The organism is Enterobacter sp. DC4 (assembly GCF_000568095.1).
GTDB classification, from domain to species: Bacteria; Pseudomonadota; Gammaproteobacteria; order Enterobacterales; family Enterobacteriaceae; genus Enterobacter; species Enterobacter pseudoroggenkampii.
Map to the genome: position 1 here is coordinate 1 of NZ_AZUB01000007.1, position 57,171 is coordinate 57,171.

At 57.6% G+C, this 57,171-nt stretch carries 52 protein-coding genes and 1 tRNA gene (1 of these 53 only partly in view); 23 read left to right on the top strand and 30 right to left on the bottom strand.

The window, feature by feature from the left end; all coding sequences use genetic code 11:
• Positions 1-167: 167 nt before the first annotated feature.
• The 3 genes from P349_RS05960 to P349_RS0124560 are packed head-to-tail and all read right to left on the bottom strand — an operon-like array spanning position 168 to position 3,221.
• On the bottom strand, positions 168-1,034 hold the full coding sequence (locus tag P349_RS05960) for an efflux RND transporter periplasmic adaptor subunit (protein WP_032664179.1): 867 nt from the start codon (positions 1,032-1,034) through the stop codon (positions 168-170).
• The gene (locus P349_RS05955; protein ID WP_024906912.1) at positions 1,031-1,246 is read right to left on the bottom strand and encodes a DUF1656 domain-containing protein; all 216 of its coding nucleotides are present in this window, start codon (positions 1,244-1,246) and stop codon (positions 1,031-1,033) included. The genes P349_RS05960 and P349_RS05955 overlap by 4 nt, the downstream gene beginning before the upstream one ends.
• Complete coding sequence (locus P349_RS0124560; RefSeq protein ID WP_032646235.1) at positions 1,239-3,221, bottom strand: FUSC family protein; 1,983 nt, start codon at positions 3,219-3,221, stop codon at positions 1,239-1,241. The genes P349_RS05955 and P349_RS0124560 overlap by 8 nt, the downstream gene beginning before the upstream one ends.
• A gap of 76 nt (positions 3,222-3,297) precedes the next feature.
• Between P349_RS0124560 and P349_RS05950 the strand changes: the two genes are divergently transcribed.
• The gene (locus P349_RS05950; RefSeq protein WP_032646234.1) at positions 3,298-4,092 is read left to right on the top strand and encodes an AraC family transcriptional regulator; all 795 of its coding nucleotides are present in this window, start codon (positions 3,298-3,300) and stop codon (positions 4,090-4,092) included.
• Here the strand turns inward: P349_RS05950 and P349_RS05945 are convergent.
• The gene (locus P349_RS05945) at positions 4,089-4,979 is read right to left on the bottom strand and encodes an oxidoreductase (protein ID WP_032646233.1); all 891 of its coding nucleotides are present in this window, start codon (positions 4,977-4,979) and stop codon (positions 4,089-4,091) included. The two genes, P349_RS05950 and P349_RS05945, sit on opposite strands and share 4 nt — an antisense overlap.
• A gap of 105 nt (positions 4,980-5,084) precedes the next feature.
• On the opposite strand from P349_RS05945, the gene P349_RS05940 reads away from it, so the two are divergent.
• Positions 5,085-6,206: a YbdK family carboxylate-amine ligase gene (locus P349_RS05940; protein ID WP_032646232.1), complete on the top strand. Its 1,122-nt coding sequence runs from the start codon at positions 5,085-5,087 to the stop codon at positions 6,204-6,206.
• On the opposite strand, the gene P349_RS05935 is transcribed toward P349_RS05940, so the two are convergent.
• From P349_RS05935 to P349_RS05925, 3 genes are all read right to left on the bottom strand, one after another.
• Positions 6,136-9,291, bottom strand: coding sequence for an efflux RND transporter permease subunit (locus P349_RS05935; protein ID WP_032646231.1), 3,156 nt, complete (start codon positions 9,289-9,291; stop codon positions 6,136-6,138). The genes P349_RS05940 and P349_RS05935 overlap by 71 nt on opposite strands.
• Positions 9,292-9,300: 9 nt before the next feature.
• Positions 9,301-10,365: an efflux RND transporter periplasmic adaptor subunit gene (locus tag P349_RS05930; RefSeq protein ID WP_032646230.1), complete on the bottom strand. Its 1,065-nt coding sequence runs from the start codon at positions 10,363-10,365 to the stop codon at positions 9,301-9,303.
• Positions 10,366-10,506: 141 nt separating this feature from the next.
• Positions 10,507-13,215, bottom strand: a complete 2,709-nt coding sequence (locus P349_RS05925) for a cation-transporting P-type ATPase (RefSeq protein WP_032646229.1) — start codon at positions 13,213-13,215, stop codon at positions 10,507-10,509.
• 479 nt (positions 13,216-13,694) lie between these two features.
• On the opposite strand from P349_RS05925, the gene P349_RS05920 reads away from it, so the two are divergent.
• On the top strand, positions 13,695-13,943 hold the full coding sequence (locus P349_RS05920; protein ID WP_013097677.1) for a DUF1158 domain-containing protein: 249 nt from the start codon (positions 13,695-13,697) through the stop codon (positions 13,941-13,943).
• A gap of 54 nt (positions 13,944-13,997) precedes the next feature.
• Here P349_RS05920 and P349_RS05915 read toward each other — a convergent pair whose 3' ends face one another.
• Positions 13,998-14,339, bottom strand: coding sequence for a RamA family antibiotic efflux transcriptional regulator (locus tag P349_RS05915; RefSeq protein ID WP_010428317.1), 342 nt, complete (start codon positions 14,337-14,339; stop codon positions 13,998-14,000).
• 32 nt (positions 14,340-14,371) lie between these two features.
• Complete coding sequence (locus P349_RS05910) at positions 14,372-15,475, bottom strand: MBL fold metallo-hydrolase (protein ID WP_032646228.1); 1,104 nt, start codon at positions 15,473-15,475, stop codon at positions 14,372-14,374.
• Positions 15,476-15,665: 190 nt separating this feature from the next.
• Here P349_RS05910 and P349_RS05905 point away from each other — a divergent pair, with 190 nt between their 5' ends.
• The 3 genes from P349_RS05905 (at position 15,666) to nfsB (ending at position 17,388) form a co-directional block, all read left to right on the top strand.
• Positions 15,666-16,256 carry a TetR/AcrR family transcriptional regulator gene (locus P349_RS05905; protein WP_024906903.1) on the top strand — a complete coding sequence of 197 codons (591 nt, stop codon included), beginning with the start codon at positions 15,666-15,668 and terminating at the stop codon, positions 16,254-16,256.
• Positions 16,246-16,614, top strand: a complete 369-nt coding sequence (locus P349_RS05900) for an MmcQ/YjbR family DNA-binding protein (RefSeq protein ID WP_024906902.1) — start codon at positions 16,246-16,248, stop codon at positions 16,612-16,614. Before P349_RS05905 ends, P349_RS05900 begins: the two co-directional genes overlap by 11 nt.
• Positions 16,615-16,734: 120 nt before the next feature.
• Complete coding sequence (nfsB, locus tag P349_RS05895) at positions 16,735-17,388, top strand: oxygen-insensitive NAD(P)H nitroreductase (protein ID WP_032646227.1); 654 nt, start codon at positions 16,735-16,737, stop codon at positions 17,386-17,388.
• A 36-nt stretch (positions 17,389-17,424) separates the two neighbouring features.
• Here nfsB and P349_RS05890 read toward each other — a convergent pair whose 3' ends face one another.
• From P349_RS05890 to P349_RS05880, 3 genes are all read right to left on the bottom strand, one after another.
• The gene (locus P349_RS05890; protein WP_032646226.1) at positions 17,425-17,712 is read right to left on the bottom strand and encodes a helix-turn-helix domain-containing protein; all 288 of its coding nucleotides are present in this window, start codon (positions 17,710-17,712) and stop codon (positions 17,425-17,427) included.
• Entirely contained in the window at positions 17,693-18,022 is a 330-nt protein-coding gene (locus P349_RS05885; RefSeq protein ID WP_032646225.1) for a type II toxin-antitoxin system RelE/ParE family toxin, read from the bottom strand. Before P349_RS05885 ends, P349_RS05890 begins: the two co-directional genes overlap by 20 nt.
• A gap of 138 nt (positions 18,023-18,160) precedes the next feature.
• Positions 18,161-19,030 carry a helix-turn-helix transcriptional regulator gene (locus P349_RS05880; protein ID WP_032646224.1) on the bottom strand — a complete coding sequence of 290 codons (870 nt, stop codon included), beginning with the start codon at positions 19,028-19,030 and terminating at the stop codon, positions 18,161-18,163.
• Between the two features lie 107 nt (positions 19,031-19,137).
• Here P349_RS05880 and P349_RS05875 point away from each other — a divergent pair, with 107 nt between their 5' ends.
• Together P349_RS05875 and P349_RS05870 are read left to right on the top strand one after the other, a co-directional pair.
• Positions 19,138-20,574 carry an MFS transporter gene (locus P349_RS05875; RefSeq protein ID WP_032646223.1) on the top strand — a complete coding sequence of 479 codons (1,437 nt, stop codon included), beginning with the start codon at positions 19,138-19,140 and terminating at the stop codon, positions 20,572-20,574.
• Positions 20,575-20,639: 65 nt separating this feature from the next.
• The gene (locus P349_RS05870) at positions 20,640-21,884 is read left to right on the top strand and encodes a mechanosensitive ion channel family protein (protein ID WP_032646222.1); all 1,245 of its coding nucleotides are present in this window, start codon (positions 20,640-20,642) and stop codon (positions 21,882-21,884) included.
• 86 nt (positions 21,885-21,970) lie between these two features.
• Here the strand turns inward: P349_RS05870 and pheP are convergent, their stop codons facing one another.
• The 7 genes from pheP to P349_RS05835 form a co-directional block, all read right to left on the bottom strand.
• The gene (gene pheP / locus P349_RS05865) at positions 21,971-23,359 is read right to left on the bottom strand and encodes a phenylalanine transporter (RefSeq protein WP_032646221.1); all 1,389 of its coding nucleotides are present in this window, start codon (positions 23,357-23,359) and stop codon (positions 21,971-21,973) included.
• 103 nt (positions 23,360-23,462) lie between these two features.
• Positions 23,463-25,646 (bottom strand): TonB-dependent receptor, encoded by a 2,184-nt coding sequence (locus P349_RS05860; RefSeq protein WP_032646220.1) that lies wholly within the window; start codon positions 25,644-25,646, stop codon positions 23,463-23,465.
• A 183-nt stretch (positions 25,647-25,829) separates the two neighbouring features.
• On the bottom strand, positions 25,830-26,105 hold the full coding sequence (gene yahO, locus P349_RS05855; RefSeq protein ID WP_024906894.1) for a DUF1471 family periplasmic protein YahO: 276 nt from the start codon (positions 26,103-26,105) through the stop codon (positions 25,830-25,832).
• A 150-nt stretch (positions 26,106-26,255) separates the two neighbouring features.
• Positions 26,256-27,287: an ABC transporter ATP-binding protein gene (locus P349_RS05850; protein WP_032646219.1), complete on the bottom strand. Its 1,032-nt coding sequence runs from the start codon at positions 27,285-27,287 to the stop codon at positions 26,256-26,258.
• A 1-nt stretch (position 27,288) separates the two neighbouring features.
• Positions 27,289-28,863 (bottom strand): ABC transporter permease, encoded by a 1,575-nt coding sequence (locus tag P349_RS05845; RefSeq protein ID WP_024906892.1) that lies wholly within the window; start codon positions 28,861-28,863, stop codon positions 27,289-27,291.
• Positions 28,864-28,887: 24 nt separating this feature from the next.
• Positions 28,888-29,904: an iron ABC transporter substrate-binding protein gene (locus tag P349_RS05840; protein ID WP_032646218.1), complete on the bottom strand. Its 1,017-nt coding sequence runs from the start codon at positions 29,902-29,904 to the stop codon at positions 28,888-28,890.
• 304 nt (positions 29,905-30,208) lie between these two features.
• Positions 30,209-31,207 (bottom strand): aldo/keto reductase, encoded by a 999-nt coding sequence (locus P349_RS05835; protein ID WP_032646217.1) that lies wholly within the window; start codon positions 31,205-31,207, stop codon positions 30,209-30,211.
• A gap of 100 nt (positions 31,208-31,307) precedes the next feature.
• Here P349_RS05835 and P349_RS05830 point away from each other — a divergent pair, with 100 nt between their 5' ends.
• Complete coding sequence (locus P349_RS05830; RefSeq protein WP_032646216.1) at positions 31,308-32,216, top strand: LysR family transcriptional regulator; 909 nt, start codon at positions 31,308-31,310, stop codon at positions 32,214-32,216.
• Positions 32,217-32,223: 7 nt separating this feature from the next.
• Here P349_RS05830 and P349_RS05825 read toward each other — a convergent pair.
• Positions 32,224-32,300: transfer RNA gene (locus P349_RS05825), tRNA-Arg, on the bottom strand.
• A gap of 278 nt (positions 32,301-32,578) precedes the next feature.
• Here P349_RS05825 and P349_RS05820 point away from each other — a divergent pair.
• From P349_RS05820 to fimZ, 3 genes are all read left to right on the top strand, one after another.
• Positions 32,579-33,277: an EAL domain-containing protein gene (locus P349_RS05820; RefSeq protein ID WP_032646215.1), complete on the top strand. Its 699-nt coding sequence runs from the start codon at positions 32,579-32,581 to the stop codon at positions 33,275-33,277.
• Between the two features lie 24 nt (positions 33,278-33,301).
• The gene (locus P349_RS05815; protein ID WP_032646214.1) at positions 33,302-34,030 is read left to right on the top strand and encodes a helix-turn-helix transcriptional regulator; all 729 of its coding nucleotides are present in this window, start codon (positions 33,302-33,304) and stop codon (positions 34,028-34,030) included.
• 800 nt (positions 34,031-34,830) lie between these two features.
• Positions 34,831-35,463, top strand: a complete 633-nt coding sequence (gene fimZ, locus P349_RS05810) for a fimbria biosynthesis transcriptional regulator FimZ (protein ID WP_024906886.1) — start codon at positions 34,831-34,833, stop codon at positions 35,461-35,463.
• A gap of 51 nt (positions 35,464-35,514) precedes the next feature.
• Here the strand turns inward: fimZ and sfmF are convergent, their stop codons facing one another.
• From sfmF to fimA, 6 genes are all read right to left on the bottom strand, one after another.
• Positions 35,515-36,036 (bottom strand): fimbria assembly protein, encoded by a 522-nt coding sequence (gene sfmF, locus P349_RS26880; protein ID WP_032646212.1) that lies wholly within the window; start codon positions 36,034-36,036, stop codon positions 35,515-35,517.
• A 9-nt stretch (positions 36,037-36,045) separates the two neighbouring features.
• Entirely contained in the window at positions 36,046-37,053 is a 1,008-nt protein-coding gene (fimH, locus tag P349_RS05800) for a type 1 fimbria D-mannose specific adhesin FimH (RefSeq protein ID WP_024906884.1), read from the bottom strand.
• A complete protein-coding gene (locus P349_RS05795; RefSeq protein WP_032646210.1) occupies positions 37,046-39,607 on the bottom strand; it encodes a fimbrial biogenesis usher protein in 2,562 nt (853 codons plus the stop codon). The genes fimH and P349_RS05795 overlap by 8 nt, the downstream gene beginning before the upstream one ends.
• Before the next feature lie 14 nt (positions 39,608-39,621).
• Positions 39,622-40,314 (bottom strand): type 1 fimbria chaperone FimC, encoded by a 693-nt coding sequence (gene fimC / locus P349_RS05790; RefSeq protein WP_032646209.1) that lies wholly within the window; start codon positions 40,312-40,314, stop codon positions 39,622-39,624.
• Positions 40,315-40,348: 34 nt separating this feature from the next.
• Positions 40,349-40,894, bottom strand: coding sequence for a type 1 fimbrial protein subunit FimI (gene fimI, locus P349_RS05785; RefSeq protein WP_024906881.1), 546 nt, complete (start codon positions 40,892-40,894; stop codon positions 40,349-40,351).
• Between the two features lie 68 nt (positions 40,895-40,962).
• Positions 40,963-41,526 (bottom strand): type 1 fimbrial major subunit FimA, encoded by a 564-nt coding sequence (gene fimA, locus P349_RS05780; protein WP_023310641.1) that lies wholly within the window; start codon positions 41,524-41,526, stop codon positions 40,963-40,965.
• 309 nt (positions 41,527-41,835) lie between these two features.
• On the opposite strand from fimA, the gene folD reads away from it, so the two are divergent.
• The 5 genes from folD (at position 41,836) to P349_RS05755 (ending at position 46,394) form a co-directional block, all read left to right on the top strand.
• On the top strand, positions 41,836-42,702 hold the full coding sequence (folD, locus tag P349_RS05775) for a bifunctional methylenetetrahydrofolate dehydrogenase/methenyltetrahydrofolate cyclohydrolase FolD (protein ID WP_008499332.1): 867 nt from the start codon (positions 41,836-41,838) through the stop codon (positions 42,700-42,702).
• 1 nt (position 42,703) lies between these two features.
• Positions 42,704-42,916, top strand: a complete 213-nt coding sequence (ybcJ, locus tag P349_RS05770) for a ribosome-associated protein YbcJ (RefSeq protein WP_023310640.1) — start codon at positions 42,704-42,706, stop codon at positions 42,914-42,916.
• A gap of 283 nt (positions 42,917-43,199) precedes the next feature.
• The gene (locus P349_RS05765) at positions 43,200-44,699 is read left to right on the top strand and encodes a PTS transporter subunit EIIC (RefSeq protein WP_024906880.1); all 1,500 of its coding nucleotides are present in this window, start codon (positions 43,200-43,202) and stop codon (positions 44,697-44,699) included.
• An 83-nt stretch (positions 44,700-44,782) separates the two neighbouring features.
• Positions 44,783-45,799, top strand: a complete 1,017-nt coding sequence (gene malI / locus P349_RS05760; protein WP_032646208.1) for a Mal regulon transcriptional regulator MalI — start codon at positions 44,783-44,785, stop codon at positions 45,797-45,799.
• Between the two features lie 73 nt (positions 45,800-45,872).
• Positions 45,873-46,394, top strand: coding sequence for a metal-dependent hydrolase (locus P349_RS05755; protein WP_032646207.1), 522 nt, complete (start codon positions 45,873-45,875; stop codon positions 46,392-46,394).
• A gap of 86 nt (positions 46,395-46,480) precedes the next feature.
• Here P349_RS05755 and cysS read toward each other — a convergent pair whose 3' ends face one another.
• On the bottom strand, positions 46,481-47,866 hold the full coding sequence (cysS, locus tag P349_RS05750) for a cysteine--tRNA ligase (RefSeq protein ID WP_032646206.1): 1,386 nt from the start codon (positions 47,864-47,866) through the stop codon (positions 46,481-46,483).
• A 174-nt stretch (positions 47,867-48,040) separates the two neighbouring features.
• Between cysS and ppiB the strand changes: the two genes are divergently transcribed.
• The 5 genes from ppiB to mnmH all read left to right on the top strand — a co-directional run bounded on the left by ppiB (position 48,041) and on the right by mnmH (position 52,109).
• Positions 48,041-48,535 (top strand): peptidylprolyl isomerase B, encoded by a 495-nt coding sequence (gene ppiB / locus P349_RS05745; RefSeq protein WP_008499327.1) that lies wholly within the window; start codon positions 48,041-48,043, stop codon positions 48,533-48,535.
• 3 nt (positions 48,536-48,538) lie between these two features.
• On the top strand, positions 48,539-49,261 hold the full coding sequence (lpxH, locus tag P349_RS05740) for a UDP-2,3-diacylglucosamine diphosphatase (RefSeq protein ID WP_032646242.1): 723 nt from the start codon (positions 48,539-48,541) through the stop codon (positions 49,259-49,261).
• A 119-nt stretch (positions 49,262-49,380) separates the two neighbouring features.
• Positions 49,381-49,890: a 5-(carboxyamino)imidazole ribonucleotide mutase gene (purE, locus tag P349_RS05735; protein ID WP_014882834.1), complete on the top strand. Its 510-nt coding sequence runs from the start codon at positions 49,381-49,383 to the stop codon at positions 49,888-49,890.
• Complete coding sequence (gene purK, locus P349_RS05730) at positions 49,887-50,954, top strand: 5-(carboxyamino)imidazole ribonucleotide synthase (RefSeq protein WP_024906874.1); 1,068 nt, start codon at positions 49,887-49,889, stop codon at positions 50,952-50,954. Before purE ends, purK begins: the two co-directional genes overlap by 4 nt.
• Positions 50,955-51,038: 84 nt before the next feature.
• Positions 51,039-52,109, top strand: coding sequence for a tRNA 2-selenouridine(34) synthase MnmH (gene mnmH / locus P349_RS05725; RefSeq protein WP_032646205.1), 1,071 nt, complete (start codon positions 51,039-51,041; stop codon positions 52,107-52,109).
• An 87-nt stretch (positions 52,110-52,196) separates the two neighbouring features.
• Here mnmH and P349_RS05720 read toward each other — a convergent pair whose 3' ends face one another.
• From P349_RS05720 to ybbA, 3 genes are all read right to left on the bottom strand, one after another.
• Entirely contained in the window at positions 52,197-53,342 is a 1,146-nt protein-coding gene (locus P349_RS05720; protein ID WP_032646204.1) for a porin, read from the bottom strand.
• Between the two features lie 183 nt (positions 53,343-53,525).
• Positions 53,526-55,940 carry a putative ABC transporter permease subunit YbbP gene (ybbP, locus tag P349_RS05715; RefSeq protein WP_032646203.1) on the bottom strand — a complete coding sequence of 805 codons (2,415 nt, stop codon included), beginning with the start codon at positions 55,938-55,940 and terminating at the stop codon, positions 53,526-53,528.
• Entirely contained in the window at positions 55,937-56,623 is a 687-nt protein-coding gene (ybbA, locus tag P349_RS05710; protein ID WP_032646201.1) for a putative ABC transporter ATP-binding protein YbbA, read from the bottom strand. The genes ybbP and ybbA overlap by 4 nt, the downstream gene beginning before the upstream one ends.
• Here ybbA and tesA point away from each other — a divergent pair.
• Positions 56,594-57,171: the 5' portion of a multifunctional acyl-CoA thioesterase I/protease I/lysophospholipase L1 gene (tesA, locus tag P349_RS05705; RefSeq protein WP_032646200.1), read on the top strand. The gene runs 46 nt beyond the window's last position; only the first 578 of its 624 coding nucleotides appear in the window; it begins with the start codon at positions 56,594-56,596; the stop codon falls past the right edge of the window. The two genes, ybbA and tesA, sit on opposite strands and share 30 nt — an antisense overlap.

A 57,171-nucleotide genomic window follows, 5' to 3' on the forward strand; every position in this document is an offset into this window, starting at 1 on the left:
GTTAGCGCGAGAAGAAAAGTGATAAACGTTTCGATGGAAGGCATCTTGGTTGAGTCCGGATAAATATTTCTGCTACGTTACCTCAGTCCGATTCGAGCCGAAAGTGGAATATACTGCAGCGTCTGCTCCTGGCACAAAGCAGACATTCTTACTCACATCTATCCCCCTCACTTTTCCCCCACCGCCGCGCTCGCCGACAGCCCCGCCACCAGTTCAACCCCCTCCGGTAACCTGTCGATATGAATGCGCACCGGTACGCGCTGCGCCAGCCGCACCCAGCTAAAGGTAGGCTCGACGTCGGGCAGACCCAGCCCGCCCGTCTCGTCGTTGCTGTCCCCAATCCCGTGTCCGATGCTCTCCACGTGCCCCGTGATGACCGGCTCGTATCCCATCAACACAATCTGCGCGGCATCCCCAACGCGAATATGGCGCAGCTTGGTCTCTTCAAAGTACCCCACCACCCAGAAGCTGTGGGCATCGACGATGGCGACCTTTGTCTCCCCCGCCGTCGCGTAGTCTCCGGGCCGCAGCCGCAGGTGCGTAACGTACCCCGAAACCGGCGCACGGACGGTGGCGTGCGCCAGATTAAGCTCAGCCAGATCCAGCGCGGCCAGCGCGCCGTGATAATTGGCCGCCGCGACGTTCGCCGCGCTGCCGGTTTGCTGCAAGTCCTCGCTGGAGATGGCGTTTTTAATCAGCGTGCGGCGGTGGGCCGAATCCTGGCGCATCAGCATCTCATGGCGTTTCGACTCCACATCAGCCTGCGCGCTTGCCACCGCCAGCTTGAGCCAGCGCGGATCGATGGTGTAAAGCACATCGCCCCGATTCACCCACTGGTTATCCCGAACGGCCACGCTGATGACGGGCCCGGAGACGTCCGGCGCAATCTGCACCACATCCGCACGCACGCGCCCGTCGCGGGTCCACGGCGTTTCTGCGTAGTGTTTCCACATCATAAACGCCAGAAGCGTAGCCGCCGCGACGACGCTCAACGTCAGCGCATACCGAGCCAGTAAAGAGAGCAGTGATTTCATGACAATAACCCCAACGCGGTCAGACCCTGCATCAGCAGAAAAAAGGTGACAATCCAGGTTGAAACATCCATCAGCGGGCGAAACGGCAAGCGCCGGTAGCCCCTGCTAAGAGAGAAAAGCGCGACGAGGCTTAGCGTGCAGACCAGCGCCGCGAGGGCGACCGTCAGCAACCCCGGGATAAAAACCCCGCCGATATTGAGATCGTTAACCATGGTCTGGCTCCCGTAATGCACAGTGCAGATCCACCAGCCTGAAGACAAACTGGCGCGTATGTTCATCTGCCGCAGGCAGATGGCGCTCGACAAGGGTGACGATGCGTTCCCGTAAGGCGTCACGGTCTGCGTCGTTTATCCTATGAACAAGTGCGTCAACCTCCCTGCCGGGCGGTGCGTCACTGCGGCGTAAATGCATGACCGACAGCCCCAGACGCAGCGCGTGTAACAGCCGATCGAGCGCCTGGTCTGGCGCGCGCTCGCTGCGCTGCAGTCGCGGCAGCAACAGGGCGGTTCGGTCCATCATCAGGTTGATCCAGTGCGTTTCGTCAACCCGCAGCGTGCCCTTCACGCTGCGGCGAATGTCGCGCTGGCAGAGGTTCAGCAGACGCGTGATGGCACCATCCGCCTGTACGGTTTGCAGCAGGCTCATGCTGATGACGGCAAAGCCGGTGGAGGCAAATAACGCAATGGCGGTGTTGGCCGCGACGGCGAAGTCTCCGCTGTATTGCGCCCCCAGCTCGCACAGAATGGGCAGCGTCAGGGTGATGCCCATCGCCATAAACGTGGTAGGCGGGCGCGCCTGAAGCGACCCGGCCAGCAGATACGCCGGGGCCAGCACCGCCACCAGCACCGGGAAATCACTCACCAGCGGCAGCAGCGCAAAGCTGTAGAACAGGCTAATTACCACGCCCCAGAACGAGCCAATGATGTATTTCACAATGTGGGGGGCCGGGGTGTCGAAGCTGCCAAACAGCGTGCAGCAGACCCCCAGGATAGACACCGCCGTACCGCCATCCGGCCATGCTGAGAAGATCCAGACCAGACAGCCGCTCAGGATAATAGCGAAAGCCCCCAGCGCCGTGCGGGCCGCGGTAAGAGGATCGCGGTGGAAAACGTAGCCTTTAGCCGCGCGGGTTTGCCTCTCCCCAAAGACGGGTTTGGCATGGTGGATGGCGCTGGAAAGGCGCTCGCACTGCTGCAGAAGCGCGATCGCCTCCGTGAGGTAGCGGATAAAACTGACCAGCCGCGCGTCGTCAAACGTCTGCGCCTGCGCGGCATACCGATCGATGAGAAGCGCACAGCGGAGCCGCAGCGCCTCTGCCGTACTGCTGAGGCTAGCGCCTTCACCGGCCACCCAGGCCTGAACATCCTCCAGCAAGGCCTGCACGTCGGCGGGCAGGGTTCCGATCGCTGGCATGCGGTCGTGCAGTTCACAGTTGACGATAACGAGCCGCGCCAGCCGGTCGTGAATCGCTTTTCTGGCCTGCCGCACCGGGGCGGAGAGGGCAAAATCGTACGGAATATGGTGGCTTATGCCCTGCAGGAACTGCAGCGCCAGGGCCAGATGCAACGGGCCGGAAGCCGCATCGGGCTTGCCCGCTAAGGTATCCGCCACCCGCTCGCGCGTGGCCTGTAGCGTCTGGGATAATTTAGCGTTGAACAGCCCTGATACCCGCGCGGGCAGCACGTAGCGGTGAATCAGCGCCGCGCAGAAAATCCCGATCGCGATCTCCTGCACGCGGACAATGGCGACGTTAAAGATGCCGCCGGGATCGGATACCGCGGGAAAACCAATCAGGCTCGCGGTGTAGCCCGCCAGCACAAAGGCATAGGCCCGGGGCGTGCGCTCCAGCAGGGAAAGCCACAGGCAGAATACGATCCAGCCCGTCAGCACAATGCTGCACAGGATCGGCGTATTCGCGAAGGTGGGCACAATCAGAACGGTCGCGCTGGCCCCGACAACCGTACCGGCCAGCCGGTAGAGGCTTCTGCTGAGCGATGCCCCGACCGACGTTTGCGACACGATGTAAACCGTAATAATCGCCCATGAGGGGCGTTCGAGGCCGATAGACAGCGCGAGGTAATAAGCGAGCATCGCCGCGGCGAAACTCTTTGCGGCGTAGATCAGCGCCCCCGCGTCGTTTTGCAGCGCGGCGGGCAGGCGCACGGGATAAGAGAAGACGTTTTTCATGCCGGAATTATTACCGGCTTGCAGACCCGCTTAAATACTCTATTCTGTCAAAAAATACCTGAATGTTGCCAGAATCGTGAAGCCTCAATCTGCTACTACGCTGTATGACCCCGACTCTACCGCCAGCCCGGCGGTGGCGCGTCATCTGGACTTCGTGGACTACGCCGCGGAAGTGCCGGTACATACCCACCGCAAGGGCCAGCTGATTATTGCCCGGTACGGTGCGGTCAGCTGTTACGCGGAGAATGACATCTGGATCGTGCCGCCAGACTGCGCCGTCTGGATCCCAGGGGGGATCCCGCACAGCGCCAAAGCGACCTGGAACGCGCATCTGAACTATCTGTTTATTGAGCCCGGCGCGGCGGCGCTGCCGGAGAGATGCTGCACGCTGGCGATCTCGCCGCTGATCAAGGAGTTGGTCGATCGCCTAACCCGCGAGGGCGTTGATTATCCCCCCGACGGCCATGTCGCCAGGCTAATCAGGGTCACGCTTGATGAGCTTGCCAGCATGCCGCAGCAGAAGCTGAGCCTGCCGGTCTCAACCGACCCGAAAATTCGCGCCATGGCCGACGCGCTGGTCAGCCGCCCTGAGGACCGAAGCACCCTTAAGGAGTGGGCGAAACGGCTTGCCCTCAGCGAGCGTTCGTTTGCACGCCTGATGCAGCGCGAGACCGGACTGAGCTTCGGGCGATGGCGCCAGCAGCTGCACTTGATTATTGCCCTACGGGAGCTGGCAAGCGGCGTGCCGGTCCAGAACGTGGCGACAACGCTCGGGTACGAATCCGTGAACGCGTTTATCACCATGTTCCGAAAAGCGATGGGCAGCACGCCCGCCCATTACTTTGCCGAACGGAAAAACAGCGGCCGTTAACCCGGCCCCTCGCTCCCCGCCGCCAGCAGCGGCACCACCACGTCGCTGATGGGCACCGCAATGCCGTGCTTGCGGCCGTAGCGCTGGATCACGCCGTTACGGATATCCCACTCCATCGGACGGTTGGCCTGACGGTCCGCCAGGATCGACGTGCCGAGGTCCTCAGGGGCACGCTGGAAGTTCGCCAGAATCTCCTGCGCTACGTCATCGTTCAACTTCGCCCCTTCCGCGCGGGCGACAGTAAGCCCCTCGTGCAGGTAGGCCAGTGAAAGTTCGCTGATATCCTCGCGCCTGAACATCCCGGCGCGGCGGTTGGCCAGCACCATCAGCCCGGCGACCGCGTTTTGCAGCAGCTTGCGCCAGGCGACGGTGGCGAAATCTGCCGAGAGTGCAACTTCACAGCGCGTACCGCGAAGCGCCTCCACCACCCGCTGCGCCTGCGGCATGTCCGGCAGCGTCAGGCGCGGCTTCGCCCGCAGCCAGACGGAGGCATCCGGCTCGCGCTGCGCCGGGAACCAGACCACCGACGGCAGCACCGTCGCGCCACTGACCAAAGGCTCAAGCTGAGCCTTCTGCTCAACGCCGTTTTGCAGGGCGCAGACCACCGTATTTTCATCGCACAGCGCGCGCAGCCACCCGGCGCTGTCGGCATTTTGCGTCGTTTTCACCGCGATAAACACGAGGTCCACGGGGCGCGCGATGGCTGTCGGATCGGTTAATACCGGACCGGGCACCACCGTTTCACCCTCATCGTGGCGCAGGCGTAACGCCGCGTGTGCGGTCCGTCCGCAGAGCAGCGGCGTGCGGCCAGCGTCATGCAGTACTGCGGCAATGGTGGTGCCAATCGCACCGGGTCCTATCAGCGCAATCGTTGGATAGTCAGACATGAGTCACTCCCCTTTTGCTAAGCCTGCTATCAGTTATACCACCCTGAGACGAGCACGCCACACCCGTTGTCTATACTCAACACTCTACAGACAACGGAGTGCGCCATGCCTTTACCCGATTTCAAATCCTCTGAACCGTTCACCCTTGGCATCGAGCTCGAACTGCAGGTGGTTAACCCGCCGGGGTACGATCTGAGCCAGGACTCCTCCGCGCTCATCGCCGCCGTCAAAGACGACATCAAAGGCGGTGAAGTCAAACACGACATCACCGAAAGCATGCTCGAAATCGCCACCGGCGTGTGTCAGACCATCGATCAGGCGGCGGCACAATTCTCAGTGATGCAGCAGAGCATCCTGCGCGCGGCGGCGGAGCAGCATATCCAGATCTGCGGCGGCGGGACGCACCCGTTCCAGAAATGGCAGCGTCAGGAGGTGTGCGACGATGAGCGCTATAACGTCACGCTGGAGCGCTTTGGCTATCTGATTTTGCAGGCAACGGTATTCGGCCAGCATGTGCATGTCGGGTGCCGGACCGGGGATGACGCGATTTACCTGCTGCACGGCCTGTCGCGCTTCGTACCGCATTTTATCGCCCTGGCGGCCGCCTCGCCGTATATGCAGGGCACGGACACGAAGTTCTCCTCGTCGCGGCTCAACATCTTTTCAGGGTTCCCGGATAACGGCCAGATGCCGTGGGTCAACAGCTGGCAGGAGTTCGAGGGGCTGTTCCGCCGCCTGAGTTCCACCAGCATGATCGACAGCATCAAAGATCTGCACTGGGATATTCGCCCCAGCCCGCATTTTGGCACCGTGGAGGTGCGGGTGATGGATACGCCGCTGACGCTCGGCCACGCGATTAACATCGCTGGGCTGATCCAGGCGACGTCCCACTGGCTGCTGACCACGCGGCCTTATAAGCATCAGGAAAAAGATTTTCTGCTGTACCGCTTTAACCGTTTTCAGGCGTGTCGCTACGGGCTGGAGGGGATCCTGACGGACGTGCACACCGGCGAGCACAAAACCGTGGCGGAAGACATTGCCTGGCTGCTGGAGCAGGTGACGCCGTCGGCCGAGAAGCTTGGCGCGACGAGCGCAATTAATGAAATTGCCCTGCTGTTAAAGCAGGGCAAGAGCGAGGCACAGCGCATGCGGGAGTTTATCGCCGACGGCGGCTCGCTGATTTCTCTGGTGCAGAAGCACTGCGAGCTGTGGGCGACGAGTCCGTAAGGCCGTGGCCCCACTCGCGCAGGCGCTGGAACAGCACGAACAGCGCGGGGATGAACAGAATCCCCACCACGGTCGCCACCAGCATGCCGCTGAACACTGTGGTGCCGATGATGCGGCGGCTCTGGGCACCCGCCCCGGTCGCCAGCATCATGGGCAGAACGCCGATAATGAACGACACGGCGGTCATCATCACCGCCCGGAAACGGCGCGAGGCCCCTTCCCGCGCGGCATCAGCAATCTCCATCCCGTCCATGCGCCTCGCGCGGGCGAACTCCACGATCAGAATCGCGTTCTTGGCGGCTAGGGCTATCAATAGCACCAGACCAATCTGCACGTACACGTCGTTGGCATAGCCCGCCCTCCACAGCCAGACCAGCGCCCCGCCGATGGCGAACAGCACCGAGAGCATCACGCTCGCCGGGAGCGTCCAGCTCTCGTACTGGGCGACGAGGAACAGCCACGCCATCACCACCGCCGCCAGCACGATCCAGATCGCCTGATTGCCGGTCTGCTGCTCCTGGTACGACATTCCGCTCCAGGCGTAGTCGTATCCGGCCGGCAGGCTTTCCGCCAGAATCTCACCCATCGCCGCCATCGCGGTGCTGCTGCTCACCCCAGCCGCCGCCGAGCCGCTCACCGACACCGACGGGAACTGGTTGTACTGCTGCAGGAACGGCGCGCCGACGGTCGGCGTGATGGTGACGAGGTTGCTCAGGCGCACCCGCTCGCCGCTGTTGCTACGCACGAACAGCTCGCCGATCTGCTCTGCGCGCTCGCGCCACTGCATCTCGTTCTGCATCACCACGTGGTAGACGCGGTTGTTGATGCTGAAATCCCCGGCGCGCGTGCCGCCAAAGGCGGTTTGCAGGCTGCTGAAGATGCGCGATACCGGCACGTCGAGACGCGCGGCGCGCTCGCGGTCGACGGTCAGCGTCAGCTGCGGCACGTTGCTGCTCCAGGTGGTGAACACGCGGCTCAGCTGGGGATGCTGGTTGGCTTTCGCCAGCACCTCGCGGGTGACGCGCTCCAGCTCCGCCGGGCTCTGCCCCGCCTGGGCCTGGATGCGCAGGTCGAAGCCGGAGGCGTTGCCCAGCCCCGGCAGCGTCGGCGGCGCGAAGGTCATGATGGTCGCCTCCGGCAGAGCCAGCAGCTGGCGCTGCAGGGTACCCATCACCTCCTCCAGCGGCGGGCGCTCGCTCCAGTCCTTCAGCATGATGGAGATAAACCCGCCGTTGGAGGCGCTGGTGCCGTTGAGGATGTTAAACCCGGAGACCTGAATCACATCCTCCACCGCCGGATTTTTGGCGATCAGCTCCCGCGCGGTGGTCATCACCGCCTCGGTGCGCTCCAGCGAGGCCGCTTCCGGCAGTTGGACGCTGGCGAAGAAGTAGCCCTGATCTTCCTGCGGCAGGAAACCTTTTGGCATCGACGTAAAGCTGAACAGCACGACTGCCGCCGCGCCTGCGGTGGCCAGCAGCGCCAGCCACGGACGTAGGTTTAAGACATTCACGATGCGGGTGTAGAAACCGCGCGTGGCGTCCAGCCCGCGGTTAAAGGCGCGATAAACGGCCGCTGGTTTCTCCGGGCGCGGACGCAGGAGCATCGCGCACAGGGCGGGCGTCAGGGTCAGCGCCACCAGGCTTGAGAGCGTAACGGCAGTCGAGAGCGTCACCGCGAACTGGCGGTAAAGCTCGCCGACAATCCCCGGCAGGAACGCCACCGGCACAAACACCGCCAGCAGCACCAGCGTCGTCGCGATCACCGGCCCGGCGATCTGGCGCAGCGCCAGCGCGGTCGCCGCCGTGCGGCTCTGCCCTTCCGCCATCAGCGTTTCGACGCTCTCCACCACCACGATGGCGTCATCCACCACCATGGTCAGCGCCAGAATAATGGCGAACAGGCTCAGCGTGTTGGCGGAGTAGCCGAGCGTATAGAGCACGGCAAACGTCCCCACCAGCGACACCGGAATGGCGAGCGCGACGATAAGCGTGGCGCGCCAGCTTTGCAGGAACAGGGAAACGACCACCACAACCGCCAGCATGGTGAGCGCCAGCGAGACGCCGATCTCTTTAATGGTGGCGGCGACAAAGGAGGTGGTGTCGAATTTCACCTCGTAGACCAGGTCGTCCGGGAAGCGCGTCGAGAGGCGCTCCAGCTCCGCGCGCACCGCGTCGGCCACGCGCAGGGCGTTGGCGGACGGCGTCGGGTAGATACCGAGGTAGGCGGAATCGTGCCCGTTCAGCTGCGCGCCGGAGCTGTAGCTGCGCGAGCCGAGCTCGATGGTGGCGACGTCCTTCAGGCGCACCAGCTGGCCCATCTCCCCCGCGCGGATGATGATGTCGGCAAACTCGTCGGCCTGGCTTAAGCGCCCCAGCCCGTTGATGGTCAGGGTCTGCTGCTGGCCGTTAAACACCGGCGGCGTGCCCACCTGACCCGCCGCGCCCTGCACGTTCTGCTCGCGCAGCGCCTGCGCCACGTCGTCGGTGGTGACGTTCAGGGCGTTCATACGGTCCGGGCGCAGCCAGATGCGCATGCTATAGTCGCGCGCGCCAAACATCTGCACCTGCCCCACGCCGGGCAGACGCGACAGCGCCTCGCGCACCTGGGTGCTGGCGTAGTTGCTGACGAACAGCGGCGTGTGGGTGTTATTCGGTGAGTAAAGACTTACCCCCATCATCAGGTTGGTGGCCCGCTTGCGCACCTGCACGCCGTTTTGCTGCGCCTCGGTGGGCAGCTGCGCCACGGCCTGCGCCACGCGGTTTTGCACGTCGATGGCCGCGAGATCCGGATCGGTACCCGCCGCAAAAGTGATGTTCAGGCTGTACGTGCCTTCGTCCGAACTGGTGGACTCCATGTAGAGCATATGATCCACGCCGTTCAGCTGCGTCTCTAGCGGCGTGGCGATGGCCTCCGCCACGTCAGCGGAGCTGGCACCCGGCCAACTGGCAGAGACGTTCACCACCGGCGGCGTGATCTGCGGATACTGCTCCACCGGGATAATCTTCAGCGCAATGGCCCCCAGCAGGGTGATGACCAGCGCAATCACCATCGCGAAGCGCGGGCGTTTGATGAAAAACGTCAGCATGATGGCTCCTTAATTCAGTATCTGGACGGCAGCGCCGGGCTGCACGCGCTGCGCGCCGTCAGTAATCGCTCGCTCACCGGGCTTCACGCCGGATGAAATCTGGAACTGCTGGCCAATCTGTCCGGCGACCTTCAGCGGGCGCATTTCGGCGTTGCCGTCGGCGTTAACCACCCAGGCAAAGAACCCGTCGCCGTTCTGCTGGACCGCGGCGGCAGGCAGGGTCAGCACCGGCTGCTCGCTTGCCGGTCGCAGGGTCACGTTTACGTTGCCGCCGGGCAGGAGCTGATGGCGCGGATTGGCAAATTCGGCGCGCAGCATCACGCTGGCGGTGCGCGGGTCGATGCGATTGTCCACCGACGTCAGCTCGCCGCTGACGCGCTGGCCGTTGCTATCAATTAATGCCTGCCAGGCCTGCTTCATGGCGCTGATATCCGCATGCTGTCCGGCTTTGGTCGCAAACGCCCCCTCTTCCAGCGCGAAGGCGATGCGGATCGGGTCGAGCTGAACCACCTCCACCAAAACGCCGCTCGCCGGGTTGACCAGGCTACCCACGTGGAAGCTGCTGTGCCCCACGCGGCCGTCAATCGGCGAGGTGATGCGGGTGTAGTTCAGGGTGACGCTGCGGGTGTCGAGGCGGGCTTTGGCCTGCTCCAGCGCGGCGCTCGCCACGTCCCGCTGCATGCGGGCATTGTCCACGTCGTGACGGCTGATGGCGTTGCTGCTGCCCAGGCTTTCAAAGCGGGAAAGCTGCTGCTGCGCCTGACGCAGCGTGGCTTCGGCGCTTTTCACTTCGGCCTGCGCCAGGCGCAGGGCGGCGCGCGGCTCGGCGTCGTCCAGCTCAAACAGCACGTCGCCTTTTTTCACGTACTGCCCGTCGCGGAAGTGGATTTGGGTAATCACGCCTTCCGTGCGGGCGCGCAGCTCAACGGTGTGGATGGCTTCGATGCGGCCCGGGATCTGGCGCTCGGCGGCATGGGCGGTCTGCTCCACGGTGGCGATGCGCACGGGGATGGCGGCGGCGAATACGGGTTGCAGGGTACTGACAAGAAGTGCAAACAGGACCGGGAATTTCATGGGAGTACCTCAGCGTTGTTTCTCCCCTCACCCCGGCCCTCTCCCCAAAGGGGCGAGGGAGAAAACCGTGCCCAAGGGAGAGTACCAGACTGTCCCCTCTCCCCTATGGGGAGAGGGTTAGGGTGAGGGGTAAGGTTTTCGTTATGCAGCCTTACGGAACCTGCGGGTCAGTCGCTTCTCGATTTCGACGACGAAGAACATCACGCCTGCAACGGCCAGGGTCACAAACCAGTAGCGCAGCGGCAGGGCTTCGGTGCCGAACAGCATCTGCATAAACGGCAGGTAGATAATCGCTGCCTGGAGCAGGAACAGCACGCCCGTCACCAGCCAGATCCCTTTGTTCGCCAGCAGGCCGCGGTTCAGGGAGAACCCTTCAGTGTTGCGGCAGTTAATCATGTACACCCACTGGGCGCAGACCAGCATCTGCAGCAGCACGGTGCGGATGAACTCCGCGCTGTGGCCGCGCGGCGCCAGCCAGGCTTCCAGCGCAAAGGCGGCAATGGCAATCATGGTGCCGACGAAGGCCACGCGCCAGACGGCGTAGGCGTCCATCACGTGCTGCCCGGTCTGACGCGGCGGACGGCGCATGATGTTGCGCTCGGCGGCCTCAAAGGCCAGGCCGAAGGAGAGCGTGGCGGAGGTGGCCATGTTCATCCACAGAATCAGCACCGGCGTCAGCGGAATGATGTTCCCCGCCAGCAGCGCAATCACAATCAGCAGCCCCTGCGCCAGGTTGGTCGGCATGATGAACAGGATGGTCTTCTTCAGGTTGTCGTAAACGCGACGCCCCTCTTTCACCGCGCTGGCGATGGTGGCAAAGTTATCGTCCGTCAGGACCATATCCGCCGCCTCTTTGGTCACTTCCGTACCCTTGATGCCCATCGCGATACCCACGTCCGCCTGACGCAGTGCCGGGGCATCGTTCACGCCGTCACCGGTCATGCCGACGATTTCACCTTTGTCCTGCAGCGCTTTCACCAGGCGCAGCTTATGCTCCGGGCTGGTACGGGCGAAGATGTCATACTTCACCGCGGCGTCCGCCAGCGCGGCGTCGTCCATCTTCTCCAGCTCGTAGCCAGTGACCGCCTGCTCGCTGTTGGTGATTCCCAGCATCTGACCAATGCTCATCGCCGTCTGCGGGTGATCCCCGGTGATCATCTTCACGCGGATCCCCGCCTGCTGGCAGGCGTTAATCGCGTCAATCGCTTCCGGACGCGGCGGATCCATCATCCCTGCGATGCCAAGGAAGATCAGGCCGTGGCTCAGGTCATCGTGCGTCAGCTCCTGCTCGCCGTTCGCCGGCCTGAACGCCGCGGCGACCATGCGCAGCCCCTGACGCGCATAGCGCTCCATCTCGCTTTCCCAGTACGTGCGGTTGAAGGCTTCCGCACCGTTGCGGGTCTGCTGCTCGGCGCACAGAGCGAAAATGACGTCCGGCGCGCCGGTGATCAGGATCTGCTCCTCACCGCCAATCTGGTAGTGGGTGCTCATGTACTTGTACTGCGAGTCAAACGGGATCTTGTTAACCAGCGTGGTCACGACAGGCTCGAGGTTAGCCTTCGCCGCCAGCACCTTCAGCGCGCCCTCGGTCGGCCCACCGGTGATGCCCCACAGCCCGCGATCGTCCTGAATCAGCTGGCTGTCGTTACACAGGTCGATGGTGCGCAGGTACTGCTCCAGCACGGTGCCCGGCTGGATCTGTACCGGCTCGTCGCTGCCTTCCAGGTATATGTTGCCCACCGGCTCGTAGCTGTTGCCGTCCACACGGTAGCAGGCGTCGGCGGTGATGATGGCTTTAACCGTCATCTCGTTCATGGTCAGGGTACCGGTTTTATCCGAGCAGACCACGGTCATCGCGCCCAGGGTTTCAACCGTCGGCAGCTTGCGGATAATCGCCCGCTTGCGCGCCATCGCCTGCACGCCCAGGGAGAGGATGATGGAGATAATGGCCGGCAGACCTTCCGGTACGGAGGCGACCGCCAGGCTAATCAGGGAGAGCAGCAGCTCGCCCATTGGGATTTCGCGGAATACCAGGCTGAAGACAAACAGCGCGGCCATCATCGCCAGAATAATGGCGAAGATCGCTTTACCCAGCTTGTCCATCTGCACCAGCAGCGGCGTGCGGTGCTTTTCGATACCCGCCATCATCTGGTTGATGTGGCCGAGTTCCGTATCCTGACCGGTCGCGGTGACCACACCGACGCCGCCGCCCGCGCTGACTGTCGTCCCGGAGAAGACCATGTTGGTGCGATCGCCCAGCGGTAATTCACCGCTCAGCGGATTAACGTGTTTATCCACCACGGTGGATTCACCGGTCAGAATCGCTTCTTCCACGCGTAAATTATGCGCTTCAATTAAACGCATATCCGCCGGAATACGATCCCCCGCGCGTAATACAATAATATCGCCCGGGACTATTTCAGTTGTGGGGATTGTTTCATGATTACCGTTACGAATAACGCGCGCCTCGCTGGCGAGCATATTACGAATACTCTTCAGGGATTTTTCCGCGTTGCTTTCCTGAATATGGCCAATTAAGGCATTGATTACCGCCACGCCCAAAATAACCAGCGTATCCACCCAGTGGCCCATTACTGCCGTTAATACGGCGGCGGCCAGCAGGACATAAATCAGCACATCATTAAAATGGGCCAGGAAACGCAGCCAGGCGGGTTTGCCTTTTTTCTCCGGCAGTGCGTTCGGCCCTGATTTTTGCAGACGCGCCTGCGCCTCCGCACGATCCAGACCGCTGGCCTGGCTCTGCGCGTGTGCAAGCACCTGCTCTGCGGTCTGCTGGTATGCCAGCCCGCCGGAAGGCGGCATGTTTGGGGACAATTTTTTTTCGGTCATCGTATTTTTCCTTCAATATCCGGTGAACTGAAGCCTGAATTCCTTTCGGGCTTAAATAAATTCATTTTAAAGTCTTGCGGGTAAAATTGATCTACCGCAATATAATGACTTCTCGGTTATTCAAAACTGATTAAAACTATTTCGATGAGCTGATTTTTACAAAATATTTCTAAACCAATACTAAACGAGGGGGAACCATGTGGGGTATTTATCGCGGGCGCAGACTGGTGTTATACGTTATCGCGGCCATTGTTATTGCCACGTTAATTGGTTATAGCACCTATACATTTGTAAAATTATTTTCCTGATGCGGACGTTTATTTACATAACGCGATATTAATATAAACGCCGGATCGTATGTTGTTATTAATTCGCAGTAATAATGTCTTTGTTTTATTCAAAAAGGCCAGCGGGGCTGATATTGCTTTACGTTACAGAATGCCGGACAATGACATTTTTAACTGACGATTAACATTACGATGAAACACCCGTTAGAATCGCTGCTTACGGCGGGGGGCATTTTATTGCTGGCCCTGCTTTCGTGCCTGCTGCTCCCTGCGCCTTCGCTTGGGCTGGTGTTGGCGCAAAAGCTGGTTCAGACCTTTCACATGGTCGATCTTAACCAGCTCTACACCATTCTGTTCTGCGTGTGGTTTTTACTGCTCGGGGCGATTGAATTCTTCGTGCTGCGTTTCGTCTGGCGACGCTGGTTTTCACTGGCGTCCTGAGCCCATAAAAAAGCCGGGTGGCGGCTACGCCTTACCCGGCCTACACGCGACAGATTAATGTGTCTGGCTATGGTTCTCTTTACGGTACGCACCCGGCGGCTGGTTGAACGTACGGGTGAAGATGCGGGTAAACGTCTGCTGCGAGTCAAACCCGTAGCGCAGGCAGATGTCGTACACCCGGGCGTCGGATTCTCGCAGATCGCGCGCCGCCAGCAGCAGCTTACGTTCACGGATATAACGCCCCAGGCTCTCCCCTTTGTACTGCATAAACAGCCGCTGCAGGTGCCACTTCGAGTAACCCGCGTGGCGGGCAATCTCTTCTATACGTAATGGCTGATGCAGATTGTCGTCGATCCATTCGACGATAGTGTCGATGACTTGAGCGGAAATGGTCATACTGCTGTCCCCCTCTGCTTCTCGCTTAAACATTATTCCCACCACGCACGAAAGGTTTGTGCGCTGTCGCTTACCCTGACGGGCTCGCCCAGTTCCGGCGTCAGCAGCCGATAATTTTTATCCTTGCTGGCTTTTGCCAGCTGGATCAGCGGATCGTTCCAGGCGTGTTTCGCCAGCACGAAGCGTCCGTTATGCCCGGGCACCACGGCTTTCGCGTTGAGATCCGCCGAGGCCTGCGCCGTTTCCTCCGGCAGCATGTGGATGTACTTCCAGTCCTGGTCGTACTGGCCGTTTTCCATAATGGCTAAATCCACCTCGCCAAACTGCTCTCCGATAGCCTTAAAGTGCGGGCCGTAACCGGAATCCCCGCTGTAATAAATCTTCTGATCTGGCGTGACGAACATAAAGCTGCCCCACAGGGTGCGATCGCGTTTAATGCCGCGCCCGGAGAAGTGACGTGCTGGCAGAACATGCACCGTCACTTCATCGCTGATGCGTACCGACTGGTTCCAGTCGCGCTCGTCAATAATCTCGGGCTTCATTCCCCAGTAGCGCAGGTGGGATCCCACGCCCAGCGGCGTCACCACGCGCTTCACCTTCGGCAGTAGCGCCCTGATGGTGGCGTAATCCAGATGATCGTAGTGATCGTGCGAGATAATCAGCAGGTCGATCGCCGGCATGCGTTCAGCGCGCCACGGATACTCGCCGGCAAAGGCCTTATTGAGGAACGAGAACGGCGCGGCATAGTTGCCAAGAACCGGGTCAATCAGGATGCGTTTGCCCGCGAGTTGCAGGTACCACGAGGAGTGACCGAGCCACACCAGGGTGTCCTGCTCCAGCGGCAGGCTCGCAAGATCGGTTTTCACCAGCGGAAGCGGCCGGGCCGGGCGGGCGTTTTCGGTTTTTTTGGTCAGAAATTCCCACATCGCGACCAGCATGTTTTTGTCACCGTTATAACCCGGCGTCGGCAGCGTATTGTGGAATTTCCCCTCGCGATACTGAGGGGAGGCCTCCACTTCAGTGAGCTGCTCACCCTGCGGCGGCTGGCCGAATCCGGCATTCAGAACAAACGGTAAACTCGCAGCTGAAGCAATAATCATGATTAACACCACGCAGATGAAGAGAGGTTTTTTCATATCCTGACCCGAAAACGCGCCCCATCCGATAGCGTGCGCAGGGTAAACTTGATTATGAGTGAGTAAGCACTCATTATAGATATGATGATAAAGTCGTCAAGACGTTTTCGATCTTTGACATTCCGCGTTGCAGCGTGTCAAAGCACGTGTTTCAATCAGGGTTTTAACCATTGACAGGGGGAACAATTTAGTGGCACGTCCGAAGAGTGAAGATAAAAAACAGGCCTTACTGGAAGCCGCAACGGCGGCGTTTGCACAGTCAGGTATCGCCGCCTCAACGGCGCTCATTGCCCGTAAGGCGGGCGTCGCCGAAGGTACCCTGTTCCGCTACTTTGCTACGAAAGACGATCTGCTGAATGCCCTCTATGTGCATCTGAAGCAGGATCTCTGCCAGACCATGCTGGCGAACCTCGATCGCACCATCACGCTGCCTAAAGAACATACCCGCAATATCTGGAACAGCTATGTGGACTGGGGTATACGTAACCCCGTTTCTCATGCGGCGATCCGCCAGATTGGCGTCAGTGAAAAGCTGAGCGTCGAAACGGAACAGGCGGTGAAAGATATGTTCCCGGAACTCCATGAGCTGTGCCGCCGCTCGGTGCGCCCGGTGTTTATGTCGGATGAATTTAAAACGTTTGGCGATGCACTTTTCTTATCGCTGGCTGAAAGCACGATGGAATTTGCCACCCGCGATCCGTCCCGCGCCGTTGATTTTAAAGCGCTCGGCTTTGAGGTGATGTGGCGCGGGCTTGCGTATGAGGACGCCAATGGAGAGTAAAGCCTTACAGGAGCACGCTATGCGTGTGGCCCTGGAACTGCCGTTCACCGAACACTGCTGGCCGTTCGGGCCGGAGTTTGACGTCTTCAAAGTGGGCGGAAAAATTTTCATGATTGTGGCCGTCGCGCACGGGCGGCCGCACGTCAGCCTGAAGTCAGACCCGGAGAAATCACTGTTAAACCAGCAGATCTACCGCGGGGTAGAACCCGGCTACCATCTGAGTAAAAAGCACTGGATTTCCCTTTACGGCACTGACGACGTGACGCCGGAACTGGTTACCGACCTCATAAATGACTCCTGGCATCTGGTGGTGGATAAGCTGCCGAAAAAAGACCAGAAGTGGATTAGGCCAGTCTGATTGTTCGTCTGAGACGAACAGATTAAGCGCTCGAATTGCACTTATCTTTTGCCGCTTCGCGCGGTAATCTGCTTTCCTTTCGCGCCCGCGAGCGGGCGAATTTCATCACCAGGAGTTGTTATGGATATCATTTCTGTCGCCCTGAAACGCCACTCCACCAAGGCGTTCGACGCAAGCAAAAAACTGACCGCGGAAGAAGCGGAAAAAATCAAAACCCTGCTGCAGTACAGCCCGTCCAGCACCAACTCCCAACCGTGGCACTTCATTGTGGCCAGCACCGAGGAAGGAAAAGCGCGGGTGGCGAAATCCGCGGCAGGCACCTATGTGTTCAACGAACGCAAAATGCTGGATGCATCTCACGTGGTGGTGTTCTGCGCGAAAACCGCGATGGACGATGCCTGGCTGGAGCGCATTGTCGATCAGGAAGAAGCCGACGGTCGCTTCAACACCCCGGAAGCCAAAGCCGCGAACCATAAGGGCCGTACCTACTTTGCCGACATGCACCGCGTGGATCTGAAAGATGACGACCAGTGGATGGCGAAGCAGGTTTACCTGAACGTCGGCAACTTCCTGCTGGGCGTGGGCGCAATGGGCCTGGACGCGGTACCGATTGAAGGTTTCGATGCCGCTATTCTCGATGAAGAGTTTGGCCTGAAAGAGAAGGGCTTCACCAGCCTGGTGGTGGTGCCGGTTGGGCATCACAGCGTGGAAGATTTCAACGCCACGCTGCCGAAATCTCGCCTGCCGCTGAGCACGATTGTGACTGAGTGCTAAACCTTACTGGCACGCTGGATCCCGGCGTGCCAGCCATCAATAAAGCGTGATCTGCGGATGCTTAACCCCACATACCAGCGCATATCGCGTTAACGTATCAAGACTCGCCCGGGTGATATTGGCTTCCATTCGCGATACCGTTGGCGCGCTGACGCCCATTCGCTCTGCAACCTGAGCACGCGTCAGGCCAGCATGATTACGCCATTGTGCCAGCATCTCCTGCAAACGTTCTTTACGGGCTTCCGCATCAAAAGACGCCTTTACTTCCGCATAACTTAACAGCTCGGTTCTTAATTCGTCCCAATCAATAATCTTCTTGCTCATCCAACATCTCCTGTTGTCTTTTCAGCGCCAGACGAATCTCAGCAGAGGGTGTTTTTTGCGTCTTTTTGATAAACACACGCAACAGGAAAATCGTCTTTTCCCGCTGGTACACATAGATCCCACGGCTATGGATCGCCCCAACGGTTCTGATTTCAAACAAACCATAGGGTAAGGGCTTGCTGTCGGGTTCTCGTAGTGCTGTCGGGTGAGTGCGTAATTTATCAAGTTGGCGAATCAGCTTCGCCTGTACCTCTGCTGGCAATGCGAGAATTTCTTCTCTGACGGCCTCATGAACGATAAGTTTGAACACGATTTTTCATCCCTGATGATATTAGCATATAAGACAATTTGCATTAAAGGCTAATATTGCCTTTCATGACGCACTTTATACGCTTCAACCAGGCTAAACCGAAACCGTGCTTATTCCCTGAAAGCCCCTCGCAAAAAACTATTTCCCCTGCGCCGCCAGCCACCCCATCGCCCGCTCTCCCGCCTCATCTACCGGCAGATACACCAGCAGACGCGACCCGTTTCGCGGCGCGGAATACCAGTACATCTGCTGCAGCGTAAACTCCCCCAGCTCGGGATGGGTAAACAGCTTGAGCTGGTTCTCCACGCCGCGCACGTCGTTACGCTGGTGCCACAGTGTTTTAAACTCTTCGGACACCGCAAAGAAGCGCGCCAGTTTGGCCTCCCACAATGGGTCACCCCGGTGCTCGGCCATCGCCGCGCGGAAATAGGAGACAAAGATGGGCAGCACGTCGTCGCGTCTGCCGAGGCGCGCGCGCCACGCCGGATGGGTGAGGAACAGGTAAATACAGTTGCGATCTTCCGGCGGGATTTCATTGAAATCCACCCCCATCAGGTGGCCGAAGCTGTCGTTCCACGCCACGATGTCGAAATTGGGCTTCTGGATGCTGGCAGGTTTTGGCAGCAGGGTGTCGAGCAGGCGGCGTGTGCCTTCGCTGATGCCCTCGCAGCAGACCGCCTGGGGTGCTTCACCCGGCGGCAAACCCGCTAATACAAACAGATGCCGGGCCTCGGTCGGGGTACATTGCAGCGCTTTTGCCACGGCCGCCATCACCGCGCTGGACGGATTGACGTCCCTGCCCTGCTCAAGCCAGGTGTACCAGGTTACGCCCACGTCAGCGAGCATCGCTACCTCTTCCCGACGCAGACCGGGCGTGCGGCGGCGACCGCTGCGCGGCAGGCCTAAGCGCTGCGGATCGAGGCTTTCACGCCGTGCGCGTAAAAATGCCCCCAGCTGTTTTCGGGTGTCATCCTGAAGTGAGACGACGGGTTCAGACATCAGCGCCATAAATCCCCCTGCATGGTAGTGCCAGTACCAGTATAAGCAAGAACTGGTACCCGTTTATCTGATGGTAGATGCTACGACCATCTGTTGAATGACGCAATGGAGTTACCATGAATACGTCAGTTGTTTCACCGGGTCGCGCTGGCCTGATATTGCTGTTAACCGGCCAGATGCTGCCGATGATTGATACCTCAATCACCAACGTGGCGCTGGACGCCATTACCCATTCACTGCACGCTACCGCCACCGAGCTGGAGCTGATCGTCGCGCTCTACGGCGTGGCCTTTGCCGTCTGCCTCGCGCTCGGCAGCAAGCTGGGGGATAATTTTGGCCGTCGCCGTCTGTTTATGTGGGGTGTGGCGAGCTTTGGTCTGGCCTCGCTGCTGTGCGGAATGGCGGGGAACATTGAACAGCTGCTCGCCGCGCGCATCGTTCAGGGCGCGGGTGCCGCACTGATCATGCCGCAAATTCTTGCCACGCTGCACGTGACGCTGAAAGGTACGGCGCATGCAAAAGCCATCAGCCTGTTCGGCGGCATCGGCGGGATTGCGTTTATCGTCGGGCAGATGGGCGGGGGCTGGCTGGTGTCGGCGGATATCGCCGGGCTGGGCTGGCGTAACGCCTTCTTTATCAACGTGCCGATCTGTCTGGTGGTGCTGGCGCTGAGCCGCCGCTTCGTACCGGAAACCCGTCGCGAGACGCCGTCACGCATCGACTGGCCGGGTACCGTGTTGCTGGCCATCATGCTTTGCTGCCTGCTGTTCCCGATGGCGCTCGGCCCGCAGTGGCACTGGTCCTGGCCGCTGAAGGCGATGCTGCTCACCCTTGTTCCGCTGGCCTGGCTGATGGCGCTGAATGCGCGCAAAAAAGAGCGTGAGAATGCCCACCCGCTGATCCCGCCGCGCCTGCTTGCGCTTCGCAGCGTTCGCTTTGGCATTCTGATTGCGATGCTCTTTTTCAGCGTCTGGTCCGGATTTATGTTCTGTATGGCACTGACCATGCAAACGGGTCTGGGGATGGCGCCGTGGCAGTCCGGGAACAGTTTTATCGCCCTTGGCGTGACCTACTTTGTTTCGGCGTGGTTCGCGCCGCGGCTGATTGCCCGCTACAGCACCAGCACCATCCTGCTGACGGGTCTGGCGATCCAGATTACCGGCCTGCTGGCGCTGATCGCCACGTTCCGCGTTTGGGGCATGGAGAATACCGCCCTGACGCTGGCACCCGCCACCGGACTGGTGGGCTACGGGCAGGCGCTGATCGTGAACAGCTTCTACCGCATCGGGATGCGCGACATTCAGCCTGACGACGCGGGGGCCGCGAGCGCTATTTTAAGCACGCTGCAGCAGGCCGCGCTGGGGCTTGGCCCGGCCATTTTTGGCGCAATTTTGCTGCACGCGCTGCAAAACCATCACGGGGATTACACCCAGGCGGTTAACGTCTTCCTGATGGTGGAAACGGCCATGATGGTGGTGCTGGCTCTGGCGACGCTGCGCATCCGCCATAGCCTGTGCCTGCCGGTGGTAAAGGTCTGCCAGGCCGTCAAATAAGTTCGTGAATTTGCATAATAGATCCGCAGCCGCCATTATGGGGCTGCAAAAATACAGGAGACGTTATGCAGGAATTGATTGCTCAGGTTGAAGAGTTAGGCATTGAAATTAATCACACCACCTCTTTAGTGATTATCTTTGGTATTATTTTTCTTACCGCCATCATCGTTCATTTTATTCTGCACAAAGGTGTGCTTCGCGCATTCGAAAAACGCGCGCAGGCCAGCAGTCATTTATGGCTGCAGATCATCACCCAGAATAAATTATTTCACCGTCTGGCCTTTACCCTGCAGGGGATAATTGTCAATGTCCAGGCGGTACTGTGGCTGCAAAAAGGCAGCGAAGCAGCGGAAATTCTCACTACCTGCGCCAGGCTGTGGGTAATGGTATATGCCCTGCTCTCCTTCTTCTCGCTGCTGGACGTTATTTTCAATCTGTCGCAGAAAATGTCCACCGCGTCACAGCTGCCGCTGAAAGGGATCTTCCAGGGCATCAAGCTGGTGAGCGCCATCCTGGTGGGGATATTGATTATCTCCCTGCTCATCGGCCAGTCCCCGGCGATTCTGATAAGCGGTCTGGGCGCCATGGCCGCCGTGCTGATGCTGGTGTTTAAAGATCCGATACTCGGACTTGTGGCGGGTATTCAGCTTTCCGCCAACGACATGCTCAAGCTCGGCGACTGGCTGGAGATGCCGAAATACGGCGCCAACGGCACGGTGACGGATATCGGCCTGACCACCGTGAAAGTACGCAATTTCGATAATACGATTACGACCATTCCGACGTGGGCCCTGGTCTCCGACGCCTTTATCAACTGGAGCGGCATGTCGGCCTCCGGCGGGCGACGTATTAAGCGCAGTCTGAATATTGATACCACCAGTATTCATTTCCTCGACGAGCAGGAGCAGCAGAAACTCATTCAGGCGAAACTGCTGAAGCCTTATCTGGCCGCACGTCATGAGGAAATTAACCTGTGGAATCAGCAGAACGGTGAAGGGGCATCGGTATTAAACCTGCGCAAGATGACCAATATCGGCACCTTCCGCGCCTACCTGAACGAATATCTGCGCAACCACCCGCGCATTCGCAAAGATATGACGCTGATGGTGCGTCAGTTGGCACCTGACGCGAATGGTTTGCCGATTGAAATATATGCCTTCACCAATACGGTGGTCTGGGCAGAATATGAGGAGATTCAGGCTGACATCTTCGACCATATTTTCGCGGTGGTGGATGAATTTGGGTTGCGTATTCACCAGTCCCCGACCGGGAACGATATTCGCGCCCTGTCGGGTGTCATCGCCAGGTAATCTGTGTGGGCAACCGGGCGTCAAAGTAAGTGCGGTCTGGTGCCCTCACCCCGGCCCTCTCCCACAGGGAGAGGGAGAAAACCGAGCTACTTTTTGCGCGAGAGCTTAAAAGCAATAAACAGGAACACCACCCACACCGGCAGCAGCATCGCCGAAAGGCGCATCTCATCCATGGTGCACATCAACACCAGAATTAGCCCCAGGAAAGCGATACAGATGTAGTTCCCCGCCGGGTAAAGCAGCGCTTTGAACTGCGTTTCGCGTCCCTTGCGGCGCATCGCGGCGCGGAATCGCAGGTGCGCCAGGCAGATCATGATCCAGTTCAGCAGCAGCGTGGCGACAACCAGCGCCATCAGCAGGCCAAAGGCCTCTTTCGGCAGCAGGTAGTTGATTAGCACTACCAGCGACGTAATGGCACCGGAAAGGAATAAGGAATTCACCGGCACGCCGCGACGGCTGACGCGGGTAAGGAACTTCGGCGCGTTGCCCTGCACGGAGAGGCCAAACAGCATACGGCTGTTGGAGTAAACGCCGCTGTTATAGACCGACAGAGACGCCACCAGAATGACAAAGTTCAGCGCCGAGGCGACCACGTTGCTGTTCAGATCGTGGAAAATCATCACGAACGGGCTGCTGTCGGATTTCACCTCCACCCACGGATAGAGCGCCAGCAGCACCACCAGCGAGCCGATGTAGAACAGCAGAATACGGTATACCACCTGGTTAACCGCTTTTGGAATGCTTTTATGCGGGTCGTGCGCTTCCGCGGCGGTGATGCCAATCAACTCTAATCCGCCGAAGGAGAACATGATCACTGCCAGCGAGAGGATCAGCCCTTTCCAGCCGGTCGCCAGGAAGCCGCCGTGCTGCCAGAGGTTATCGATCGTGGCGCGCTCGCCGCCGTGGCCTGAGAACAGCAGCCACAGGCCAAAGCCGATCATGCCGATAATCGCCAGCACCTTGATCAGCGCAAACCAGAACTCGGTTTCGCCATACAGGCGGACGTTAACAAGGTTAACGGCGTTGATAATGATGAAGAAGGCCGCCGCCCAGATCCACGTCGGGACATCCGGCAGCCAGTACTGCATGTAAATGCCTGCGGCGGTCAGCTCCGCCATCCCCACCAGCACGAACATGACCCAGTAGTTCCAGCCGGACAGGAAGCCTGCAAACGGGCCCCAGTATTTATAAGCAAAGTGCGCGAAGGAGCCTGAAACCGGCTCTTCAACGACCATCTCGCCAAGCTGGCGCATGATCAGGAAGGCGATAATCCCGGCGATACCGTAACCCAGCAGCACCGCCGGGCCCGCCATCTGAATAGCGGGGCCGATGCCGAGAAACAGCCCGGTACCGATCGCGCCGCCAAGGGCAATTAACTGAATATGTCGATTTTGCAAACCACGTTGCAGCGTCGGATTCTGATCCGACGAGGCTTCGGCGCTACCATGGCCTGAAGCGGATGACGCGTCTTTCACGTCCTACCCCTGTCTCTTTTTTAGAAGGGGCACGTTTTAACACTTCATGCTGGAGGTAGCAAGGGATTGGGGCATCCCTGCCCCGGATAACGAGATGGAACGCTTAGAATTCGTAGCCAACCGAGATCTTAAAGGTACGCGGTTCACCCTGCGTGATGTAAGTACCGGAATCGTCCACGCTGGCCCAGTAGTTTTCATTGGTTACGTTGTCGATGCCTGCGCGCACCGTCATCGGGTTTGCATTGTGGTTCACCGCGAAGCGATAGCGCATACCCAGATCCAGCGTGGTGTAGCTGTCAAGCTTTTTGGTGTTTGCCAGGTCAGCGTACTGCGCGCCGGAGTGGTTCACGCGGGCGGTGGCGGTCAGGCCGTCAATCGGCTTGATGTCGTACTCTGCGCCCAGCACGGCGTAAAAGTTCGGAATACCGATCGCATCGTTCCCCTGATTGACGCCATTTTTGGTTTTGGTCAGCTCGGCCTGCAGCCAGGTGGCGCTGGCGTTGAGGCGCATCCCCAGCAGGGGCTCGCCAAAGACGTTCAGCTCCACGCCACGGTTACGCTGCTCGGCGTCAAGGCCGTAGTGGCCGCTGTCGTCGAGGATCGCCGACGGCATTTTAATTTCGAACAGCGCAAGCGATCCGCCCACGCGGCCAAAGTCCGCCTTCACGCCCACTTCGTTCTGCTTAGAGTGCACGATACCGGTGCTCTGGCCGTAGTTGGTGGCGGTATTAGGCGCGGTTTTGCCCGGCTGCAGCGCTTCGGTGTGGTTGGCGTAGAGGGAAATTTCCTTCCACGGCTTGTAGACCACGCCGTAGGTTGGCATCCAGCGGCTGCCGTCGAAGCCGTCTGCCGCGTTTTCCGCACCGGTAATTTTGTTATACCCGCGAATGACCACCTTCTGGTGGCGCGCGCCGGCGGTGAACAGCAGTTTGTCGTCCAGCACACCTAGGGTATCGCTCAACAGCCAGCCTTGGGTACGGGTGCGTCCGCTGGTCAGCGGATCGCTGTATTTCCCGCCTGAGCCGTTGAGGTTGCTGCTGTCCGGCATATCCACGCCGGTATTGTGGTAGATGTTGGTCGTCGGGTTATCCTTCGTCGCCGACATTTTCCACGCGATTTTTTCGCTTTTGGTCATCGCCGAATAGCCGACGTTGACCTTGTGCGAGACGAAACCGGTATTGAAATTACCGCGAATGCCCGCCATACCGCTGACGGAGTCGCTGATGCGGTTGGTATCAAGGCGGCTGACCGTTGCCTTGCCGCTTTTGTCCACCAGCTTCGGCGCGCTGTAGATCCCTTCCTCATGCGCATGCTGCGCGCCCAGGCCGGTATAGGCGGTCCAGCCGTCGGTGATGTCGTACTCGCTGCGCCACACCCCGAACTCGTTTTCGATGTTGCTGTAGGCCCACTTCTGCGAGAAGTTGCGATCGTTTTTCGGCGGCTCGGGCACGAAATCCACCGCCGAAATGTTGACGCTGGTTGGGCTACCGTGGAAGGTTTTCTTTTGATAGCCCAGATCAAGCGAGGTGCGGAAGCGGTCACCGCTGTAATCCAGGCCGGTAGAGAGCAGCGTGGTGCGGCGGCGATCGTTCGGTATGCCGGTTTCCCCTTCGCGATGGACCAGGTTCACCCGCGCGCCAAACTGGTCGTTGTCGCCGTAGCGACGACCCGCATCCAGCGTGGTGCCAATCTGAGAATCTGAGGTGTAGTCCACGCCCACTTTCGCCTGCGGGAGTTCGCCCGCGTGTTTTGGCTCAAGGTTGATCATCCCGCCCACGCCGGAGCTCGCCGCGCCGTTCATCAGGGCGTTTGCCCCTTTGAAGATCTCAATGCGCTCAACCATCTGGGTATCCACCACCTGGCGCGGCAGCACGCCGGACAGCCCGCCAAAGGTCATGTCGTCACCGTCGAACTTCAGGCCACGAATACGGTAGGTTTCCGCGCTGTTGCCGAATCCCTGGACGAACTGCACGCCCGCGTCGTTCGCGACGACATCGGCAATGGTTTTCGCCTGCTGATCTTCCACCAGCTTCGAGGTGTAGCTGATGATGTTGAACGGCACGTCCATGGCGTTCTGCTGGCCCAGCATCCCCATGCGCCCGCCATTCGCCATCTGCCCGTCAAGGAAGGCCGGTACCAACTGGTCGCCACCGGGTTTGAAATCGCTGGCTGGCGCAGCCTGGACAACGAGGGTTTCCTCTTTTTGATCGTCCGCCGCGAAGGCGGAATGCGTCACCGCGCCAACGGCGAGCGCCAACAGCGTGTTGTTTATTTTGGTGTTGTTCATCGTTAACTCATTTAAACGTGCGCGCAAAAATGACCCGTTGTCGGGCTTTAGAATGTGTTTATTGAAATGCAAATGAGAACTATACGCATTATACATGCATTAGCAAGTGTAACCGCGTTCATGAGGAGGTTTGGCGAGAAATGAGGGGAACAACCACCCCGTGCGGGGGTGGCTGCAATGACGTTATTTTTTCTTGTAGATATTGGCCGTACCGTGAATTTTATTGTTGGTGTTCCCTGACGTGAGCACCAGGACATCTGCGCCTTTCTTATCGGCTTTCTCAATCAGTTCTTTTTTTGCATCATCAACCGATACCTCATTCGAGGTACTTACCGTACCGATTTTTTGATACTGAGACGCAACTTTCTTGAACTCATTTTTTGTCAGCAACTGAGCAGCAAAAGCATTGGTCGTAAACAGTAACGCCGTTCCCAACAAAATAGCAGTCGTCTTTTTCATAACCTTTTTTCCTTGAGATTAATCAGCAACTACGAAAAACCTCACGCATTGTGGTGAGGTTTTATGAGCATGGTAGAGAATCTCAGGAAATGCCATACGGTCGGGAAAATTCTTTTATAACAACCCGTTGCATGAAATTACTAACGAATATTAAGAATATTCGAATACCCGCGCGGTGCCAGCAATATCAATGCGTACCGCCGTGCCCGGGTTCCATCCTGGCTGGCTGACGGTCTTCAGAATCACGGGCTGTTGCTGCCCGGCTAATCCGAGGGTGAGCGTCGATAGCTGTCCGGTGAAATCCACATCAAGAATCGAGATCGGGCTTTCATGTGAGGCACATGCCGTCACGCGTAATTGTTCAGGGCGCATCATCACCCTGCCCTGTCCTGTCGCATGCGCGTTGTCCGTCGGCACTTCACCCAGCGCGCACACGGCATACCCGGCAGCCAGCTGAGCTGGCAGGATCACGGCGTCGCCAAGAAACAGCGCCGTCTCTTCGTCAACGGGACGGGTGTAAACCTCATAAGGCGTACCGACCTGTGTGAAGCGTCCGGAGCGCATCACGGCAACCTGCGTGGCAAAGGACAACGCTTCGTTCTGATCGTGGGTGACCAGAATCGAGGCCACGCCCGCTTCGGCCAGCAGATCGGCCGTTGCCTTACGCGTCATGGCGCGCAGGCCGGTATCCAGCGCCGAGAACGGTTCATCCAGCAGCATCAGTGAAGGACGCTGGGCCAGCGCACGGGCAAGCGCCACGCGCTGCTGCTGTCCGCCGGAAATCTCGTGAGGCCAGTGCGTTGCCAGTTGCCTGTCCAGAGACACCATCTCCATCAGCGCCTCAACGCGCTGGCGTTTCTCGTGGCGGGTGCCATCCAGCCCCCAGGCAATGTTGTCTGCCACATTGAGGTGCGGGAACAGCGCCCCCTCCTGAGGTACAAAACCGATCCCGCGCTGGTGGGCAGGGACAAAACGGTTTTCATCAAACAGCGTTCTCCCCTGCATGACAATACGCCCGGTGTCAGGCGTTTCGAAACCGGCAAGAATACGCAGCAGCGTGGTTTTCCCCGACCCGGACGGACCGACAATCGCCGTCCTGCTCCCCGGCGCAACGCTCAGGTTTAAGCTGTCGAGCACCTGCACATCAGAAAACGATTTAGAAATGGCGGTTAATTCAAGCATGTCATAGCCCTGCAATTTTTTTCGACTGCATATAGAGAATGGCGGTCAGCGGGAGTGAAATCAGGATCATCAGCATCGCGTAAGGCGCGGCGGCAACATAGTCAATTTCACTGGTCAGCGCCCAGAATCCGGTGGAGAGCGTGCGCGTGCCCAGCGGAGAGAGCAACAGCGTGGCGGTCAACTCGTTGCTGACGCCGAGGAAAACCAGCGCGGCACCCGCCGCAGCACCGGGCGCGGCCAGCCGCATCGTGACACTCCAGAGCGCCTTCGCGGGCGTGCTGCCCAGGCTGCGCGCCACGTTTTCCAGCTCGACCGGCGCCTGCGCAATCCCCGCCCGAAGGTTGATGAGCGCTCGGGGCATAAACATCAGCAGGTAGGCCAGGAACAGGGTAATTTCCGTCTGATAAATGGGGCGGGCGTAATGAATGGTGACGGTGACCAGCGCCAGCGCCGTGACAATGCCCGGCAGTGAACTGGTGATATAGATGCACCCTTCCAGCATCCGGAAGATACGGTGCGGATAGCGGATACCGAGCCACGCGATGGGGATCACGCACGCCGTCGTCAGGAGCGCACCGCCCACGCCGAGCATCAGCGTCTGGCGCAGGGAGTGCCAGAGATCGGGACTCATCCAGTTTTGCACGCCGCCGAGCCAAATCCAGCGACACAGGACAATCAACGGCACGCCCAGCGCCAGCACGATCAGCACGATGAAAAACAGCTGGCCCAGCGCGGCAGCCGCAGGCTTCAGCGGCCAGCGTTTTTGCTCGCGCGCGGCCCCGGCGCCAATGCGCGCGTAGCGTGCTTTTCCGCGCGTTACGCCTTCCAGCACCAGAATAGCCAGACAGCACAAGGCCAGCACGCCCGCCAGCATGTTCGCCGCCGGGCCGCTGAAGGTAGACTGGAACTGGTCATAGATTGCCGTGGTGAAGGTATCAAAGCGGATCATCACGTACAGGCCATATTCCGCCAGCAGATGCAATGCCACCAGCAGCGCGCCGCCGCAGATAGCCAGCTTGAGCTGCGGCAGCACCACGCGGAAAAAGACCCGCCAGGGCGGCGTGCCGAGCGATGCGGCGACATCTTCAAGCGTCGGGTCAAGACGACGCAGCACCGCCGCAACCGGCATATAGATAAACGGATAGTAGGCCAGAACGGAGAGGAACACGCCCGCGGAGAGCCCATGCATGGACGGGACAACGCTCACCCAGGCATAGCTTTGCACGAACGCGGGGATCGCCAGCGGGGCGACCGCCAGTGCAGACCAGATCCCTCGCCCGGCAAGCTGTGTGCGCTCGGTGAGCCAGGCTATCGCCACGCCCGTCACGATACACAGCGGAACCGCTAAAGCCGTCAGCCACAGCGTGTTGCTGAGTAGCTCAGCAACACGCGGGCGAAATACCAGCGCCTTAATGGTTTCCCAGCCGGTCTCAATGCCAATGGCAATGATAAAACCCAAAGGCAGAAGCGCCATTAATGAAAACAACACAGCTAACGCAACCATCGGCAGTGCAGGACGCCTGCGGGCAGGCTCCTGCACTCTGTTTTTTCCGATGTCGAGACTCAGACCAGACATAAGACGTTCACTTCACTCTCAGGATCACAGCAGACCGGCTTGCGTCATCAGCTCGATAACTCTTTTACTGTTGAGCGTTGAAGGTTCAACTTTCGGTGCATCAAGATCTTTCAGCGGGACCAGTTTCGGGTTTGAGGCCGCGTTTACGCCCACAGCGTATTCAAAGGCGTTGTTGGTACGCAGACTCTCCTGACCTTCTTTGCCGGTAATGTATTTGATGAAGGCCTGCGCCTGGGCTTTGTGCTTGCTGGACGCCAGTACGCCACCGCCAGAGAGGCTCACAAACGCGCCCGGATCCTGGTGTTTGAAGTAGTAGAGCTGAGTGTTTTTGCTGTTTTCACCGGTTTTGGACTGATCGACAAAGCGGTAGTAGTGATAAATCACGCCGCCATCAATCTGGCCGGCATTGACGGCTTTCATCACCGTGCTGTTGCCTTTATAGGCAACGAAGTTAGCTTTCATCGCCTTAAGCCATTCCAGAGTGGCCTTTTCGCCTTTCAGAGCCAGCATCGCGCTCACGATGGCCTGGAAATCCGCGCCTGACGGTGATGCCGCCCAGCGGCCTTTCCACTCGGGTTTCGCCAGATCCATCAGCGACTTAGGCAGCTGCTGCTCGCTCAGTTTCGCAGGGTTATAGACGAATACCGTGCTGCGGGCGGCAATGCCGATCCAGCGACCGTGCGCCGGACGATACTCTGCCGGTACCTGCTTCAGGGTGTCTGCATCCAGCGGCGCAAACAGGTTAGCGTTATCCACCAGCACCATGGACGGTGAGTTTTCCGTCAGGAATACGTCGGCCGGCGATGCGCTGCCTTCCTGAACCAGCTGGTTACCCAGCTCGCTGTCATCACCATTGCGCAAAGTCACTTTAATGCCGGTTTCTTTGGTAAAACCGTCAACCCACGACTTCACCAGGTTTTCATGCTGCGCGTTATACACAACGATACCTTCGTTGTTATCTGCGGCAACTGATTGTGTGGAAAGGAAAAGGGATGACGACAACAAGGCAAGCGAGAAGCAGGACAGCAGGCGAGAATTCATGAACATATCCTTAATTGACCAACGGGAGTAACCACTCATAGCTTTGTGGGACAGGATTAAAGCATACAACAACGCTAATGATAATTAGTATCAATCCAGTTTACGCGTAAAAGTGTAAAATTTCATTATTGCGTGGTTTGAAATGATAAAAATCCAGATGGGAAAGACAGTTCAATTCAAAATTAAGAAAACCTTAAGACTGAACGGAAAAAGAATTCATTAGCCTTCTATTTATTATTGCGATATTTAATGCACAGATGAACAACTCTCCCGCCAGAGAAGCGGGAGAATGTTATGCGGTGTGTTATTTATCGATTAAATTAAAATCACCCTGGTTATATCTTTGCCCCTGAATATTGTCAGGCGTAAAGACATGGTCAACGAACTTAATATCAGAATCGGAAAGATTCAGGCTGACCGCCCCCGCATTATCCTGCAAATGCGCTATTTTTCGAGCCCCCGGAATAGGAACAATGTCATCTCCTTTACTCATCACCCATGCGAGGGCCAGCTGTGCGAGGGAACAGCGGTATTTATCCGCGACATCCTGTAGCTGGCCGAGCAGCTGTTGGTTTTTCTGCATCGCTGCTTTCTGGAAGCGAGGCAGGTTCCGTCGGAAATCATCCTCGCCAAAGCCGGAGCTGTCGGTGATTTTCCCGGTTAAAAATCCGCGACCCAGCGGACTATAGGGCACAAACCCAACGCCCAGCTCGCGGCAAGCGTTAAGAATGCTTTCCTCCGGCTCGCGAGTCCAAAGCGAATATTCCGTTTGCACGGCGGTAATCGGATAAACTTTGCAGGCCCGGCGCAACGTGTCGGCTGAGACTTCTGAAAGCCCGATATGGCGAACTTTCCCTTCCTTGATAAAATCAGCCATTGTTCCCACAACGTCTTCAACAGGTACAGACGGGTCGACGCGGTGCTGATAAAGCAGATCGATAGTCTCGATATTGAGACGTTTAAGTGAACCTTCTACCGCTTCACGAATATGTTCAGGGCGGCTGTCAACACCAGCCATACGTTCAAGCCCGCGTCCGGAGGGAAGGATGCGAAAACCAAATTTAGTCGCAATCTGTACCTTGTCGCGAATGCCTTTAATCGCTTTCCCGACCAGGACTTCATTATCATAGGGGCCATAGACTTCCGCTGAATCAAGGAAGGTAACGCCCAAATCGACCGCAGCGTGAATGGTATTGATCGCCTCCGATTCTTCGGCACCACCATAGGCAAAACTCATCCCCATACAACCCAACCCCAGTGCTGACACCTGGAATTTATCTTTTCCCAGATAACGTGATTTCATCTTATATTCCTGTTTTGATAAATGACAGGAAATATATACTTTCATTCTTAACGCATAACAATTAGTATATTTTTAATGCAGTATTTTATGAGAATTAACAATGAAAAATGCACCAGAGTTACAACATATAGAAATATTACTTCTTATTGTAAAACACGGGAGTTTTCGTCAGGCCGCAAAAGAATTAAATGTTTCAGCGCCGACGTTAACTGTCGCCATAAATAATCTTGAAGAAAAACTTGGGGTTAGACTTTTGAATCGCTCCACCCGAAGCTTGTCTTTGACTGCCGTCGGTAAAGCGTTTCTTGATGACGTGACGCCCGTCCTGAATGACTACAGACGCGTCATTGATAATCTCAATGACCACAAAGAAACGCCAGAAGGTGTCATCAAAGTTAACTTACCCCGGATCGTGGTTGATCTCTTTTTTCAAAGCCATTTCGTTGCGTTCAAAAATGATTACCCGGGTATTACATTAGAGTTGTTCACCACTGACAGAAAAATCAATATTATCGACTCAGGTTTCGATGCCGGAATACGGTATACACAAGATGTTCCTAAAGATATGGTTGCCATTCCTTTTGGTGGCAAGATGGCTCTTATTCCCGTTGCCAGCCCCGATTTTCTGAAGAAATCAGGCACGCCTGACTCACCAAAAGATCTGGTCAATTTCAGGTGTATAAATCGCTGTTTTCCTGATGGAAAGCTGTATCGCTGGGAGTTTATGGATCCACAAGGGGAAAAAATGGAGGTATCTGTTAATGGCGATCTGGTTGTCGATTCAGACGCGGCAATGATCCAGGCTGCTGAATATGGGTTAGGGATTGCGTTTGTTTATGAGAATTTGGTTGAGGATAAAATTAGCGAAAACAAACTTGTCCGTTTGCTACCTGATTATACCTATCCCGCTGATAATTTTTGTGTTTACTACCCGAGCCGAAAACATCTGCCAGCACCACTGAGAACCTTCATAGCGTGGGTGATGTCGATGAATAAAGACGTGCGTTGAGAGGAAATGGCACGCCCTGTAGGATTCGAACCTACGACCTACGGCTTAGAAGGCCGTTGCTCTATCCAACTGAGCTAAGGGCGCACTGAGAAGCGTGTGCTTCGCGGTGGTGAAACGCGAAGAATTATACGGTCAATGGCAGGTGAGTCAATGCCTTTTCCGCTTTCCTGGGCAATTACCGCTAGCCGGTTGTAAATACGGCTATTTTCTCAACATTTCTCCCTGTTTCACCGTAAAATTTAGCGCTGCGAAAAGGCCTAGTTGCATTTAAGTAACGCCTGCTGTTTTCCTGAACGTCAGCTCGTCACACTAGAGTCAGGTATCCCGGCCGCCTGGAGGCTGACAGACAACAGGACAATGGAGTGACAGCGCAAAACCTGATCGATACGCCCCCCCGGTTACAGTACCTTTCTCAGGACATCGTCGGCATTAAGCTTGAGCCTATCGTCGCCCTCACCTCCTTGCGCCAGGTTGGCGTGGAGGTACTTAGCGTTCTGTCTGACACGCGTCACAGCGAGGACTTTTTTTGCGATCGGTCCGCTGAGTGGTCGATAACCCTGCTTGAAGCGCAGCTTGCCACGCTAAAAAATACGCCGCACGGACATAACCTTTTTATTAATCTGCCGATAACCGTCCTGACGGAGCCTGCGTCTTTTCAGCGACTTATCAAGTTACCTGGCGTGCCGCTCAATATTGAGATTGTCGACCTCGCGTCCTTTTTGGCGCTATCTGTCGCACAGAAGCAGCATGTGGTTCAGAATCTGCAGCAACTTAGCAGACAGGGACACGCTATCTGGCTGGATGACGTAGATGACGTCTTAGTGCAGTCGTTTTTATCCTGTCGACTCCCGTTAAGCGGCGTCAAAATAGATAAGGAAGCATTCTGGCGTTTACGCGACACCCCTGCGCTGAGGCAACTGGTTTCCCTTTGCTTTCAGCTGGCCGGGAAAGTGCTTATTGAAGGTATTGAGACTGAACGCGATCGTACCTGGGCACTGCAGGCAGGCGCAGACCTCGGCCAGGGATATTACTGGCCGTCCTGGACATGGCCGGAGGATTAAAACGCCATTTCCAGGAGGGAGACCATGCGAATGACAGTGCGCCGTTACCGGCGGCGGCGTACAGGAAGTGATGCACTGGGATTTACGCGCTCACCTTTTGCTCCCCCCTTTTTCGACCGACTCGAATTTTTGAGCCAGTCCATCAGCCAGCCCCGCAAAACAGACGCCCCTTTTATCCTTCTGGTGACGGAGGATCACTACCTGCGCACTGGCTTTCTCAACGGGCAGTTTCCTCTAAGCAGCTGCTGCGACTACGCCACGCTGGACGACGCCCTTATCGCGCAGACACAGTGGCCCTCCGCCCGTCTGGTCGTGGATATAGAAAGCCGGTCCACGGGGCTGCTGGAGAAACTGGATCAGTTGAGAAGGCATAGCCTGTTTCCTCCGTTCCTGACGCCCTGGCTGTTAGTCCGGGCCGATAATTACGACACCCGCCTCTTCTGCAAAGCGGCAGGTCCCTTTCATGTGCTCGAACGTCAACTGAACGCCGCCGCGCTCCAGCACAGCCTGCTGGATACCCGCCCCCCGCAGGGGTCCGACAAAGACTGGTTCTCACGCAATGAATGGCCCATCCTGCAGGAGCTCTCACGGGGCAAGACGCTGCGTCAGATTGCCCTGATGCAGAATCGCCCCTATAGCCGCATTATCTATCGTCTCAGCTGCATCCTGGTGAAACTGGGGCTGAGTCATCGGCAGGAATTACTTCACCTTCTTAATAACCTCTCAGACTGCACGTTTACACTCACGTCCTAACCCCTTATTTCCTAAAGCGGTTTAGGAATTTACTTACCAAATGCGTTACATAAATGTTAATTTTTAACAATAAAATCGAAATTATAACTATTCCTAATTTATGGGCGTAAACCTTGTGAAATGCCATAAATTGAATGAACGGCAGCACTTTCCTCCATCCGTTAAGTGAATGCAGATAGCGTTAACAAGATGATAATGATGTAAAAACAAGCAGCTTAGCGACAACGTCCAGGAGTAAAAAGCGAAGCGGGTAGCATGTTCTCCTGCGGAGCTGGCGCCGTTATCATGGTCAACGCAAGCACTTTCGGATGAAGGTCTGACGGCCTGCGAGGGCAATTTTTAACCTCAGCGTCGTGGGTTCCCCCGCAGAAATGATGTCTATTTTTGTTAACAACTGATCAACATACAGAGATATCTGTTATTTTTTGTTATTACATAAAGATGAAAATATGCGGTAAATGAGATAATAGGATATTTCCGCTAATTTTAAAAAAATAGTGATTCAGATCCAGAAGATAATACAAACCCATGCGCGGATATTAATTTACAGGGTTTTCGGAAAAAACTTACCCTGTATAATAAGATGCGTACCAAATTTGAATAAGAAAAACCTTTTTGCCAACACCAGCCTAATGAGATGACCGCGCTGAGGCATAGTTCTTTTCATTACGTAAACAAGGATGCTTTCGCTCTTTCCAGGGAAATACTACGGTATAGGGATCTGCACATTATATCCTTCCGGCATTTCGAGAGTTTTACCAAACTCTGCATAACGCTTTTAACAATCTGAGGCATTAAAAATGAAACCGGCATCCGTTATCATTATGGACGAACATCCTATCGTCAGAATGTCGATAGAAGTCCTGCTACAGAAAAATAAGAATATCGCAGTCAAGCTCAAGTCTGGCGATAGCCATGAAGTCCTTGACTGTATCCGCAATCACCCTATCGATCTGGTGATCCTTGACATTGAACTCACGGGCACGGATGCTTTCGCTTTACTTAAGAGAATCAGAAACTTAAACAAAGAGATTAAGGTTCTGTTCCTCTCGTCTAAATCAGAGCTATTTTACGCGGGTCGCGCCATTCGCGCCGGGGCAAATGGCTTCGTCAGCAAACGGAAAGATTTGGGTGAGATCTACAACGCCGTAGAAATGATCCTGATGGGCTATTCCTTTTTCCCGTCGGAAACGCTGAACTTTATAAACCACCTGGGGTCAGGGAAAGGGATGGCAGTAGATATGCCATTATCGAATCGTGAGGTCACGGTATTACGGTATCTGGCGAATGGATTATCCAATAAGGAAATTGCTGAACAGCTACTATTAAGCAACAAAACTATTAGCGCGCATAAATCCAATATTTATTCCAAGCTGGGTGTGCAAAGCATCGTGGAATTAATTGATTACGCCAAAGCGCACGAACTGCTTTAACCTGAATTCACTCCCTGCAGCTTATCTGAGCTGCAGGGAGTGCGGTCAGTGCTAATTATAGTTAATCATAAAGGTGGCATCCGCATCGGCTCGTCCGGGCTGAGGATTATCTGCGGTGGCAATATAATTGGCATAAAACGACAATGTCGCATTCCCCTGCGCATCAACCGACACCGGCTGGCTGGCCTGCTGGAGAGCCAGACGCGTTTTATCCGCATCCCTGATCTCTACCGCGACATGACTTGCTGTACTGGCGTCATTGAGCGCCAGCAAACCGTTATTGCTCCCGTCAGCTTTACCCGAAAACGTAATGGACGCCGCGCCCGGCGGGCAGCCGGTCAGCTTCAGCGTAAACGGCATGGGCTGCGTGCGGCTTCCGGTGGTGCTGAGCTGTTTCGTGGGCCAGGTGCCCAGCGTGACGGTCTTGTCGCTGTCGCTGCCCTCGGCAACGCAGGTAAAATCAACGATATTGCCGTAGAGCCGAATGTTAATCTCGCCCAACGCGGTGTCCGCCTGAGCCTGCGTGCAAAGCGCAAAAAGCGCCACGGTGATAAAACGGATCCCGTTTCGCATATTGGCTCCTTAGTCGTAATCCACGCGCAAATACCCGCGCGAGGTGAAACGCCCTTCCGCTGGCTTATTGCCCGTCACGCTCACCGGCCATACCCGGATCCCCACCTGCGCCTGCGCGCTGTCGTCAAGGCGGAACGGAATTTTGCTTGTCAGGTTGTTAGGCGTGAGCGGCGCTCCGCTCTCGTTGGCAATGATGAACCCGACGTCCGGGTTATCCGACACCAGCACATTATCAGAGACTTTTTCCGCCTCGACGCGCATCGTCAGCATGGCGTTCGCCTCCACGTTGGTGCATTTGATCGCAATGGTTTTGCTTTGCGATGAGACGCCCTCCGGCTTGTTACCCACGCCCGCCTTGCTGAACAAAGAGGCGCCAATGTCACCGAAATCAAACTCCACCACGTTACCGGCATTAATGGCACAGCTTTGCGGCACCTGAATGGTTCCGCTGTAGCTAATGGTATAGACCGGCGTGGTTAGCGGATCGGAGGAGGTAGTGGTGACGTAGACCCGGAACATGGTGGCACGCGGGATAACCACCATGTTGATAAAACGCCGGGTCACCTTAAGGCGGAAGACAAGGCTGGAGTCCTGAACGCCAAACGGTTTGTTTTTGGAGACGTTAGGATGACTCCCCATCTGGATATAGCTTTTTGGCGGGTAAAACACGCCAGCGTAGCTGTCCGTGATTTTCATGGCCCCGTCCAGATAGTCGTTCAGCTTCAGATACTGGTAGCCATCGCTGGTCCCGGTGATTGGATAATCCGTCACATAGCTGCGCTTGGTGGTGTTCCCGGTCGTGCCCTTCGGGCAGACGGCATTCACCCCTACCCACTGCGATTTTTCGCTGAGCGTTACGACCTGTCCAATCTGGTTATTCGAGCTATTGAATTTATCCGTCAGGTCGTAATGCACCTCCGTCGGCACGCCTTTCTCATTGACGCACACGGTAGCGAATGCGTTTGTCGCGGGCAGTAACGCCAGCAGCGACAAGGCAAAGATTTGGGTTTTAATCACAGCTGATCCCCTTAAGTGTGATTGCCTGTTGCAGGCTCTGTTCAGACAAGCTGTAAGGTGCGCGACACTGGGACTGCGCCCCGTCGCCCCACTGGATCAGCAGTTCGCCTTCCAGCGGCAGCCCACTCAGGTAAATTTGCCCGTCATCCCCCACCATGCTGGTGACACCGCTTCGGGTTTCACGGACCACCGCGCCGAACGGCACGGGCTGGTTACCGCGCATCACCGTCAGCAAAGCGCGCACGCCAATGCGGGTATCAAAGCTGGCGCGCACCAGCGCGCCTTTCGTCGGCACCACGCTGCTCACGTTGTTTTCGATATCGGTGTTGTTGCTCATGGTGTTGGTATCCAGCGCCACGCGGTTGTAGCGATAGACGGTGGCATACGGCATCACCGCGTAGCCTCGCCAGTCGGTTTTCACCCCGGTCTGGTTTTCAATGCTGACGCCTGATGCTCCCGGCGCTTTGATCAGCACGTTGGTGTCGCCCAGCGGCTGGCTGAAGGTCACGCCGTCGGCGTGTCCGACCACCCCGCCGGAGAGCTGCCAGTTGAGATCGTGCTGATCGTCGCTGTAGTTGTAGCCCACGCCCAATGTGCCGTAGGTCGCCTGCCAGTTGGCGCTGGCGCTTCCGCTTGCGCCGTTGGTGCTGGTGTGTCCCTGGGTCACGCTGTAGTTCAGGTTGCGGTCCTCCAGCAGCGTTCCGCTGACGCCGGTTTGCCAGCTTGTGTCGCCATCGCTGTTTCGACTGGCGGATGCCGTAGCGTAGGCGCGGTCAATCGCGCTGTCCCGGCGATAGCCCTGACGGGTAAAGAGGCTGAACGGCACGGAGACGTTAAATGACGCGATCCGATCGGTGCCGTCTATCCCAACAGATTTGTTCCACGACCACGAAACGGAGTAGTTGATCCCCTTCACGCCGCCCGCATAGCCCAACTGGTACCAGAGGTTCGTCTCATCGGTTCCCCAGTAGGTCTGCTCGCTACCGGAGATATAGACCGAGCCGTAGTCCCCCAGCGACTGAGATACGTTGAGCTGGAAGCGGCCTTTTTTATTCCACGTCAGGTTGTGATAACTCTGCACGTCTGGCACATCGTTATCGTTCTGGCTATCGGCATACTGATAGCCTTCCATTGAGCGCCAGGCGACATCGTCGAGGGTGTAAAAGCCTTTTGTGGAGTAGCGGTAGCCCAGCAGCTGGAAGTTGGTGCCGAAGCCGTTAAGGGATTTCGCATAGAGGAAGCGCAGAGACTGCCCTTCATGCTTGCTGTCGTCCGCAAGCTGGCTGCGGGCGTGGGTGATATCGAGCGAGACCGCGCCCCAGTCACCCAGGTTTTTTCCGGCCCCGACGGCCACCGCGGTATAGCGTGACGCCAGCTGTGTCCCGCCGTAGAGCGTGTAACCGTTGGCAAGACCGGTAATCAGGGTGCCCTGGGTGAAGAACGGCGTGTCCTGATCGCTGTTACCGCTGCGGTAATCCCCCGCGACGAGGTCGTACTTCCAGCGCCCTTCACGCTGCAGAAGCGGCACGGTGGAGTACGGCACGGTATAGCGCTGCTGGGTGCCGTCTTTCTCTTCGACCGTGACCTCCAGGTCACCGCTTGAGGAGGTCGGGTTAAGATCGGTAATGGCAAATGCGCCCGGCTGGACATAGCTTTGATAGATAACGTAGCCATTCTGGCGAACCACCACTTTGGCGGGCGTACGGGCGATCCCGCGCACGGTCGGCGCGTAGCCCTGCATGCTGTCCGGGTACATGCTGTCAGACGAGAAGAGCCGCCCGCCGCGGAACCCCATGCTGTCGAAAACGTCATTGCCGGTATTGCTGTCGCCCAGTACCAGTTCACTTTTCAGCGGGATAACGGTGCGCTGCGCCCAGGTGCCAATATTCTGCCACTCGCTGTGCCGCTGCCCGTTATTCTGCGTGTACCGCCATGCACCGTTGTTACGTAAACGCCAGGCGCCATAGTTCAACCCGCTTTGCAGGTTCAGATAATAGCTGTCGTCTTCGCTTCCCCGGTTACCGGTGAAGCTGTAGTTCACCAGCGCGGCGGGAATGCCTTCATCCCACTGTTCGGGCGGAATATACCCCCGGGCGCTGTTCTGCAACGCCACCTGCGGCAGGCTGACGTCCAGACGCTGTGAGGCAAAGTTGAATACCGTTTCGCTGCCGGGTATGGCCGTAGCCAGCGGAACGCAGGTCTCGCCCTGCACCTTAGCCAGCTCGGGAAACGCCGCAACGTTGACGCCAAAGCGGTCAAGCATCGCGCGCGTAATGCAGGCCGATAAACCGCCCGCCACCGGCGGCGTGTTCTCGGCCTGCTCAAAACGCACGTCCTGGGTACCGATAAACTCATCGTTGCGCCAGATATCCACGCGATAAACGCCGGGTGCCTGCTGATGTCCTTGTTCAAAACGCGACAAATCCGCCACGCTGGCGGTGTCGTCGGACAAAAAGGCCGGGTTGAAATAGCTTTCGCTCCAGCCAGCCTGCGGCCAGAGCGCAGCCATCAGCGCCAGCGCAACCGGGCAGTAACGTCTCTGGTGGTTTTTCATCGCCCTGACTCTGCTCACAGGTTGACGCTACGCGCCGGGGTGATGGCACCGTAGTCATTCACGCTCTGCCAGGAAAGCGTACCGCTGGCACCGGCTGGCAGCACCTGCTGAGCCGAGCTTTTCGGCGCAACCATCAGGTTATCCAGCTGCTGCCCGCCCAGCTTCAGATTGACGAGGGTGATGTAATACGGGGACGCGTTGCTAACTTTGAGATGGCTGCCCGCGCGCTCAAACCGCAGCTGGGAAAGCGCCTCTTCAGGCTGCATCGCCAGGTTGTTCGGGCGCACAAACAGCTTGATGCGCGAGAGGATCGCCAGCTGCAGCACGTTATTGTTTTCCGTTTTCGCTTTGTTCACTGACGGGATCGCTTTCACGTTCATGTAAAACAGCGATTCGCGGTCGGCAGGCAGCGCCGGACCGGCGTAAATAATACGCAGCGTGTTTTCACTGTTCGGCTCGCTAACAAACAGGGGCGGCGTGACGGCAAAGGTTTTTTCTTTTTGCCCGTTCGCATTTTCGATCCACGCGTTAATTAAATAGCGTTCCTGTTTGTTGCTGTTGGTGATCGCCAGCGACGTTTGCTTCGCCTCTGCGGGATAAATAACACGCGTGGCCCCCAGCGCAATACCGCCGGATGCATTTGCGCAGGCAGAAACCATCATCAAAATAAACGATAAAAAAAGTCCTGGTTTAATTAGGGTATTCATCACAACCGTACCTTTAATAATGTGTTCGCAGGTGTTATGGATAAATCAACGTAAACCAGACATCCGACTGAATTTTGCCTGGCTCGAGATGTTCGGAAATAGCCCGATAGCGAGCGCTAAAATGGAACGCGAGCTCGCGGGTTTCGATCGGCAACCAGCTGACGGCCGTGGCGTTTGGGATAATCTGACGCTGCTGTTCGTCAAAGAGCGCCAGCCCGACGCCGCTGCTGACAGGTGTTTCACCCGGCCGCGATGTCGCCAGAAAGACCTGCGGATCCTCTGCGGGTGTGACGCCCTGAAACTGGATCCCCACGGTGCGCGAAACATCCACGCTGCAGTCCAGCAGCCGCACGGTGAAAGGTACATTCACCGTGGAAAAACTGCCCACGCCGGAAAATGAATTGGTTCGGTACTGCCCCATGTCGATGCGCATATTCTGGCTATCGGGCGCCACGGCGCAGCCGCCGTTCACCAGTTCCCCCCGAAGATGAACCTTGCCACCTTCGATCACCACGGTATGCGCCGATGCCGGGCAAGCCATCGCAAGGGTTAACAGCAGTAGTGTTCCAGTCCTTGTCATCCTTCGTTCCTGGCAATAGCGTATGACGGGCCTCGTCCCTGAGGCCTGAACATCCCTGTGCGGAGGAATTACTCGTATTTCATTACGAAGGTGGCGTCAGCGTTCGCCTGGCCCGGCTCGGTGGTGGCAGCCGTTGATTTATAACGCGCGGTGAACTTCAGGGTGTTGGTCCCTTCGATCAGCGTCTGCGCAGCAGAGAAGGTCGCGCCGTCTGGGGTCAGAACGCTGGATTTGCTGTCGAGGATCTCGATACCCACGCCTTTCGCGGTGTTGTCGTTGTTACCGGAGGTCACGGCCAGCAGGGTTTTGTCGGTTGGGTCGATCTGACCGGTGAACGCAACAGCTGCAGTTTTGGCAACCAGCGGATCGCAATCATTCAGTTCAATGTTGAATGGAATATTAGAGGTGGTGTCGCCCACTTTAGTAAATTTCGCGGTGCGATACTGACCCAGATTAACGGTCTGCTCGGAAGAATCCGTATTTACTGAACAAGCGGCATTAACCAGCTCACCTTTAAAATGTACGGTACCGCCATTTACGGAAACCGGCGCAGCAGGATCTGCTGCATTTGCGGCACCCGCAACCAGGGCCAAAGTTGCAATAACAGTAGAAGCAATGTTGCTGAGTTTCATGTCTATTCCTTTAAAATGTAAATAACCCTTCCCGCGAATAATCGGGAATAAGAAATACGTTCAATTGAGTAATTGAAAGCTTATTTCGGAGGAGACAAAGTAGCTCAGGAGGCGATTTTTAAATATGTCAAAACGCTGCCATTTCGCCAGGTCACATCCTAATCCCGCCTAAGAAATTGACCATCCCTTAAGAAGGGTTTTTGCGTCTTGCTGATAAAAACGCGTAAAGGGTGACTGACAGCGAGGCTCGCTTCTGACAAAATACACGCATCCCCCCTTTCAAACGTTACAGACGGAATCTTCTCTCTGATGGCAGCAAAGATTATTGACGGTAAAACGATTGCGCAGCAGGTGCGCTCTGAGGTCGCGGAAAAAGTGAAGGCGCGTAAAGCCGCCGGAAAACGCGCCCCCGGGCTGGCCGTTGTGCTGGTTGGCAGCAACCCGGCATCGCAGATTTATGTCGGCAGCAAGCGCAAAGCGTGTGAAGAGGTCGGCTTCGTCTCCCGCTCTTACGATTTGCCGGAAACCACCAGCGAAGCAGAACTGCTGGAACTTATTGACACTCTGAATGCCGATAAAGAGATCGACGGCATTCTGGTTCAGTTGCCGCTGCCAGCAGGTATCGACAACGTGAAGGTGCTGGAGCGTATCGCACCGGATAAAGACGTGGACGGTTTCCATCCGTACAACGTTGGCCGTCTGTGCCAGCGTGCGCCGCGTCTGCGCCCGTGCACGCCGCGCGGCATTGTGACGCTGCTGGAGCGCTATAACATCGATACTTACGGCCTGAACGCCGTGGTGATTGGTGCCTCTAACATCGTGGGCCGTCCGATGAGCATGGAGCTGCTGCTGGCCGGCTGCACCACCACCGTGACCCACCGCTTCACCAAGAACCTGCGTCATCACGTCGAAAATGCCGATCTGCTGATCGTCGCGGTCGGTAAGCCGGGCTTTATTCCGGGCGAGTGGATTAAAGAGGGTGCGATCGTCGTGGACGTCGGGATTAACCGTCTGGAAAACGGCAAAGTGGTTGGCGACGTGGTGTATGAAGATGCCGCCGCGCGCGCCTCTTACATTACCCCTGTACCGGGCGGCGTGGGTCCAATGACCGTCGCAACGCTGATTCAGAATACTTTGCAGGCATGCGAAGAATATCACGACGTAGAGGACGCGTAAGATGGCGACTTTTTCATTAGGTAAACATCCGCACGTTGAGCTGTGCGATCTGCTCAAGCTGGAAGGCTGGAGCGAAAGCGGCGCGCAGGCGAAAATCGTTATCGCCGACGGGCGGGTGAAAGTCGACGGCGTGGTAGAAACGCGCAAGCGCTGCAAGATTGTCGCGGGCCAGACCGTGAGCTTTGAAGGACAGAGCGTAACCGTTACGGCCTGAGCCCTTTGATGCCCGGTGGCGCTGCGCTTACCGGGCCTACGTACGGTCTCCGTTTGTAGGCCGGGTAAGGCGAAGCCGCCACCCGGCAATTTCTCTCACTATCCCCTCACACCCATCACGGTTATTTATCGATCCACTTCAAATAATCGCTATTTCATCTGTTGAAACGTGAAAATTCAGTTGCGCGTTTTTCACTCTTTGCCCACGATAAGTAGAACGTTCTACTAAAACGTTCTACTTACAATAACAGCGCCAAAAAAAGCGCTATTCGGGGGAAATCAGCATGAGTCTGATATCAGGGTTTGTTAAATCGCTGTCTAAGTTATCGATGATTGGTCGCGCCTTAATGCTGCCAATTTCACTGCTTCCCGCTGCGGGCCTGCTGCTGGCCTTCGGCGATAAGTTCCACCTGCCGCTGATGATGAACGCAGGCGGGGTTATTTTTGATAACCTGCCAATGCTGTTTGCCATTGGCTCCGCCGTGGGTCTGGCGTCAGAATCCGGCATCGCGGCGCTGTCTGCGGCCGTTTCGGTGTTTGTCACCAATATCACCATCAGCACCGTGCTGAGCATCACGCCGGAAATGGCCTCCCAGGGCGGGAAATACGCCATGGTGGTGGGCATTCCGACGCTGCAGATGGGCGTCTTTGGCGGCCTGATCTGCGGTATTCTCGCGGCCTGGTGCTATAACCGCTTCCACACCATGCAGCTGCCGGAGTTCCTCGGCTTCTTTTCCGGCAAGCGCTTCGTGGCGATTGCAACGGCGTTCCTCTCTTTCCTGATGGGGCTGCTGCTGCCGTACGTCTGGCAGCATATCCAGGCCGGTATCGACGCGCTCTCCGTGGTGGTGAACGGCGATAATCAGGCGGCGTCGACCTTTATCTTCGGTCTGGTGGAGCGCGCGCTGATCCCGCTCGGTCTGCACCATATCTGGTATCCGTCGTTCTGGTATTCGTTTGGCGATTACACCACCCAGGCAGGCCAGGTGATCCATGGCGACCAGACCATCTGGTTCAAGATGCTGGAAGAAGGGGTGAAATCCTTCAGCAGCGACACCTACCAGAACGCCGGCAAGTTCATGCAGGGTGAATTCCCGCTGATGCTGTTCGCGCTGCCTGCGGCGTGCCTGGCGATGTATCACGAAGCCCATACGAAGAATAAGAAAATCGCGGCCGGTATTCTGTTCTCCGCGGCGCTCACCTGCTTCCTGACGGGGATCACCGAGCCGGTCGAGTTTACCTTTATCTTCGTGGCGCCGATCCTGTACGTCTTTAACGCCATCATGGCGGGTCTGGCCTACATGACCATGTACCTGCTGCATGCGCATATCGCCAAGTCGTTCTCTGCGGGCTTTATCGACTATCTGTCATTCGGGATCCTGCCGTCGTTTAACGGCTACCAGACCCACTTCCTGAGCGCCATTATCATCGGCATTCCAATGGGCCTGATTTATTACTTCACGTTCCGCTTTGTGATCCGTCGTTTCGACGTGAAAACGCCGGGCCGCACTGAAGTGACCGCCAACGCGGATGAGAAATCGGATTCCGAACTCGCGACCGAGATTATCACCCTGCTGGGCGGGGCGCATAACATCGACTCCGTCGGCGCCTGTATCACCCGTCTTCGCCTGGAAGTGACAAAAAGCGAGGTGGTGGATAAAGACGGCCTGAACGGACTCGGCGCGCGCGGCGTGGTCTTCGTCGGCGATAACGGTATTCAGGTGATTTTCGGTGCCAGAGCACAGTTTATCGCCCAGACCATGTCCACCATGATCGGCAAATAATAAGATGCCTGAGCGACACGTCTCCCGTACGCTGGGAGACGTGTTTTATCTGGCTGATAATCGGCAAATTTCAGGGAGCGGTTTTGAAGAAAGTCAGCATTATTGATGTCGCAAGGCACGCGGGCGTGTCGGTTTCCACCGTCTCGCTGGTGCTGCGCCAGAAAGGGAAAATCTCAGAGGCAACGATCGAGAAGGTCAACGCTGCCATCAATACCCTGGGCTATGTTCATAACGTCGCCGCTGCCAACCTTCGCGCCAATACCTCCAACCTGATTGGCCTGATCCTCCGTGACTTTAGCGACAGTTTCTCCATCAAGGTGATGGCGAGCATCGTTCAGGATCTTGAAAAACAGGGGTATATGGTTTTTCTCGGACAGCCCCAGAACGACCATGACCAACTTGAGCGCTGCCTGCTGTCGTTTAAGCAGCAGGGCGTCGCCGGGGTGATCTATCTGGCCTCGGATACCCGCACCTCTACCCTACCGGAACAGATTCGCCGCTGCCCGCTACCGCTGGTGGTGGTCTCTCAGTCGCTGCTGGATGAAAAATGCAATCTGGTGATGCGCGATAACCGTCAGGCGGCAAACCTGGCGGTGCGTTATCTTATCGAGCGCGGCCATCGCAATATCGCCTACATTGGCGGACGTGAAGGCTGCCTTATCCGCGAGCAGCGCCTGCTCGGTTTTCGCAGCGCGATGACGCAAAACGGGCTGGTCTGGCGCGATGAATACTCTCCGGCCTGCAGCGATGACACCCTGGCTGCGGGTTTCGCCACCCGCCAGCTGCTGGAAAAAAACAATACTATCACCGCCCTGCTCTGCCACTCGCCGGATGCCATGATCGGCTCCATCTCCGGTATTCATCAGGTCGGACGAACGGTGGGTAAAGATGTGTTTTTAACACAGCAGGTCGCGCTGGTCGGTTTCGAAGATATGCTCCATGTTAACCTCACCTCGCCGTCATTTACCTACGTCTCATCCGCCAGCGAAGAGACGGGGCGTCAGGCTGCCGGGCTGATTATTCGCACGCTAAAGGAGCCGACGCTACAAACCCAGCGCATTACGCTTTCCGGGCAGCTTATCGCGCGCGAGTCGGCGTAAAATCAGAATTTCGCACAGGTTTTTTAGCGCGAGATGACTGCTATATTTCCATGATTTGCCATGGATAATCACAATGCCTACCGTCATTACACACGCTGCTGTTCCGCTTTGCCTGGGCCTGGGCCTGGGAACCAAAGTGATTCCTCCCCGCCTGCTGTTTGCCGGGATTGTTCTCGCCATGCTGCCGGACGCCGACGTGCTGGCGTTTAAGTTCGGCGTCGCGTACGGCAATGTTTTCGGCCATCGCGGCTTTACCCACTCCCTGCTGTTTGCCTTCGTGGTGCCGATACTTTGCGTGCTGACTGGACGACGATGGTTCAGGGCCAGCCTGACGCGGTGCTGGCTGTTTTTAACGGTGTCATTGCTGTCGCACAGCCTGCTGGATTCGATTACCACAGGCGGGAAAGGCGTCGGCTGGCTGTGGCCCTGGTCAGACGAACGCTTCTTTGCGCCGTGGCAGGTGATTAAGGTCGCGCCGTTTGCGCTCTCACGCTATACCACGCCGTACGGGCATCAGGTGATTATTTCAGAACTGCTGTGGGTGTGGCTGCCGGGGGTTGTGCTAATGGGGATGTTGTGGTGGAGAAGAAGGTAAAAAAAAGCCGGGTGGCGGCTGCGCCTTACCGGGCCTACTTTTACCCGTAGGCCCGGTAAGCGTAAGCGCCACCGGGCGTTACAGACTTACTTACGGCGCCAGGTGGTACCCTGCGGGCCGTCTTCCAGAATGATGCCCATCTCGGTCAGACGGTTACGCGCCGCATCTGCCGCCGCCCAGTCTTTCGCCTGACGCGCTTCCAGACGCGCTTTGATCAACGCTTCAATTTCCGCCACTTCGCCGTCGTCCGCCTGTGCACCGCTCTGCAGGAACACGTCAGGATCCTGCTCCAGCAGGCCGAGCACGGAAGAGATCTTACGCAGATGAGACGCCAGCGCATTCGCCGCCGCCATATCTTCTGACTTCAGGCGGTTCACTTCGCGCGCCATGTCGAACAGCACGGAGTAGGCTTCCGGGGTGTTGAAGTCGTCGTTCATCACCTCAACAAAGCGTGCTTCGAACGCTTCGCCGCCTGCCGCCGGAACAGACCTGTCGGTCCCGCGCAGCGCGGTGTACAGACGCTCCAGCGCCGAGCGCGCCTGCTTCAGGTTCTCTTCGCTGTAGTTCAGCTGGCTGCGATAGTGGCCGGACATCAGGAAGTAGCGCACGGTTTCCGCGTCGTAATACTTCAGCACGTCGCGCACGGTAAAGAAGTTACCCAGCGATTTCGACATCTTCTCGCGGTCAACCATTACCATCCCGGAGTGCATCCAGTAGTTCACGTACTCGCCGCCGTGGGCGCAGGTGGACTGCGCGATTTCGTTTTCGTGGTGCGGGAACATCAGGTCTGAACCACCGCCGTGAATGTCGAAGTGCTTGCCCAGCTGTTTGCAGTTCATCGCGGAACATTCAATGTGCCAGCCCGGGCGGCCTTCGCCCCACGGGGATGGCCAGCTTGGCTCCCCCTCTTTGGACATCTTCCACAGCACGAAGTCCATCGGGTTACGCTTCACGTCAACCACGTCAACGCGGGCGCCGGCCTGGAGCTGATCCAGATCCTGACGGGAAAGCGAACCGTAGGTTGGGTCCGTTGGCACCGAGAACATCACGTCACCGTTGTCGGCAACGTAGGCGTGACCGCGTGCAATCAGCTTTTCGGTGATCTCGATGATTTCGTGAATATGGTGGGTCGCGCGCGGCTCGCTGTCCGGGCGCTGAATATTCAGGGCGTCGAAATCTTTGTGCATCTCAACGATCATGCGATCCACCAGCGCGACAAAGCTTTCGCCGTTCTCATTAGCGCGCTTGATGATTTTATCGTCGATGTCGGTGATATTACGCACGTATTTCAGGGTATAGCCCAGAAAACGCAGGTAGCGTGACACCACGTCAAAAGCGACAAAGGTACGGCCATGGCCAATGTGACAGAGATCGTAAACCGTAATACCACACACGTACATGCCGACTTCCCCGGCATGGATAGGTTTAAATTCCTCTTTTTGGCGCGTCATTGTATTAAAGATTTTTAACATCGAAGATTCCATGTAAACACGTGTGTGGTTGAAAACCGGCTATTCTACCCGTAATTCAAACCCGAAGCAGCACACAATGCAAGGTGATCGCATCCTGTGGTTATGCTATAACAAGCCCCTATAGATGACCCGAACGCGGGTCGACGTACCACAATAACGGAACAGGATGCAAAAATGGTTACTTTCCACACTAATCATGGCGATATCGTAATCAAAACCTTTGATGACAAAGCGCCTGAAACAGTTAAAAACTTCCTGGACTACTGCCGCGAAGGTTTCTACAACAACACCATTTTCCACCGCGTGATCAACGGTTTTATGATCCAGGGCGGCGGTTTCGAACCTGGCATGAACCAGAAAGCCACTAAAGAGCCGATCAAGAACGAAGCGAACAACGGCCTGAAAAACACCCGCGGCACGCTGGCGATGGCACGTACTCAGGCGCCTCACTCTGCTACTGCACAGTTCTTCATTAACGTGGCGGACAACGACTTCCTGAACTTCTCCGGCGAAAGCCTGCAGGGTTGGGGCTACTGTGTATTCGCAGAAGTGGTTGAAGGTATGGACGTGGTTGACAAGATCAAAGCCGTCTCTACTGGCCGCAGCGGTATGCACCAGGACGTTCCAAAAGAAGACGTTGTGATTACAAGCGTGACCGTCAGCGAGTAATTGGTGGCGACACTCTTTATTGCGGATCTTCATCTGCAAACAGAAGAACCGGCGATAACCGCCGGTTTTCTGCGTTTTTTACGCGGTGAAGCGAAAAGCGCCGATGCGCTGTACATCCTGGGCGACCTCTTTGAAGCCTGGATTGGCGACGACGACCCTAACCCGCTGCACCGTGAAATGGCTTCGGCCATTAAAGCGCTGGTGGATTCCGGCGTCCCCTGCTACTTCATTCACGGCAACCGTGATTTTCTGATCGGCAAGCGCTACGCCCGCGAAAGCGGCATGACGCTGCTGCCGGAAGAACAGGTGCTCGACCTCTACGGCCGCAAGGTGCTGATCATGCACGGCGACACGCTCTGCACTGACGATACCGGCTACCTGGCGTTTCGCGCCAAAGTCCACACCCCGTGGATCCAAACGCTGTTCCTCGCCCTGCCGCTGTTTATCCGCAACCGTATCGCCGCCAGAATGCGCGCGGGCAGTAAAGCCGCCAACAGCAGCAAATCCATGACCATCATGGACGTTAATCCTCAAGCAGTGGTCAACGTGATGGAAAAACATGGCGTTCAGTGGTTGATCCACGGGCATACTCATCGTCCTGACGTGCATTCCCTTATCGCCAACGGCGAACCGGCCCATCGCGTGGTACTAGGTGCCTGGCACGCCGAGGGGTCGATGGTCAAAGTCACCCCGGAAGGCGTCGAACTGATCGCTTTTCCGTTTTAACGTTTTCTCGTCGTTTCGCTTATTTCTCAGCCACGCAACCGTTTTCCTTGCCCGTATAACATGCTATTCTCTGTGCCCTCGAAAGCAGTGTGTTTCGCACCACAGGAGTTTTAAGACGCATGTCTTCCCGCAATAATCCGGCGCGTGTCGCCATCGTGATGGGGTCCAAAAGCGACTGGGCTACCATGCAGTTCGCCGCCGAAATCTTTGAAATCCTGAATGTTCCGCACCACGTCGAAGTGGTCTCCGCGCACCGTACACCGGACAAACTGTTCAGCTTCGCCGAAAGCGCCGAAGAGAACGGTTATGAGGTGATCATTGCCGGTGCGGGCGGCGCAGCACATCTGCCGGGCATGATTGCCGCCAAAACCCTGGTGCCGGTTCTGGGCGTCCCGGTACAAAGCGCCGCGTTAAGCGGTGTGGATAGCCTCTACTCCATCGTCCAGATGCCGCGCGGTATTCCTGTCGGGACGCTGGCGATTGGCAAAGCGGGCGCGGCGAACGCTGCCCTGTTGGCCGCGCAGATCCTGGCGACGCACGATAAAGCGTTACATCAGCGTCTGGCGGAGTGGCGTAAAGCCCAGACCGACGAAGTGCTGGACAATCCGGACCCGCGGGGTGCGGCATGAAGCAGGTTTGCGTCCTCGGTAACGGCCAGTTAGGCCGCATGCTGCGTCAGGCCGGTGAGCCGCTGGGTATTGCCGTCTGGCCCGTCGGGCTGGACGCTGAACCTGAAGCCGTACCGTTCCACCAGAGCGTGATCACCGCCGAGATCGAACGCTGGCCGGAAACCGCGCTGACCCGCGAACTGGCGCGTCATAACGCCTTCGTAAACCGCGACGTGTTCCCGATCATTGCCGACCGTCTGACGCAAAAGCAGCTGTTCGACAAGCTCGGCCTGCCGACCGCACCGTGGCAGCTCCTGTCCGATAAAAGCGAGTGGAATGATGTTTTCGCGATGCTGGGCGAGCTGGCCATCGTGAAGCGCCGCGTGGGCGGCTACGACGGTCGTGGCCAGTGGCGTCTGCGCGCAGACGACACCGCCGAGCTGCCGGACGACTGCTACGGCGAATGCATCGTTGAGCAGGGCATCAACTTTAGCGGTGAAGTGTCGCTGGTTGGCGCACGCGGGCACGACGGACATACCGTCTTTTATCCGCTGACGCATAACCTGCATCAGGACGGTATTCTGCGCACCAGCGTCGCCTTCCCGCACGCCAATGCTGAGCAGCAGGCGCAGGCAGAAGAGATGCTTTCTGCCATCATGCACGAACTCGGATATGTGGGCGTCATGGCGATGGAGTGCTTTATCACCCCGTCCGGTCTGCTGATCAACGAACTTGCGCCGCGCGTACACAACAGCGGCCACTGGACGCAAAACGGCGCGTCCATCAGCCAGTTCGAACTGCACCTGCGCGCGATCACCGACCTGCCGCTGCCGCAGCCGGTGGTGGACAGCCCGTCGGTGATGATCAACCTGATCGGCACCGATCTGAACTACGACTGGCTGAAGCTGCCGCTGGTACATCTGCACTGGTATGACAAAGAGGTTCGCGCGGGTCGTAAGGTCGGTCACCTGAACCTGAACGACAGCGACACGGGCCGCCTGAGCGCCACCCTGGAAGCCATGATCCCTCTCCTGCCGCCGGAATATGCGAGCGGCATCGTCTGGGCACAGTCAAAGCTCAAGTAAGACATCTGCGCCGGGGAGTTGACCTTCCCCTTCCCCGGCGTACAATCCCCGCCCATTGCTGCTGAGTTTTCTTCTGGAATAACCATGAACGATGGAACGGACTATCGCGCGATCCTCGCGTCTGATACCCCTTTAATCGACGTTCGCGCGCCGATCGAATTTGCCCAGGGTGCGATGCCCGCCGCCATTAACCTGCCGTTGATGAATGACGACGAACGCGCCGCCGTCGGCACCTGCTATAAACGCCAGGGCCCCGAGGCCGCGCTGGCGCTTGGCCATAGCCTGGTGAACGGCGAGACGCGTGAGACACGCATCAACGCCTGGCGTGAAGCCAGCCTTGCCCATCCTGAGGGCTTTCTCTGCTGCGCGCGCGGCGGCCAGCGCTCGCATATCTCGCAGGCCTGGCTTAAAGAGGCTGGCATCGACTACCCGCTGATCCGCGGCGGCTATAAAGCCCTGCGCCAGGCGGCGATTCAGGTGACCATTGAGCAGTCGCAAAAGCCGATGGTGCTTATTGGCGGCTGTACCGGAAACGGTAAAACCCTGCTGGTGAAGCAGCACGCGCAGGGTATCGATCTGGAAGGGCTGGCGCACCATCGCGGCTCGTCGTTTGGCCGCACGCTCACGCCGCAGCTTTCCCAGGCGAGCTTTGAAAACCACCTTGCGGTTGAGCTATTGAAAAAAGACGCCGCGCGCTGGGTGCTGGAAGATGAAGGCCGGATGATTGGCTCCAACCACCTGCCGGAGTGCCTGCGCGACCGCATGGTTGAAGCGCCTATCGTGGTGGTAGAGGATCCGTTTGAGATCCGTCTTGAACGCCTGCGCGAAGAGTATTTCGACCATATGTGGGCGGATTTTTCTGCCGCCTACGGCGAGGAAGCTGGCTGGAAAGAATACAGCGAGTACCTGCATCACGGCCTGTTCGCCATTCGTCGCCGTCTGGGGCTGCAGCGCTTTGCGGAATTTACCGTCTTACTGGACGCCGCGCTTGTCAAACAACAACGTACTGGCAGCACGGATGCGCACTTCAGCTGGCTTGCGCCGCTGCTGAAGGACTATTACGACCCGATGTACGGCTATCAGCTGGAGAAAAAGGCGGAGAAGATTGTCTATCGCGGGACGTACGACGAGGTTGCTGACTGGCTTAATCGCTGAAAAAAGCCGGGTGGCGGCTACGCCTTACCCGGCCTACGCGTGCATTTGTAGCCCCGGTAAGCGCAGCGCCACCGGGGAACAGACGACTTAGAAGTCGTAACGCAGACGCACCAGGTTCATGTCGCCCAGGTTGTCGGTGCTGGAAGTGAACACGTGTTCGTAATCCACGCGGAAACCGTAATCCAGCTGGAAGCTAATACCCACGCCGTTGTCGATGCGCTGGTAGTTGCGGCCATTCACGTAGTCAATACGGTCGCCCATGAAGTAAGGCTGGATAGATTTAACCGCATACTGACCAATTGGGAACTTGTAGCCCGCAAAGTATTCAATACCCCACGCGTCACCCGCAAAGTAATCGTTAACGGACACTTTTTTGGTGGTCATGAAGTTCTGATACCAGCCGCCGCCAACGGAGAATGTCCAGTTGTCCGGGGTCCAGCTCAGCGCGGTACCGAGGATGTTCTGGTCGTAGGTTTTGCTGTCGCCATTGGCCGGGTTACGCATATCCGCACGGGTGTAGTTCCACGCGGCGCCCCAGGTCAGATCGGTGGTCAGGTGGTAATCCAGACCCAGTGAACCGCCGCCTTTACGCTTGTAGCGCAGGCCGTTGCCCGGCAGGTATTCGCTGTCTTCAAACAGGTAAGATGCGTAGATGTCAGCATCGCCCACGGTTTTCTTATATTTCAGCATCTGGCGTGAACGGTAAGAACCGTCGTAATCGCCGTTGATCCCGTTACCCGGTGCCTGGCCGATCATGTCGTAGTCCCAGATATCGGTTTTCGCGCCCACCACATCATAGTAAACGCTGTTCTGTTGACCGAAGGTCAGCGTACCCCAGGTGTCGCTCTTCAGACCGGTGTAGAGCATACGACGCGTGGTGTCGTGTGCGCCGTCGGCGTAGTGGTGATCCCAGTTGAACTGCGCGGGAATATTGACACCCAGTTCGTAGTAGCTGATCCAGCTGATGTCATCAAACAGGTAGTAATCAGCCGCGAAACGGAAACGGGTGCCGCCGTCGAAGCCGTTACGCTTGTAGCTGTTTTTACCGTCGTCGCCGGTCATGTTCTGGAACTGAGGACGAATACTGCCGCCAACGGTGAAGTTCAGGCGGCTCAGCGGGTTACCCGCCTGAGGATCCTGCTTAAGAACGGTGATTTCCGCCTGAGAGGCGAAGGTCGTTAATGCCACTGCCGCGCCGATCGTTGCCGCCAGCGCTGATTTTTTTATAGTCATTATTTTTCCTTAATAGACACGCTGCTAAATATTTAGCGGGTGAATATTAACTGGAAATAATCGGGCTGTGTGGTCGGTTTTTTAATGTTTTGTGCTACTAAATGAGTGGGTATTATCACTTTGTGCTTTTTAAACACTACGCACCGGCATTTAAAACCGGTGCGTAACTTTCACCGTGCTAAATCAACTCGCGAACTGACGGAACAGGGCTTTGCCCTTTAACAGCCGCGTGCCGAGCCAGCCTCCGCAGAGAGAAAGCAGCACCGCGCCACAGAGAGGCAGGATCAACCAGAGGCGCCAGTCAGGCTCCCATGGGAAGTCGAAAACCTTTGTCTGCAGCACCGCCAGCGCCGTCTCTGCGCCAATGGCTGCCACCAGACCCGCCACCAGCCCCAGCAGCGCAAACTCGCTCCAGAGCGTCATTCGCAGCAGCCGCTTTCCGGCCCCCAGCGTGCGGTAGACCACCAGCTCCTGATGGCGCTGGCGCATGCCTACCTGCACCTGGGCCAGCAGCAACAGCACGCCGCAGATTGTCACCAGCACCACCATGACCTCCAGCGCGCGGCTCACCTGCTCCAGAACCTGCCCTACCTGCTTCAGGATCGCCCCAATATCCAGCAGGCTGACCGTCGGAAACTCCCGGTTAAGCTGGGTCAGCATGCCGTTGCCGTTTTCCCAGCGGAAGCTGGTGAGCCAGCTCTGCGGCTGACCGTCCAGCGCGCCCGGCGGGAAGATAAAGAAGAAGTTTGGCCGCAGGCTTTCCCAGTCAACTTTACGCAGGCTGGTGACCTTCGCGGTAAAATCCTGGGTATCGCCGGTAAAGGTCACGCTGTCCCCAAGCTTCACGTTCAGGCGCGTCGCCAGCCCCTCCTCCATCGACACCTCTCCCGCTTTCGGCGGCCAGGTGCCAGCGGTTATCGGGTTGTGGTCAGGGCGTTTCTCCTGCCAGGTCAGGTTCAGCTCGCGGTTAAGCGACTCGTCCTTGTTCCCCTCCGTTGGCTGCCCGTTGATCTGCGTCAGACGCGCGCGAACGATGGGATAGAACGACTCAGGGATAATGTGATGCTCCGACAGGAACCCCTTTAGCGGCGTGACCTGTTCTGGGGCAATGTTGATCAGGAAATAGTTCGGGCTTTCCGGGGGAAGCTGCTGCTGCCAGCGATCGAGCAGATCGCCGCGCAGCACTAAAAGCAGCGCCAGCAGCATAAATGACAGCGAAAAGGCCGACAACTGGCTGAGCGTTGACCAGGGCTGATGCAGCAGGCGGTTGACCGCCAGGCGCACGGGCAGGGATTTTACCGTCACCTTTTTCAGGAGGTTAAGCAGTATCCAGCCCAGCACGCCGCACAGCAGCGCCAGCACAACCGCCCCGGCCAGTACCGCCCACAGCAGCGTGCTGCCGCCCATCAGCCACGCCAGCAGCCCCACCGCCACCGCAATAATCACCGGAAGGTAGAACTTCAGCGGCCAGACGTTCGCCACCACATCGCTGCGGAGCACGCGCAGCGGCTGCGTGGCGAGCAGCAGTCGGTAGGGGCGTAGCCCTACCAGCAGCGAAATGACCGTCATCGCGCCGATTGCCCATAGCCACGGCCAGAGGCTGGCCGGCGGCAATGCGGCCGGGAGCACCGGTTTCAGCATCACCATCAGCAGTTTTTCAAACAGCAGCCCCATTATTCCGCCGGTCAGCGCGGACAGGACCAGCAGCATCAGCCACTGACCGACAATCAGCTTGCGCAGCTGCGCCCTGCCCGCCCCCAGGGTTTTGAGGATCGCCACCAGGTCGTAGCGGCTGCGGCAGTAATGCCCCATTGCCACGGCCACCGCCGCCACCGCCAGCAGCAGGGTCAACAATGCCGACAGCAGCAGGAACTGCTGAGAGCGCTCCAGAGATTTACCGAGCGCCCCTTCGTCCTGCTCCAGCCCATACCAGCGGTGTTCCGGTTTGAGCTGCGGCAGAAGCCATTTTTCATATGCGTCAAGCTGGGCAGGCGTGCCTCCAAACTTATAGCGCCAGGTGACGCGGCTGCCCGGCTGTACCGCATGGGTGGCCGCGACATCCGCGGTGTTCATCAGCAGGCGCGGCGCAAGCTGGAACGGGTTAAACCCAGAGTCAGGTTCCTGTACCACCTCCCCGGCAATTTTGAGGGTGGCGTCGCCGACGTCGATACTGTCGCCGGGTTTCAGATTCAGCAGCGCCATCAGACGCGATGCCAGCAGCACCGTACCGGGCGTGGGCTTTAATCCCGGCGGGCGGGTCTGCAAGTCACCGTACATCGGGTAGATGTCATCGACGGCCTTGACGCTCGCCAGCTGCGGCGTGTCGCCCGCAAAGGTCATGGTCTGGAAGCTTACCTGCTCCCCCACCTTCAGCCCTTCTTTACGCGCTTCGTCAATCCAACCCGGCGGCACGGGGCGGGAGCTTTGCAGCGCCCGGTCCCCCGCCATAAACTCCCGGCTCTGCTGGCTGAGCCCCTTTTCCATGCGGTCGCTGACGCTGCCGAGCGCCAGCACGCAGGCTACCGCCAGGCTTAGCGCCAGCCAGACGATCAGCAGCGAGGGGGAACGCCATTCACGCCAGAACCAGCGGGTAATCATGCTTCCTCCTGAAGAACACCGTTGACCAGCCGCAGGCGGCGGTCGCAGCGGGCGGCGAGCTGCGGATCGTGGGTCACGAGGATCAGCGTAGTACCGTGCTCGCGGTTGAGCGAAAACAGCAGGTCGGCAATCCTGTCACCGGTTTTACGGTCAAGGTTACCGGTGGGCTCATCGGCAAACAGTACTTCCGGGCGGCCGTTGAACGCCCGCGCCAGCGCCACGCGCTGCTGCTCACCGCCGGAAAGCTGGGCGGGAAGATGGTCGAGACGTTTACCCAGACCGAGCTGTTCCAGCAGCGCCTTCGCATGCGTGCGGCTTTCACGGCTGTTTTCACCGCGCAACAGCGCCGGGAGCTCGACGTTTTCCAGCGCGTTCAGGGTCGGGATCAGCATAAAAGACTGGAAGACAAAACCCACGTGACGCGCGCGCAGCGCCGCCCGCGACTCTTCATCAAGCTGGTGCAGCGGCTGCCCGACAAGGTGGACCTCGCCGCTGCTGCCGTCGTCCAGACCGGCCAAAATCGCCAGCAGCGTGGACTTACCGGAACCGGATTCGCCAATCAGCGCGATGGTTTCAGCGCGTTTGACAACGAGTTCAACTCCAGTAAGGATGGAAAGCTCGTGTTCCCCCTGACCGACGGACTTCTTAAGATGATGAACTTCAACACTGTTTTCCGCTGGCATTTGCCCTTCCTGTTTTTGATTCTGATGACCTTCCGCGCGGCGGCAGCGGACACGTTACTGGTTCTTGGCGACAGCCTGAGCGCAGGCTATCGCATGGCGGCCAGCGCGGCCTGGCCCGCCCTGCTCAATGAAAAATGGCAGAGCAAAACGTCTGTAATCAACGCCAGCATCAGCGGTGATACCTCGCAGCAGGGCCTGTCGCGCCTGCCTGCGCTGCTCAAACAGCATCAGCCGCGCTGGGTGCTGGTTGAGCTTGGCGGTAATGATGGCCTGCGCGGTTTCCAGCCTCAGCAAACGGAGAATACGCTGCGCACCATTTTGCAGGACATCAGGGCGGCAAACGCCCAGCCGCTGCTGATGCAAATTCGCCTGCCCGCCAACTACGGTCGTCGGTATAATGAGGCCTTTAGCGCGATCTACCCTAAGCTTGCCAAAGAGTTTGATATTCCGCTGCTGCCATTTTTCATGGAAGAGGTCTATCTCAAACCCCAGTGGATGCAAGACGACGGGATCCACCCCAATCGCGATGCGCAGCCGTTTATTGCCGA

Excerpts from the sequence above, each read along its gene's own strand:
- P349_RS05960 (WP_032664179.1), bottom strand. The coding sequence starts at position 1,034 with ATGAAATCACTGCTCTCTTTACTGGCTCGGTATGCGCTGACGTTGAGC.
- P349_RS05955 (WP_024906912.1), bottom strand. The coding sequence starts at position 1,246 with ATGGTTAACGATCTCAATATCGGCGGGGTTTTTATCCCGGGGTTGCTG.
- P349_RS0124560 (WP_032646235.1), bottom strand. The coding sequence starts at position 3,221 with ATGAAAAACGTCTTCTCTTATCCCGTGCGCCTGCCCGCCGCGCTGCAA.
- P349_RS05945 (WP_032646233.1), bottom strand. The coding sequence starts at position 4,979 with ATGTCTGACTATCCAACGATTGCGCTGATAGGACCCGGTGCGATTGGC.
- P349_RS05940 (WP_032646232.1), top strand. The coding sequence starts at position 5,085 with ATGCCTTTACCCGATTTCAAATCCTCTGAACCGTTCACCCTTGGCATC.
- P349_RS05935 (WP_032646231.1), bottom strand. The coding sequence starts at position 9,291 with ATGCTGACGTTTTTCATCAAACGCCCGCGCTTCGCGATGGTGATTGCG.
- P349_RS05930 (WP_032646230.1), bottom strand. The coding sequence starts at position 10,365 with ATGAAATTCCCGGTCCTGTTTGCACTTCTTGTCAGTACCCTGCAACCC.
- P349_RS05925 (WP_032646229.1), bottom strand. The coding sequence starts at position 13,215 with ATGACCGAAAAAAAATTGTCCCCAAACATGCCGCCTTCCGGCGGGCTG.
- P349_RS05920 (WP_013097677.1), top strand. The coding sequence starts at position 13,695 with ATGAAACACCCGTTAGAATCGCTGCTTACGGCGGGGGGCATTTTATTG.
- P349_RS05915 (WP_010428317.1), bottom strand. The coding sequence starts at position 14,339 with ATGACCATTTCCGCTCAAGTCATCGACACTATCGTCGAATGGATCGAC.
- P349_RS05910 (WP_032646228.1), bottom strand. The coding sequence starts at position 15,475 with ATGAAAAAACCTCTCTTCATCTGCGTGGTGTTAATCATGATTATTGCT.
- P349_RS05900 (WP_024906902.1), top strand. The coding sequence starts at position 16,246 with ATGGAGAGTAAAGCCTTACAGGAGCACGCTATGCGTGTGGCCCTGGAA.
- nfsB (WP_032646227.1), top strand. The coding sequence starts at position 16,735 with ATGGATATCATTTCTGTCGCCCTGAAACGCCACTCCACCAAGGCGTTC.
- P349_RS05890 (WP_032646226.1), bottom strand. The coding sequence starts at position 17,712 with ATGAGCAAGAAGATTATTGATTGGGACGAATTAAGAACCGAGCTGTTA.
- P349_RS05880 (WP_032646224.1), bottom strand. The coding sequence starts at position 19,030 with ATGGCGCTGATGTCTGAACCCGTCGTCTCACTTCAGGATGACACCCGA.
- P349_RS05875 (WP_032646223.1), top strand. The coding sequence starts at position 19,138 with ATGAATACGTCAGTTGTTTCACCGGGTCGCGCTGGCCTGATATTGCTG.
- P349_RS05870 (WP_032646222.1), top strand. The coding sequence starts at position 20,640 with ATGCAGGAATTGATTGCTCAGGTTGAAGAGTTAGGCATTGAAATTAAT.
- P349_RS05860 (WP_032646220.1), bottom strand. The coding sequence starts at position 25,646 with ATGAACAACACCAAAATAAACAACACGCTGTTGGCGCTCGCCGTTGGC.
- yahO (WP_024906894.1), bottom strand. The coding sequence starts at position 26,105 with ATGAAAAAGACGACTGCTATTTTGTTGGGAACGGCGTTACTGTTTACG.
- P349_RS05850 (WP_032646219.1), bottom strand. The coding sequence starts at position 27,287 with ATGCTTGAATTAACCGCCATTTCTAAATCGTTTTCTGATGTGCAGGTG.
- P349_RS05845 (WP_024906892.1), bottom strand. The coding sequence starts at position 28,863 with ATGTCTGGTCTGAGTCTCGACATCGGAAAAAACAGAGTGCAGGAGCCT.
- P349_RS05840 (WP_032646218.1), bottom strand. The coding sequence starts at position 29,904 with ATGAATTCTCGCCTGCTGTCCTGCTTCTCGCTTGCCTTGTTGTCGTCA.
- P349_RS05835 (WP_032646217.1), bottom strand. The coding sequence starts at position 31,207 with ATGAAATCACGTTATCTGGGAAAAGATAAATTCCAGGTGTCAGCACTG.
- P349_RS05830 (WP_032646216.1), top strand. The coding sequence starts at position 31,308 with ATGAAAAATGCACCAGAGTTACAACATATAGAAATATTACTTCTTATT.
- P349_RS05815 (WP_032646214.1), top strand. The coding sequence starts at position 33,302 with ATGCGAATGACAGTGCGCCGTTACCGGCGGCGGCGTACAGGAAGTGAT.
- fimZ (WP_024906886.1), top strand. The coding sequence starts at position 34,831 with ATGAAACCGGCATCCGTTATCATTATGGACGAACATCCTATCGTCAGA.
- sfmF (WP_032646212.1), bottom strand. The coding sequence starts at position 36,036 with ATGCGAAACGGGATCCGTTTTATCACCGTGGCGCTTTTTGCGCTTTGC.
- P349_RS05795 (WP_032646210.1), bottom strand. The coding sequence starts at position 39,607 with ATGAAAAACCACCAGAGACGTTACTGCCCGGTTGCGCTGGCGCTGATG.
- fimC (WP_032646209.1), bottom strand. The coding sequence starts at position 40,314 with ATGAATACCCTAATTAAACCAGGACTTTTTTTATCGTTTATTTTGATG.
- fimI (WP_024906881.1), bottom strand. The coding sequence starts at position 40,894 with ATGACAAGGACTGGAACACTACTGCTGTTAACCCTTGCGATGGCTTGC.
- fimA (WP_023310641.1), bottom strand. The coding sequence starts at position 41,526 with ATGAAACTCAGCAACATTGCTTCTACTGTTATTGCAACTTTGGCCCTG.
- folD (WP_008499332.1), top strand. The coding sequence starts at position 41,836 with ATGGCAGCAAAGATTATTGACGGTAAAACGATTGCGCAGCAGGTGCGC.
- ybcJ (WP_023310640.1), top strand. The coding sequence starts at position 42,704 with ATGGCGACTTTTTCATTAGGTAAACATCCGCACGTTGAGCTGTGCGAT.
- P349_RS05765 (WP_024906880.1), top strand. The coding sequence starts at position 43,200 with ATGAGTCTGATATCAGGGTTTGTTAAATCGCTGTCTAAGTTATCGATG.
- P349_RS05755 (WP_032646207.1), top strand. The coding sequence starts at position 45,873 with ATGCCTACCGTCATTACACACGCTGCTGTTCCGCTTTGCCTGGGCCTG.
- cysS (WP_032646206.1), bottom strand. The coding sequence starts at position 47,866 with ATGTTAAAAATCTTTAATACAATGACGCGCCAAAAAGAGGAATTTAAA.
- ppiB (WP_008499327.1), top strand. The coding sequence starts at position 48,041 with ATGGTTACTTTCCACACTAATCATGGCGATATCGTAATCAAAACCTTT.
- purE (WP_014882834.1), top strand. The coding sequence starts at position 49,381 with ATGTCTTCCCGCAATAATCCGGCGCGTGTCGCCATCGTGATGGGGTCC.
- purK (WP_024906874.1), top strand. The coding sequence starts at position 49,887 with ATGAAGCAGGTTTGCGTCCTCGGTAACGGCCAGTTAGGCCGCATGCTG.
- mnmH (WP_032646205.1), top strand. The coding sequence starts at position 51,039 with ATGAACGATGGAACGGACTATCGCGCGATCCTCGCGTCTGATACCCCT.
- P349_RS05720 (WP_032646204.1), bottom strand. The coding sequence starts at position 53,342 with ATGACTATAAAAAAATCAGCGCTGGCGGCAACGATCGGCGCGGCAGTG.
- ybbP (WP_032646203.1), bottom strand. The coding sequence starts at position 55,940 with ATGATTACCCGCTGGTTCTGGCGTGAATGGCGTTCCCCCTCGCTGCTG.
- ybbA (WP_032646201.1), bottom strand. The coding sequence starts at position 56,623 with ATGCCAGCGGAAAACAGTGTTGAAGTTCATCATCTTAAGAAGTCCGTC.